Raw genomic sequence first — 57,671 nt, 5'->3', positions numbered from 1 at the left:
AGGCAAATTTTCATCCTGTCTTGGTACAGTCGTTTAGCTGTACCTCCCGCTTCGCGTATCTCGATATGGCTGTGCCACTTGCAGACCGTGCCGGTCTACCTCGTTGTAATTAATTTCTGCAATTTGTCCTAATCCACTATAACCGTGTTTATTTAGGCCCAAGCCCGCCCACGAGGTCGCTGCGATTGTCGCCAAACCCGTGCTAAAGACGTGATCTAACGACTCGGAGCGACCCGTGGGGCGATCGCACTTCAGTTGATAGGTGGAGTAGGTGGGGAGAAATTTCACTGTAGGCAGAAGGTGGTTAAGAGGCTTTCAATCTAGCTGTAAACATACTACACTGATATTACACATATGTCCACCCGTCACGGAGAAAAAATTATGCATACCCTACCTAGAACCTCAACCACCGAAATGGAAGTCACCAGCATTCGACTCGAAAGAGAGCTAAAGGAGAGACTTAAAGAGCTCGCGGGCAATCAAGGCTATCAAGCTTTAATTCGAGATTTGCTCTGGAATTACGTGCAGCAGAAGTCTGGAGAGTATCGGCAGATGTTTTCTCGATCGGATATTCGAGCCAGCATTAATGCCACAGCACAGCAGGAGGAACGCTGCGCGCTTACAGGAGAGTTGATTCGACCGGGCGGGCCGATGTTATTAGGCCTGACGATGCACGGCGAAATGGTGCCGCTGAGTATAGGGAGTATGGCTGGATAAACCAGTTTATCGAAAATTTGTGAGAGCGATCGGCCTGGGGTGAAGGCCCCAGGCGCTGAAGATCAGACTATTTTAGATTTTAGATTTTAGATTTTAGATTTCAATACTTCGGGCAGTTTTATTACCAACAGTAGAATAAGGGTTTCCCGGCTTCAAGGCAATCGAGCTACCAACGGAAAATCAAGGGTTTCAGACTACGAACTAAAAACAGTCCGGACTATTGGTATAAAATTCCGCAGTCTTTAAAAAATATCTATTTAACGAACCGCGAAGACGCAAAGAACGCCAAGGAAGATGGAGAAGAAGACAGGTAATGTCAGCGGTTCGGGAGTCTGGTAACGCAGATGCGGAGGCTCCACAAAGCGCTGGCTAGTGCTAAAATTTCCATCGGGCGTGCCGAACAGACGATAGTACATTTGATGAAAAAAATTAAAGTAATGCTGAAAAACCGCTACTTGACTGCTGCGAGTTCGATCGCCCTTCTCACAATTATTGCCGGATGTGCAGCTACTGAATCACCTCAACTTGCATCTCCCTCTCCTGTAGCTGAATCTTCCCCGCCCCCAGTTAAACCAAGTCAGCCTCAGCCCTTAATAGTCTCTGCTACCAATCCCGAAACTGCCACAAATACCAAAATTCAGCAATATCTCAACGGGTTGGCAGCCCAAGGTTTTGCCAAAGAAAACCAAGGCGTCTGGATGCAATCTGGCAATACTTTGCTAGCCAATCATCAAGGTACAGTTCCTATGTCAGCCGCTTCTATTACCAAAGTAGCAACATCTCTGGTAGCCCTGCAACAATTCGGGCCGGAACATCAATTTATCACCTTAATTGGTACAACGGGAAAAATAGAAAACGGCGTATTAAAAGGCGATTTAATTGTTCAGGGAACCGCCGATCCTTTGTTTGTTTGGGAAGAGGCGATCGCCCTCGGTAACGCCTTAAGTCAAAAAGGGATCAAGCGAGTCAGTGGCAATTTGATAATTGTCGATAAGTTTTACATGAACTTTGAACTCGATCCCCTCAAATCGGGAGAATTGCTCAAACAAGGATTGAACAGTCAAATCTGGCCCAGCGAAGCCGCTGCCCAGTATCAAACTCTGCCTCCCAATACGCCAAAACCCCAAATAGCCATTGAGGGTACTGTACAAGTTTTGCCAGCATCTCCCAACGAGGTGCAGCCTTTGGTCAAACATTATTCTTTGCCCCTTGCTGAACTGATCAAAAAAATGAATCAGTACAGCAACAATCTTATGGCAGATATGCTAGCTGATACTGTCGGCGGCGCCAAAACTGTCGGGCAAAAAGCAGCAGCAGCAACCGGAGTTCCGCCCGCAGAAATTCAACTCGTCAACGGTTCGGGATTGAGCGAAGAAAATCTCATTTCTCCCCGGGCTGCTTGTGCGTTGTTTATAGCTTTAGAACGCTATCTGGAACCTTATAGCATGACTGTTGCTGATGTCTTAACTGTAGTTGGGAAAGATAAAGGAATACTATCAGAACGACCGCTTCCCCAATTAGCAGTAATCAAATCTGGCACGTTGGATAATGTTAGCGCTTTGGGCGGAGCGCTACCAACTCAAAAACAAGAAACAGTGTGGTTTGTGATTATGAATCGCGGGGCTAATGTCGAGACATTTCGCACTCAGCAAGAGGTTTTGCTGAAAAGCTTTTTGAATGACTGGGGAAGTGTTCAAGTTTCGCCACCCGAATTAACGCCAAATCCTGCTAGAAGTAGTAAGGTATCTCGCAGCGAAATTGTTCAATAAGCTGTTGTGCATTTAAATTGTATATTCCGGACGAGTTCGCGTGCCCACCCCACAAGAGAGTTTGTAGGGTGCGTCAGGACAGAAATTTGAAATTTTCAGCTAAAATAATGCAAGCTGATGCACCCTACGAGTACAAACCAATTTAATGAGGTGTTTTCGGCCGAGCGACTACTATCCCGATCGCACTTTCGACTCTCCTAATATATCTCTGCAAGTCGTAAGCAACTGTCACCTCCCCAGCAGGCGAAGCGTGAATTAAACCGAGGTTCCCGTCAGCATTCCGATAAACTAAACCTGTGTGCGTGACATCCAATCCTTTAACATCCGTGGCGACTGCTACAATATCCCCTGGTTTTAACTGAGAATAAACACTTTTTATCCGATTTGTCGGGATGTAATTAACAGTAGTTTTAGCTAATTCTGCTTCTTGGCTGACTATGCACTGATAAGTTGCTTCATCTTTGACCATTTGCGGGTAACTGCTGCGGTGCTGGCTCATGAAATTGAGTGTTTTATTCATAGGAACTCCACCTAATTCAGCGGTGATATTTTCCACAGTTTGCCGTTTTTGATTGTCGTTAATCCATTCGGAAAAATAGTGCAGTCTGCTGCAATAACCGTTCATTGTACCGTTTAAATACCGCTGTTCTTCTATGCGATTGACAAAATTTTGATAGTCGTAATCTTGTACTGCTATGCCCCTGGCGATCGCCAAAACGGTTTCAACAAACAAAACGCAATCAAATTTATTCAAAGTTACGATCAACTTTTCTTCGCCGGATTTGTCCAGCAAACCCTCGGCGTAGGGCTTTCCTCGGAAATTATCGGCGATCGCCTGGACGATTTCTCCCATCGAGCGATCGTGCAAATTTTGTTGTTTTGCATACTGTACAACTTTTTCAAAACGTGCTATGTCTTCAGGTTGTGCAGCGGTTTCTCTCTCCGTATTATTTGAGTCAGGTCGTCTTGCCAGCACCTTCAGCAATTCGGAATAGGAAATTTCCGCTAAATTGTTGAAGTCCCACAACATACTCGGAAAACTGGAAACATTTTGCTTGTTTGTTACTTCCCGATTTTCGCTTTCTCCCGTCAAGGAAAACGCTACATCCGCGCCCTGTCCTGCTGTTTGTCGATCGACAACATATCCCCTAGCAGATTGAGACTGAAATGCCCAAACATCAGGTATCAAAGAATTATTCACGCCGACGATCGCAAATCCCAAAACCACCAGACTCCAAAAATTTCTCATGTTTTTCAAAGGATTTTGCTTCAACTCAGTGCTATCCTGAAATTTTTACAATTACTAGAAGTCTCAATCAGCCTCGTAGACAGATAAAATTGGCAACAGCGGACTAGATCGATACACTTGTCATTTAGATGCCGCCCTATTATAAACTGATCGTGCGAGTTTGATAGCACAAAACTGTAATGCAAGTAGAACGCCGACGCCGCCCCATCGGGCCCCAACGCCCAATCGAGTCCCGACGCCAAAGCAGCGAGCGTCCAGTCCAGTCCCGACGCCAAAGCACCGAGCGCCGAGTCCCATCTCGTCGCCCAATCCAGACCCGACGCCCTATAGACCTCTTGCAAAAGTCGCTCTCAATTCTTGAAATTATCTGGGTTAATCTGCGTTCATCTGCCTGGTATCTGCGGTTGACCGAGCGAGCAAATATTCATGCAACAGGTCTAATCCAATCCCGACGCCAAAGCAGCCAGCGCCCAGTCGGACGCCGACGCCAAAGCAGCGAAGGCCCAGTGCCATCTCGTCGCCGAGTGAGGACGAAATTTTCTCGGCTAAAATACCGTAACATTTTGTGTTTAATCGCCGGGGCGATCGCGTTCTTTTGGCTCGTCACAATACCCTTCAGAATTCGCCGTCCCCCAGAACCGCCAGTCATCTTGGCTCAACAGCCCGTCTCGCCTCAAGAAACACTATCGCCTCCGACAATTGAACCATCGGAAAATTTAGCCGATCATCAAAGCGAACCTACCTTCAGCTACAACATCAAAACACCTCCCAATCCAGTTTACTCTCAAGAATTGCAAGGGATTGTTGATGAATCTGTGAAGATTGCAACCAGCAAAGGACTGCCGGCAGAACGGCTATCAATTACCTTATTTGATGTCAGCAATCCTAAAACTCATACCTTCGCCGGATATCAAAATCAAACTCTCCGATTTCCCGCTAGCGTTGCCAAGTTATTTTGGATGGCAGCCTTTTACTCAGCCATCGAAAAAGGCATCATTACGCAACGAGAATCTACCTTTAAAAACGACCTCGATCAAATGATTCGCGTCTCCAACAACGATGCTGCAAGCAGGCTTTTAGACAAAATCACAGATACAAAATCCGGCGGACGGCTCGCAGGAGAAGAATTGCAAACCTGGCTGAAAAAGCGCACTCAAATTAACACATTTTTCCAGTCTGCAGGCTACAATGATATTCGTATAAGCACCAAAAATTATCCCATATACTATTTGAGGCAAGAAGGTCCTATGGGTCGCGACTTGCAATTACGGGGCGATGCTTCCCAGCCGATTCGCAATCAAGTAACTACCGACCAAGCCGCCAGATTAATATATGAAATCTATACTAGGCAAGCGGTTTCCAGCGTCGCGAGCCGCAAAATGGCTTACTTGCTGACGAGAGACTTAGACCCCAAGGCCTGGAAAAATGACCCCAGCAATTCGATACAAGGATTTCTCGGCGAATCTTTACCAACTAATATTTATTTTGGTTCCAAAGTTGGCTATACTTCCAAATCCCGCAGCGAAGCGGCATTTGTTAGAACTTTAGACGATCGCGCGATTTATATCTTAGTTGTTTTTGCAGACGATCCGGCTTATGCCAAGGACGAAACAGCATTTCCGGCAATTTCCCGATACGTTTTCGATCGACTAAATGCTCGTGGCCCCAGCACTGTGCAGTGATATGGAGTAGGGCGGGTTGACTGTTGACTGTTGACTGTTAGTCGAAAAATTGAAGGATGGTTGATATCAAATCCGGTAGCATCGGAATTATTCATCTCTGTGTTCTCTTTCTCTGTTTTTTCGGCGTCAAGAGCGGTTTAATCATTCCAATGCAACCCGATTTGATATGAGTGTTGAATGTTTACTCGATTTTACAATTCCGGTGCACTCAGAAGTGATCTTACGCAAAAACAACGGTTTCTACCAAAAAAGGGTACTGACGACCAAAAAAACCAATTTCTTGACCACAAATCTAGGCTTTTAGGTAAAACCCCCAGCAAGAAAGCCGGTTTCTTATATCCTGTGAGCAAGTCCTAATTAGGTTTGTAGTTATGGAGTCTTTTTTCTATCGTCGGTCAATAACTAACTCTAAACTATGAGTTAAATAATTGATTGACCTCAAACAATTTAACTGGGGCGAAAGGATTCGAACCTCTGAATGGCGGGACCAAAACCCGCTGCCTTACCACTTGGCGACGCCCCAACGTCTTAACCTTCACTATCTTAACATTCAAACACAGCAATCTGTCAAGCATTTTGACAATAAAATTTAAAAAATCTTTTTGAAACCGATCGCCAGCAGGTTTATTCTTTGATCGCACGCGGGCGAGCTACCGGAATTTCAATCCTGAAATCCGCTCCCTCTCCCGGTTTCGAGATACAGTTCAAGCTTCCTCCGTGTTTTTCCACCACAATCTGGTAGCTGATAGACAAGCCGAGTCCCGTACCCTTGCCCACAGGTTTAGTGGTAAAGAAAGGGTCAAACAAGTGGCATTTAGCTTTTTCGGCCAATCCGGGCCCGCTGTCTTGAATCCGAATCACCACAACTTGACCGCTTGACTTTTCTGAATCATCAGCCCCGGAGTTTGGGCCCAGCACCGCCGTCGAGATTTTGATCGTCTTGGGTGGAGGCTGATTTTCCAAAGAGTCGATCGCATTCGCCAAAATATTCATAAATACTTGGTTTAGCTGTCCGGGATAGCATTCTACCTTCGGCAAGTTGCCGTAGTCTTTAATTACCTCAATTCCCGGTATTAGCCCATTTGACTTCAAGCGGCTCTGCAAAATCAGCAGCGTGCTGTCAATCCCTTCGTGAATGTCCACCAGCTTCATCTCTGCTTCGTCGTGCCGTGCGAAGTTCCGCAGAGACAGGACAATTTGGCGGATGCGTTCAGTTCCCATCTCTATTGAAGACAGAATTTTCAGCAAATCCGGCGCTATGAAATCAACATCGATTTCTTCGTTTTTGTCGAGTATTTCGGGGCAAGGGTCGGGGTAGTGCTTTTGATACAAGTGCAGTAAATCCAGCAGATTTTTCATGTACTGCTTGCAATAAGTCAAGTTGCCGTAAATAAAATTAACCGGATTGTTAATTTCGTGGGCGACGCCGGCGACCATTTGACCGAGAGAGGACATTTTTTCGTTTTGGATGAGCTGAGCTTCTTTCTGCTGCAACTGCTGCAAAGTTTCCGTGAGTTGGCGGGCTTGAGTTTGGGCTGCTAAGGCTGCCGCGCGGGTTTGGGCGTAGAGTTCGGCTTGGTCGATCGCGATCGCCAGTTGATCCACCACCGCTTGCAGCAATTCTACTTCGCTCGTCGCCCAGGAACGGTGGCTGCTGTAATGGTTGCAAACTACAGCCCCCATTTGACCGGAGCGAGTCTTGAGCGGCAGCAGCAGGTTAGAAACAATCCCGATACTGGTCAAAAAATCTCGCGTCGGCTGTTCGATGCAGAGTGCTGTTGCCGCGTCCCCGATCCGGAGCGTTTGGCGGTGGCAAATTTTCTCGGCCAGCAGGGTTACTTGTTCGATCGGGTATTCTGTGAGCCGCTCTTTAAGTTCGGGATTTGCCGCCTCGTGGGTGATTGCAAAGCTTGGCTGCCCGTCTCGCGAGATGGAGTACCACAAAAAGTAGCACTGGTCAACCTGCAACAAGCTGCGAATTTCGTTGACAGCCGTATCTAAAATTTTGTCGAGGTCGAGGGAATTTCGCATCTGGCTGGCTAGGCCGAACAGCAAGCCTTCCCGGCGGTTCAACAATTCTTCTCGGGCCGTGATGCGATCGATCGCCACGGCGATGGCGTTAGCCATGCAGCTCAGAACTTCTAGCGCTCCCTCGCTTACCAAAGCGCTACTGCACAGAGCCATCACTCCCACCAGTCGCTCGTCCACTATCAGCGGATAGGCAATGGCGCAGAGAGACGGGTTCGACATTAGGCATACAGGAGCCGTTTGGAGTTTTCCCGGTTCTGCTCGCACCCAATCTTCTATTTCCCGTTGCCAGCCTTCGGTGGTGAGTCCTGAATCGGCCTGCAATTCTAACTGCTCTGTCTGCGGGTTGAACGTCCAGATACTCGCTTCTTTGGCGTCGAGGTAATCTACCATTGCCTCGGTGCAGCGGTTGAGGATGGGCGATATTTTCCCACCTTGTCCGAGGGCGGCACCGACTTTAGCTTGCAGAGCTCCCAAGCGCAATCGCTCTTCTAGCGACGCGGCGGTTAGTTGGCGATCGGAGATGTCCCTGGAGCCGACAACGATTTCTCGGATTTGTTTGGTATCGTCTGCACGCCCGATGCTCGCTGAAGTTTCCCACAAATATTCAGGTTGGCCTGTTTCATCGAGCGTCGGGAGCTTTTTTGTTGCGTATATTCTCATGCTGCTCTGTGGCGTATGTACCGCACACAAGCTGTCACGGTTCGAGGCAGGAACTAACTCCGATATTTGCTGGCTGTTGGAGGTGATATCTTCTACCTCTGGCAACGGTTTCTGGGCTTTGAGTAATTGCCAGCGCAGCTCCACCAAACTCGCAACTTGCCGACTCAAAGCTTGTACAGCTTCTATTGTTTCTTTTGTCAAGTCTCGCGGCACCGAGTCCATGACGGATAGGACTCCCAGCACCTGCCCATCAGAGCTGACAACTGGGATTCCGGCGTAAAATTTCACGAAGGGGTAGAAAACGATCAGCGGATGCTCGCCAAATCTCACATCTGTGGAAGCGTCTCGGATAATGGCGGCGGGCAGTTCTTTAAAGGAATTTATAGGGAGTTCGATCGCCAATTCGGGAGCAACTGGCGGTTGTTGCAGGGAAATTGCCCGGTCAAATTCCGAGTTTGAGTTTGATCTCTGGGCGAACTCTTCGGGAGTTTGGTTCAGGGCGCGATTGCAAAAATTCAGGTAACGGTGGGCCAAAGTTTGATCGATACCTAACTGCGACTTCAACCAGTGGCGATTACCGTCAATCAAGCTCAAGAAAGCAATAGGAGTTCGGCTGATTTGAGCTGCCAAACCTACCAAATTGTCCAAGCAAGCGTCTGGAGCAGAGCCGAGAAGTTGATACAAGTCAATGTTATGGAGCTTGAACACTTTTTTATTAAAAGGCAAGGGTGCTTTCATCATATGTAACTGCCCGTCTAGTTGCTGGCAACCGCCCTTCTCAATACTTCCCTTGAAAAACAACCTATGAATTCTGTGCTGGGAGACTCTGGGCGCAAATTCGGCGCAGGTTGCTTGCGCCGAATTCAGACTAACCTCTTGACTGAGCGGGAAACTTTTGAGTTATCGGAGTTAGAGCACCCCAAATCTTAGACTATATAAATTATACTTCCAGTTGACTATGCTTTTGAATACCTCCGGCTCTCTAAATTTAAGAGCCTCTGTTGGGAGGAAGCCGCTTTCCAAAATATATGACTATTGCTTACCTAGAATTTTTTTATCAGTTTAATTGTATTTTAACAGACTTGTCTAATCGTGGGTAGCTGGCTTGCTGGTAGATTTAAATCAGGGGTTTGTGCCACAATACCAGTGTCCTTTACCGAGCTGTGCCTTAGCCGGGAGTTCAACTACTGTTAGGAGATGAATTACAAAAAATTGGTAAGATGTTAAACTTTGTAACAATAGTTGTTCAAACTCGACCTTTAGGGTTTCTGGGCCCGGATGCACATTTGGCAACTGTGGTAATTGCCGATCGACCACTCTCCCAATTCCTTTTTTCGAGTTTGAGGTAAAAAAACAGGGGTAATGTTTCAACTAACGCTCCAACGGGGTTGACAATTATTGTGTAGAGGCAACCCTCAAAAAATAACTGCAGGAAGTATGTTTTGTATTTTCAAGAACTATAAATAAACAGGGAGAAGAATATGTCTGCAAGTAGCAGTCAAGTACCAACTATTTTGGCAGTTGATGATAGCGTCGTGATGCAAGGACTTGTTAAACAGGCCTTAAGCAAAGAGTTTCGAGTTCTCGTAACCGACAATGCAGTGGATGCTTTGTCAACTATTTATCACGAACAAATTTCTGTTTTGTTGCTGGATGTTTCGATGCCTGGTATTGACGGATTGGAACTCTGCCGCACGGTGCGGAGCTTGCCTCAGTTTCAGAATTTGCCGATCGTAATGCTGACAGCGCGAGATGGAGCATTTGATAAGGTACAGGGGCGTTTGGCGGGAGCAACAGAGTATTTAACTAAGCCGTTTGATGCTGATAAGTTGCGCGAGGTAATTGGTAAGTTTATCAAAATCAAATAAGCGGACTTAGAAAGAAATTAGTTTTGAGTAATTAATGAATTAATTTGAGTAATTAATGAACTAAACAGTTGCGATGGTGTTCTCTGAACCTCGACTTCTTTAACAAGTCTGGCGGCGGGGTATTATGCACAATTTGCGAGGTAAGTCCTAAATTTTAAATTTAGCCAGGAGTAGGGGGGCGATCGCACTGACAGGTAGAATATATTGGGCAGCACCGAGGGCGATCGCCTCCTTGGGCATTCCGAAGACAATGCAGGTAGCTTCGTCTTGGGCGATTGTCAATCCCCCTTGTCTGGCAATCGCCAACATTCCGTCAGCACCATCTCTACCCATTCCTGTCAGCAAAACCCCCGCTGCTCCCCGACTATAAAAATTAGCTACTGACTTAAATGTCACGGTTACAGAAGGGCAGTGTCCCGCGGCATGACTAGCTTCTGAATAAACAAATCGCCCTTGAGAGTCCAATTCTAAATGACGTTTTTCTGGCGGGAAATAAACAGTTCCTGCTTGTGGTAATTCCCCAAAAGAAGCTATCTTAACAGGCAGTTTCGATTCACAACCCAGCCAATCAACTAATCCTTGCAAAAAACCTTCACTGATGTGCTGGACACAAATTATAGGTACTGGAAAACTAGCTGGAAGTTTAGAAATAATTGTATATAGTGCTTGCGGTCCCCCTGTAGAAGCCCCTATCGCCAATACTTTAATAGTGGAAGATTTAACATTTTCTTTGGAAAACTTGTAATTATAAACTGGTGCTTCATTGATTTTTACAATTGGATTATTATCTGGTGTTAGCATCTTTTTTTGATGTCGTGTAAATACTTTAACTCCTGAGAGTATTTTAACTTTAGCTATTAATTGATTGGCTAGAAGAGCGTAATCTGATACCAGCCCGCCCATCGGTTTAGGAAAAACATCCAATGCACCAGCCTTTAACACTTGAAATACATTCTGAGTATCATTCGCTTGCACTGAGGCACTAATTACTAAAATTGGTAGCGGATATTTCTTCATTACTTCTTCAGTAAATTCTAACCCGTTCATTGGTGCCATGTTCAAATCGGTACAGATTACTTGGGGCTGAAGTTTGGGGATTAATTCTAGTCCTTCTAGTCCGTTGCAAGCGGTTCCTACAACTTGGATGTCTGGCGAGGACTCAAAAATTCGTTTGAGGACGATCGTAACTACTGGAGAATCTTCAACTAACAATAGTTTAATGGGCGATAACATCTGTTTGCTGGAAAATGGGGAATGGGAAATGGGGAATGGGAAATTAGGTACTTGTAATGCCCTACGACTTACTTCCCTTAAGCTTAGTGAGGGGGCAAGCCGCGCAGAGCGAGTGGCTAAGCTCAGTACAACTACCTCAGTAACCGCGTAGTCAAAGTATTGGGTATTAAGCATCGATGCACTGGTAATTGTGCGCTGGGTACTGGGTATTGGGCCTTGCTAATTGGTAGTAAATAACAAATGCCTAATAACCAAGGACTAAGGACTCATAACTAAACTAACCTTTTTAGTGTATCTACCAACACATCTTGATTGAAAGTACCTTTAGGAATATAAGCATTTGCCCCCGCATCAGCTCCTCTTTTCCTATCTTCATCCGATGCCAAAGATGTCACTAAAATTATCGGCAACTCACTGTATTCTTTTTGCTCCCTAATTTTTATAGTCAGAGCCAAACCGTCTAAATTTGGCATTTGTACGTCAGAAATCACAGCATCAAAATTGCGAGTTTTTAATTTATGGAAAGCATCCAATCCATCTACCGCAGTCACAACTTCGTAACCCGCACCTTCCAGGATGCGCTTTTCTTGAGTGCGCGTGGCGATCGAGTCTTCTGCTAATAGTATAACTTGTTTTCTGCTGGCAGTCTCAAGTTGCGATCGCGCACCAGGAACCATACGGGAGGAAACTTGCTGGCGTACAGATTTTATCAAATCGTGGGGATTGAGTACCATACAAACTTCCCCAGTCCCCAGAATTGTGGCACCCGAAACATTTCGCACTCGTTTCAGCAATTGACTTTGAGGTTTCATCACCACATCTTGTTCGTCTATCAAAGCATCTACAAATAATCCCAATCTTTCCTCCCCGACTTTCAAAACAATGCAAGGCATTTTTGAAGAAGTTGAATTTAGGAAGGAGTTTTGATTTTTTCTCAGAGCTTCGATCCCGCTTTCCTGCCTCAAATACCGATTTTTTTGCCCCCCTTGTCTATTGTTTAATTCTAGTAAATCTGTTAGATGAGCAACTGACAGAGGCTGCCCGTTTGAAAGTATAGTTTCCTTACCTTCTATAGCAAATATCTCAGACTGAGACACCTGTTGAGCCGTGTCTACAAACTCGACTGGTAGAGCATAAGGAATATCTTCAACTATGACAATTAATACATTGGCTGTAGCTAAAGACGTGCTAATTTGCAGTCTAAAAGTGCATCCTTTACCCGGTAAAGACTCTACTTGGATACTACCTTTTAGGGTTTCAACATTAGTCCGAACTACATCTAAACCCACCCCGCGCCCCGATACTTCGGTAACAAATTTCTTAGTCGAAAAGCCTGGAGTAAAAATCAAAGACTGTATTTGATGTTCTGTCATTTCTGCCAGTTTTTCACGCGTACAAATATTACGTTTTACAGCCGTTTGTTCAATGCTCTCTAGATTTAGTCCCCGGCCATCATCAGCAACTTCAATAATAATATTGCTAGCAATATTATAGCCTTTAATTCGGAGAGTAGCCACGGGAGGTTTACCTAGTTTTTTCCGCTCCTCAACAGTCTCAATACCGTGGTCTATTGAATTTCTAATCATGTGCATTAAAGGATCTTTCATTTCCTCTAAAATGCGTTTATCGGCTGTAGTTTCGCCTCCTTCAATCACTAATGCAACTTCTTTACCTTCCCGTTTCGCTAAGTCTCGAACAGTTCGAGGAAATAAATTAAAAATTGTAGACAAAGGCAGCAGTCTCAAAGTGCGAATTCCTGATTCTAATGCCTCAGCGATTAATTCTAGTCTGGCAGTATCTTCATAAACTCGATTTTTCAAGTGGTTAACTAAAGTGCCGAGACTTTCTAAACGTTCTTCTGTACGTTGATAGTAATCCTGCAATTGGCTAAATTTACCGTTGGCTTTAATACCGTTTTCATCTATTTGCATCCGATCGACAGTCAACCTCGTTACAAAATATTCTCGGCTCCACTCTTCCCACAAAGTTGTAATTTGTTCTATCTCTGCAACTCGGTGTCCTAGCCGAGTTTTTGTGACAGTAAGTTCCCCCGCTTGAGTCATTAAATCGTCTAAATTTTTAGTAGCAACGCGAATGGTTTCAATGCGGTAAGATGAGGTTGAGGAAGCAGTAACTGCCGACTGCGAAGCCGACGCAGTGGCTGGTTCATAAGGTGCAGGCAAGTTTTGAGCTTCCACTATAAATTCTGGCTTGGATTGTAAGTCTAAAAAAGAGGAATTTTTCTCTAAGTTAAGAACTTGAGAAGTTTCAACATTTGTTTCTAGTCCTTGGGTAGCAGGCTCAGTAAATTGCGGTTTTACCAAAGGTTGTTCTGGTACTTGTGAAGATGAGGGATCTAATTTTAAGGCTGCTTCCTGTGGCTGTGGCTGACTAGAAGCACCCATCATGCTAGCGAGGATGTAAAAAGTATTAACGCCGGAATCTTCCCCGGTAACTGCTTCGTTAACGAGTTTCCGCATGGCTTCTAAACCTTGCGAAAGTCGATCGCTAATATCCGAATTCAGTTGAGTTTCTCCCCGCTTGAGGTCTCCCAAAATATGCTCCATTTGATGAGCTAAAGATGCTACATCTTTTACGCCTAGCATCCCAGCATCACCTTTAAGAGAATGGGTTTCTCGCAACAATTGTTCTAACTTACCTAAGTCGCTCGGATGTTGTTCTAAGTACAGCAATCCGTCGTCTAGTTTCTGTAAGTGTTCTTGACTGGCGACTTTAAATACATCTCGAAGTTCTTGATCTTCAATCATCATATATGTTCTTGAGTAATAGGTAATTGAACAAGGTTCATGGGTAGTTCGTAATGATAATTATGTTGAATCATCAGTCGATTGCTAATGACTAATGACTAATCACTACACTACTTCTTTAAGATTAAATGCAGCTTCTGTGAGTTGTTGAGTACCGATTTTAACTTGAGTAATGCCGCTGACTGTTTGAGACGCGGATTCCTTCATAGAATTCATGGCATCACCTACTTGCTGAATTGCGATCGCCTGCTGTTTAACGTTAAAGGAAATTTGCTGGTTGCTAGCAAACACCAGATTGCAAGCTTCCCTCACACCCGTAAAAGCTTCTGCCGTATCTTGTGCTGTTTTCACCCCTTCTGCAACCGTTTTGCGACTATCTTCAGTTGCTTTTACCGTTGAGTCGATCGCACCCTTAATTTCTGGAATAATACCATTAATCTTTTGTGCTGCTTCTTGGCTTTCATCTGCTAACTTACGAATTTCGCTTGCTACCACCCCAAAACCTTTACCGTACTCGCCGGCTCTGACTGCTTCAACAGCGGCGTTGAGAGCCAGCATATTAGTTTGGCTGGCTAAATCGCTAACCAAACTTGCGAGAGTCGATATATTGCCAATCTGACTCGTGCTGTCGTCGAGTCGATGATTTTGCTTAGAAATTGCCACCACAGCTTCTCTAAGATTCAGCATTTGATTGAGAGTTTGCTCTACCTTTTTAGTACCTTCTTCGGCTAGATTTAAAGCTTGGCGAGCGGCAACGGCAACAGACTCAGCTTGCTCGGCTGTTGCCTGAGAAGATATGCCCAAATTTTCTAGAGTTATAGTTGTTTGATTAACCGAGACAAATTGTCTATTTGATATTTGCTCTTGCCTGTTCATATTAGATTCTATTTGCCTTGAGAATGACGATATCTCGTAAATCAAACCCCGAATTAGAGCCACTATTTTTTGCAGAAAAAACCATCCAACTCCCAGCACCACAGCCAGAGAAACAATAGCAATAATAGCTGTTATTTTTTGAAGAGAATCAATAGAATTGAATAGCGTTTTTTTGGGTGAACTATCCACAACTACTAAAAATTTATTTTTATTTTGTTTGCTGGGAAAAACTGTATGATAACTAATCACTAGATCCCTATTATCAATATTTCCCTCACCACCTGAGAGTATTTTAGCAACAATGCCTGCTGAATAATCGTTTTTGACATTTTCCTTGGTTTTAAGTTCTAATCCCCATGCTTTTTTAGGATTGGGATGAGCCAGATAATATCCATCTTGATTTAAGATAAAAGATTGATCTGAAAATTCATGATTAAATTTTTTAACCCTATCGATTAGAGTGCTACCCAGAGCATTGCTAATCAAAACACCTTGTCTTTCTCCTTTGGGATTAAAAATTGGAGTTGCGTAGCGAATTGTTGGCTTGTAAGGAATTTCTATTTTCCCCCTTTCCTGATTCAGCTCTAAAGAAGACACATAGACTTCTCCTGATTTTAGCTTCATAGTTGCCATAAAGTAATCTCTGTCTGCTTTATTTTGTAGTTGAGACTCTGGAATAACTTGGATATTTGTCCCGTCAGAATCTACGCGCACGATCTCCTTGCCACTGTTATCTATGTAACGCAATTGCATATAATATGGTTTGGCTTCCATCATAGCTAAAAATGTGAGTTGCATTCGATAAAGCCAATCTTTATAAGTTGAATTAGTTTGTTTGTCTACTCCATTTCCTTCTTTAGCTCTAATCATTCCCTGAACAGGGGGAGTTTTGGGGAGAAACAAAATATCTGCTCTCATATTTTCAAATTTGTTAATCATTTGATTTGCGGTAGAATTAACACTGTCACTAAGGGTTATTAATGCTAAATTTTGCAGTGCTTCTGTTGAAGAATAAATTCCATACCAACCAACAATAGATACTGGAATCAAGGTACTTAAAATTAGTAGCAGCAACAGTCGGTGCTGCATTTTCTGGAAAAATTTGTTAATCATTGGTTACTATAAATTGCTTAATGGTAATTTGTACGCTCGCATAGTCTAAGTATAGACAATAGAAAATTTATAAGTGTGCGTAGCAGAAGTATAGCGAATGGGGAATGGGTAGTAAATAAAAAATAACAACTTCCAAATAATAACTCACAAATCACAACTAACTACAGTGCAGATTTGATATCAACTCAGATGACATTGGAATTAATATTAGCCACAGTCAGGAGGTGGCAGTGCCGTGTCTCTACCCCGCTCAATTGTAGGGACACGGCACTGCCGAGTCCTCGGTATCATTCCGATGCAACCGAAAACGATATGAGATTAGGTTATGATTTGCTAATAAACAATTTATTACTCCCCTTAATATCCCTGGAATTGTACCGCGACAAATCGCCAAAGCAATTGCTTTAATTATTAAGGATATATTTTGCATTTTTGGGAAACTACTCATGATTCATCTATCTCCTACAAAACTGCCTTCAAATCTAAGGCCGCTTCATTCAATTTTTGAGTGCCGACTTTAGTTTGACTGATACCGCAAGCGGTTTGGGCTGCGGCTTGATTGAGAGAGTTCATAGCTTGCACTACCTGTTCGATCGCGATCGATTGCTGTTTGGCATTCAGCGAAATTTGCTGAGAGCTCAAAACCACATTGTTAATGGCATTGGCAACTCCTGCAAATGCCGCTGCGGTTTCTGAGGCAATGTTCACGCCGGATTCCACTGTTTTAGTTCCTTCGTCTGTCACCATTACCGTTGAGTTAATCGCCTTTTGAATATCAGCAACTAATAGATTAATTTGCGCTCCTGACTTTTTACTGCGATCGGCAAGTTTGCGAATTTCTGACGCCACCACGCCAAACCCCTTGCCGTGTTCTCCCGCCCGCACTGCTTCAACAGCAGCATTGAGTGCTAACATATTAGTTTGATTTGCCAAATCGCTAACTACAGTTGAAATATTACCAATGTGATCAGTTTGTTCGCTCAACTCTATAATTTGTCCTTGAATATCTTGAACTTTAGTTTTTAGAGCTGCCATTGCTTCTAAAGTTTGTTCTACAGCTTTTGTGCCACCTCCAGCTAAATTCAGAGCTTGCATTGCTTGAACCACGGCGGTTTCTATCTGCTGTGATGTCGCCCTGGAAGATGCTCCCAATTCGTCCATTGTAGTAGTAGTTTGATTTACTGAAGCTGCTTGCTGACTTGCCATGCGTTCCTGTTCTTCCACGGTGGCTGCAATCTCAGTGGAAGAAGTGGCGATAGAGCTAATTGCCCGATCGATAGTTTGGGCAATTCCTGACGAAATCAGCCCAGCTATAACCGCACCTAACACCAATAAAAATACAGAACCAAATACCACTGCCGAGATCAAGAAAACTAAAGATTGCTTCGTTTTTTCTGTAGCTTGCTTAATCGCATTTACTTCTATTTCACGAAATTGCTTATTTATTGCCACAAATTCCTCCACAAATTTTGTCTGTTCTCCTGTATTAAATATAGCCAATGCTTCGGGTTTCTTATTTTTTTGTAATAAAATAACTATTTGGTTTGAACCATCATAATATTCGTTGCAGAGTTGTAGCATATTCTCTAAACGAACTCTCTGCTCAGGATTTTCTATCCTCAACTCCGCGCTCTTGCCCGACTGACGAGCTAATTCTGCACCTGTTTGAAAATCACTTAAAAACTGCGGATTTTTATTAATTAAATACCCACGCATCCCCCGTACCATTTGTTCAGCACCTGCGGACATATCATTTGTGTATCTGATCACATTTTCTATCCTTTCCACTTCATGAAAATTATTCAATACCTGATTAGTAGTTGTATAAACTAGGATAGGAAAACCCAAGTATATAGTTGCTGGTGCTACATAGGCAAGCAGCATTCTATTTCTAATATTTAATTTTATTAACTTAGAAAACATATTTTTCTCCTTAATTTAAGTACGTGAATACACCAATTAGATTGCTTAGTCAAATCTCGCTTGAAAAGCGGATTTGGTATAACTTAATACGCTTGGGTTAAAACTATTTCTTCCTCAGAGACCCCCCTCGCATACCCCCCATCGTTGCGAGGACGTTGAGTAAGTTCTTGTCCCTCCTTTGAGAAGACATGGCTGTTTCATTCTCAAAGAAATAATCGTTTTGTAGGGGTAGCGCCCCCGTGCCTACCTCCTCCACGCACGAGGGAATCGGTGTTTCAAGTATCGGGGCAACCACGGGGGTGTGCCCCTAGGTCGAATGAAACCGCCCTGCTTTCTCAAGGGGGGATCGAGCTTAACTCAACCGTATTGTGGTATAACTAACTTATTTAGTCCTAGACGCATTTCAAGATAATTCTCTCATGCTAAGTCCCGCTGGTTACCAGCCCCGATCTCTGCGTTGAATCTGGATTGCGAAGAAAATGAAGTATCAAGCCAGATGCTTCAGTTGACTCATGAGATATATGCTCTGCGTAAGCCCTGTTCTTGATTCAAACCTCTTCATCAACAACTACTCCTCCTTTTGTTAGCAATTTTTGCAAGTTTAGAATAGCCATCATTTTTTCCCCGTAAATAGCTGTCCCCCGTAGATATTCGCGGTTAGCAGAATGCAGTGCTGCCGGAACAGCCGCAATTTCCGACACATTTAAGTATATAATATCTAATATTTCTTCAACAACTATACCAGCGACTAAATCCGCCACTTCAACAATGATCGCCTTAGAGAGATAATTTGCAGTATCCAACATATTTAAAGACATATTTAAAACACTGCGAATATCAATTAGCGTCACAATTTCTCCCCGTAAATTTATATTTCCCACTATGCGATCGGGAGTGCAAGGAACCGGAGTTACTTGGCTAATATCCGTAAATTCGCGCACTAGATCCAAAGGAATACCAAAGTATTCGCTCTTCAAAACAAACACCGCCAGGGACATATTAATTGCAGCATCATTTTCCCCCCCGCCTCGCCGTCTCAACTGATTAGCGCGCGATTGAAAAATTGCTTTTTCTTCCGGGGTTGCCTGCGGGCAAAAAACGTGACGATTGCTCAAACTTTTAGGATTTTTGCCTAACAATTTTGCATTTGTTTGCCAGTGTGAATTTTCTGTTTCTGCCTCACCTGCTGCTGACTCACTACCTGCATTGCTTGGAAAAACAGGCCAGATTTCCTGGGATTTTTCGGGAGAATATCGAATTAAGCGATCGAGATTCAGCAGCATGATAATATCGGCTTCGCAGCGGGCAAATCCAGATACAAAATGATGAGAAGCTTCTGAATTGTCTCGCGCGTAAGATAGCTGCGGAGTGATGGCCTCTTCTGAGAGTTCCTTAACTTCGCGAACTTGATTGACAATTATACCGACTTTGGATTCTTGCCACTCGATGACGATCGTACTATCTGTCACAGCATAATCCTGCCAAGCGTATCCAAAACGGAGATTCAGATCCATCACGGGCAGAATTTCGCCCCGAAGGTCGATCGCCCCAACAATATCTTGAGGTGCTTCTGCAATTGCTGTCAACTCCGGCAGAAAGAAAATTTCCCGAATGTAGCAGGCTTCTATACCGCAGAGAAAACCGTTCTGTTCAAAGATAAGATACGGTTTAGTTTCCATATTTTAGTGTACAGCTTCTTTACTGTATAATTGTAACAATTTTTTTTTAACATTCATCAGCACTTGACTAGCTGTCATTTTCCCCTGTGAATCTATGGGAGTGCTTGGCGGTAGTGCTTTCAGGATTTCACAAGATGAATTATACATTTTAAGAGCTCTTTTTACTTGACCTTCTTTATTGTATATATTCCCTAGCTCTATATAAGCTGAAACAAAAGAGGGACACATATAAATAATCCTCTTTAATAAATTCTTTGCTGTTTCTAATTGCCCCTGTTCTTCAGCAATTTGAGCTTGTAAATAATCAGTATATACTGATCCAGGCTCTACTTTTCTAGCTCTATTACAGTATTCTATTGCCTGAGAATAGTTGCCGGCATTGGCCTGAACTTGAGCGATCAAAAAATAAGCATCAAAATTATTTCCCTGCAAGTCTATTGCCTCTTGTGCCTTGTTGATTGCCTCAGCATAATTTTTATTTTTAAAAGATTTTTTAGCCTCTAAAATTAGCATTTGAGGCGTTTTAGTTTGAGTATTTTCTGCTATTTTTATTTCTGTAACTGACACGGCAGTGTTCGGCAAACCGCCCTCCAGATAGAGAGAGGGCAGCATCTTCCCCAGCGGACTACTTATTTTTAATACGGGCGGCATCTCTATCTCTGGAAAATTGCTGTTAGTAGTAAAACGAGGTGGCATCGTTTCCCCTGTTAGCAACTCACCACTATCATCGCCCATAGTATCTGCTTTCGGCAATTCCCGAAATGCCGAGTTGGCTTCCCCTACCGTCGCAACCCTAGACTCTATTTGAGAGCCTTTCTCCATTACTGCATCCCGACGCTGATAAACCACCGACTCCGGGAAAATCTTGGGTTCAAACTCGTTCATAATTTGACCGTAAACTTCAGCGTGACCGGTCATTAAATATCCTCCAGGTCTCAGGGTATTGGCAAATTTTTTCAGTACCAGTGAAATATACTTGTGTTCAAAATAAACAAAAACGTTTCTACACAAAATTAAGTCTATGTTATAAAGATTTTGGTAAATATTAGGAAACTCATCTGTGATTAAATTTACACAGCTAAAGGTTACACTTTCGCGCAATTCTTGATTGATTTGCCAATCATTTTGCCTCTGATGAAAATACTGCTTTTGTATCTGCGGTTCAACCAAGCGAAATGACCAAGGGCTGTAAACTCCCTGGGGCGCTTTTTTGATTACTTTTTCATTGATATCTGTACCTAAAATTAATATTTTCCATTGTTCCCAATCTGGAATCAATTCTTTTAAAACAATAGCTAAAGAATAAGGTTCTTCACCGGTAGAGCAGCCCGCACTCCAGATTCGCAGTGTCGGCTGCATTCCCAATGTCTTGTGCAAGTTTCTTTTCTGCTCTATCAATTCAGGAAAAATTACTTTTTTTAACAGAGAAAACTGTCCTTTATCTCGCATGAAATAACTTTCAATTGTTGTTAATAGCAATACTAATTCTGACCATTCATTTTTACTTTCCAAATTTTTGGCAATTAAAAGCTTATAATATTTTTCGGGTTGTGCGATTTTTTTGGATCTCATTCGAGTCATAATTTTATGATAAAGACCAGCTCGATCTTGTGACCTAATTCGCACACCAATCTCAGTAGTAATTAAGTTGATAAATAGCTGAACTATGGAATCATTCATGTCAACTTAGGGAGATTAATTTAATAATTTGGGAAGTGGCAAATTTTACTGAGCTGGTGCTGAGTTTGTGCTGAGCATAGCTGCTAGCCTGCGGCTCATCCGTTCGCAAAGCCGAAGGGAGCTGAAGGGAAGTGCGTAGCTGAACTATTGAGAATTGGGGAACTTGTAAGATAGTGTAGTCGAAGAAGTGGTAGTTGGAAATTGGGGAATTGGGAATTAGAAATCGGGAATTTAGCCGATCGCATTAACAAGAACAGTGTCACAAAACATCATATCAGAAAGTGGCCAGCTACTTAAAGGAAAAAGGCAAAAGGTAAAAGACACAAGCCAGGAAAAAATTATCCCTTCTGCCTTCTACCTTCTGCCTTCAAAGGCACTACTCTCCAACTTTAAGCTGGATATATCCGCAAGCGGCGATTGGGTTCTTCCCCAAAACTGTGGGATTTCAGGTGATAGTGTTCCACAAGTTCGTGCTGCATTTTGCGGACGTTGGGAGAACGCGGCAGGAGTTCCACCGGCTGTCCCTTCGGAATGACAATTTGCTCGACTGCTAAGCGCGTTTCTTCGAGAGCTTCGAGCTCGTCAGAAGAACCGCTGCGGGCGAATAAGGCGAGGTCTGCCACTTCCGGGGTGCCGGGGTCATCCATATCTAACAGACGCCGCAAAGCTCTCGCTACGTGGGGAATAGTGCCGGCCTTAATTGTGTGCAGGGGAACTTGGCGAGTTTTGGCCAAGTGCCTCAATTTCGACTGGTTCCGAACGTTCGATCGCAAAGCCAAAACCACGTCAGCGCTCTCAATATCCTTCGTCAGCAGTACCGGCAGGTTCAGCGTCGAAATCACCTGTTCGAGCTGGTGGCGAGCTATGCCGTAAGGATAAACGTGGAGGGGCAAATCTTCGCCGTTAGGGCCGACATTCTGGGAAAAACGTCCCGGCTTAGGTACCGGCTCGACGGACAGAGATTCTTCGAGCAGTTGCTCGAAATACCGAGTCTCAGCAACCGGCGCGCTTTTAGCAGCGAAGTTCTGGCTGGGAGCGGGCATCGGCACCATTTTGCCAGCACTCCGCCACCCAGAGAGCGGTGTGACGGGCCGGATTGCCGATACAGCAGCCGTGCTACCGGAAGCTGCGATTCCCGGAAACCGGGCGGGGGGAGTTGCCGACTCCTGCTCGATAATTACTTCTCCTGTGTCGCTAACGCTTCTGATTTGCTGGTTGGGTTCGCGTCCCCGCAGCAGAGTGTCGATCGAATCTGCAACTCGCTCGTGTATTACCCAGCGCTGGCGTTCCAGCATTTCGACGGCTATTTCAAAAGTTGGCGGTGATTTGCGCTCCAAAACCGTCTTTTGAGAACCGCGCCGTCTTGCTTCGTCATCTCCCAGCGTCACCGCTTGGATGCCCCCAATTAAATCTGCCAGAGTCGGGTTTTTCATCAAGTTTTCGAGCCGGTTCCCGTGGGCGGTACCGACCAACTGCACGCCCCTTTCGGCGATCGTCCGAGCCGCCAAAGCTTCGAGTTCCGTGCCGATTTCGTCAATCACGATCACTTCGGGCATATGGTTTTCCACTGCTTCGATCATGACTTGGTGCTGGAGTTCGGGACGGGAAACTTGCATTCTGCGAGCTCTGCCGATCGCTGGGTGGGGAATATCTCCATCTCCGGCAATTTCGTTGGAGGTGTCGATGATTACCACCCGTTTTTCCAAGTCATCGGCGAGCACGCGGGCAATTTCCCGCAGGGCCGTGGTTTTGCCAACCCCGGGGCGACCGAGCATCAAAATTGACTGACCGGTTTCCACCAAATCGCGGATAATGCCGATCGTCCCGAACACAGCGCGGCCAACCCTCAAAGTCAAGCCGATAATCTCGCCGCTGCGGTTGCGAAGGGCGCTAATTCGGTGCAGGGTTTGCTCGATACCGGCTCGATTGTCGCCGCCGAAGTGACCGACTCGCTCGATGCAATAGTTGAGGTCTGCTTTGGTAATCGGCGTTTGGGAAAGAGGTTCGGCCAAGGATGGAAAACGAGCTTCTGGTCGGCGGCCCAAATCCATGACAATCTCAATGAGATTGTTGCGCTGCGGGTGCTGCTCTAAGGGCTGCCGGATCTCATCTGGCACGATGTCTAATAATTTGTTGAGGTCGTCTGTAATCTGCATTCGCCTCGATGTGTTCGGTGACTTTTTCAACTTTTTAGTCATTAGTCATTAGTCATTAGTCATTAGTACCAATGCCCAATTCCCAATGCCCAAGACCCAATTCCCAATGACTAAAATTCTTTGAGCTGGGAAACTAGAGAACAAGCTAAACTCACGGCCTCTGAGAGAAGTTCTGGGACGGCTTCGAGCTGAGGTAGCCGAGATGTTTGAATTTCGGCTGCTGGCCGCGCCACTGCCACCGGAACGGCATAGGCTCGATCGGTCTGCATTGTTTCTAACTGTTCTAAAATTGGCGATAGCAAAACCCTGGCATAGCTGCCGTAAGCTACACCTGCAATGTATGGGATAGGGGGAACTGACAAATTTTTCCCGCCATCCAACAGCAGTCCCTCGGCTCTGAGCTTGCTGACAGTGTGAGCATTAGTGCCGCCTGCAAGTTGCACGTATCCCGGCAACTGGGCAGCCAAAACTTTTTGACCGAGTTTGACCGCGGCTCTAGTAGTTCCTGTTCCGATATCTCCGCTCATTGGCCTACCGTCGGTTTGCCAAATTAGGGGACAAGGAAGGGGGGAAATTATTTGATAGAGTGTCCGCAAATAATCAATCAAACCGTCTCCATCCGGGCAACTAATTGCTATTACCTTGAGTTGACCGACCCAGGGAGCTATACTCGACCAAAGTCGCCCAAAATCTGCCTCTCTGCCTACTTGCGTGTGGATTTCTAGGGCGTCGGCACCGGATTGCAAGATTAAAGGTGCGATCGCGGCGGGAGCAGACACGTAAGAACGAGTATAAATCAGTTGGCTCGGACAAATCGGCAGACAGCGACCGCAGCCATAGCACTGCTGGTCTATCACCCCGGAAAAACCACTGCCAGCACTCTGAAAAACTATTGCTTCGGCTGGACATATTTTTTCGCACGGCCGCCAGCAGTCCAGCGGACAATCGGCTGGGTTGAATTCGGCTTTGCGAAAATGCGGGTCTTCCCCATCGTTTAAACTCACCATCAGCAACGGCAACCCTTTTCCGCCAAACCTGCGGTTTTGAGTTCTTGCCTGTAATTCGCTGGCCACTTGTAGGGCTTCTTTCGCTGCGGCGACGGCGGCGGGATCTGCCGCGACATCGATACAGTCAGCGCCTGCTAAGGTGTAAGCCAAGGTGAGATTCCGTACAGCAGGCAGGTGTTGAAAGCTCGCCCCACAGATCAGCTTGAACCAATGGCCATCTTTTAATGAGTTTAGGGGATGATAATGTTCTGTCACCCTTATATGCTAATCCTTTCAGCTAAAAATTACTATGTGGAAATTTCTACTTAATTTTAAAATTTAGGCGGGTACAAGCTGGAAACGCTACTGATAGCAGTAGCTGTTGCGCTGTTGGCTCTATATGTAGAGTTCTGCCTTAATTTTTTTTCCTAAATTTGATTTTTTTGAGAGCGACTGCTGAGGGGGGATTTGGAGATGGGGCGATCGTCTTTAGTTACAGACAGACTTTCTATCATATCATATTGGTGTCGATTTGGCAAAGAAAATGTAGGCGAGAGATTGTTTTTGCAGTGGTCGTGCAGTGGCAGTTGCCATAAAGTTCGATCGAGCATGGGAACCCATCGACGAACCGCAGATGAACATTATCCTCCCTGGCTCGAAGCTAAATTCATCTGGGTTAATCTGCGATTGGTCGAGCTATACTACTTGCTCAGCCGCTTGTAAACAGTAGCCAAAGCATGGCTATCCCCCACATTTCCCGGAAACAAAACAACTGGCAAATTGGGAAACAGAGGATGATTAGCCTCTGTTTTCACCACCGAACAACCGGCAATAATTTGACCGATTTGCCTGACACTTTTGAGCGACAAACCTGTACTCAAAACATCATTAGAAGTAATCCCGCCCTTGCTAATCAAAAATCCGATATCTGCAGGCAGTCCCCGCACGATATCCATCAACAAAGCAGAAACCGCCTCTCCAAATTTTAACCTGGTTTCTGCACTGTCAAATTCGAGTTCCTTGCGGCTGGTATAAATTACAGGCGTTTTGCCATCGGCATGAGCAGTGCGGACTTTTTCGAGAATTTCATCGAGCATTTGAGTGCGATACTCGGGTGAATCTTCTAGCAAGTGAGATACATCTATTTCAATGCTAACTATATTGGGTTCTTTTAACAAGCGCTCCAATTGTTCCGTAGTTTTCTTAACGTGGGAACCAACTATTACTGCACCCGGTTTGCCGCCCCTGACGTATTTTGCCATTTCGTCGGCTGCTACTGGCTGCGGGCCGAGGTCAGCTAAGGATGTTAAAATACTCGCTGCGCTGCGAAATAAAAACTTTTTGCCTTGACTGACTGCATTGAGAATGTGTTTGGCAAATGTGTCTAAATCGCCTTGGCTTTGGCCGTCAACAACTGCACATTGGTTGTCTGTCATGTCCATCAGTCGATCTAAACTTCCGTAGCGAATGTCTCCGAGTAAAATGCGATCGACTGCATCAGCGGGGATGCGACCTTTGGTTTTTTCTTCTACATAGTCTGGCAGGTAACTGTGACTGTACCCGAAGACTGAATCTTTGGCAAATTCGGTTTCGTGTACTGGTGTCGGGACACTGTTAACTATTAGGTAGTGTACGCTGTGGCGGGTAATTCTGCCTCCTTCAAAAAAGGCGGGAATCAGAAAATGAGCGTCGAAGGGGCCGAGTTCTTCGGCGATCGCGTCGGTTTCGATGGGATAGTGGCCACGCAGGGTAGAATCGGAACGGCTAACTATTAGGAAGTCTTCTATTTCTTCGCTGGCGATCGCCCTTTTTAGATTTTGGCACACTTCGCGGGTGACTGAGGCTGCTTTTTCGGGAGTTAGCGATCGAGTATTTGTCAGTATAAAGAAAATCGGGCACTTGTCCCGCAGTCCCAAACGCAGGGTGTCTTCGTCCCAACGTGTCAGCAGCAAGCAACTGTGCACGGTTTGAGAACCAGTCGGATCGTCGTCGAGAACTATAATCTTGGGTTTGGCAGAAGACATACTGACCTGGTTGTTAACGTCACCTTTCCAAGATATCCTTATCTGTTACGTAACCGGAAAAAATTTACAATAGTTATGATATGTTTTTCACAATTATCATAACTTATAATTTGGAGAATGTGTTTGAGTGATATCGGTTCAGTAAGCTGCATATAGCAAGACTAAATCATTTGTGAATTTCTTACTCCCTCCCCTTGGGTTCGGGGAGGGTTGGGGTGGGATCAAAAATTTACGACTCCTGCAAGGATTGCTATATTGCTACTGGTTAAGAGGTGGACGCAGCCTTGCCTGCTACTGAGTTTTGCCGTTTTTAAAATTAGCAGCGTTTCGATCTTGCAACTTTTTCATTTCTGCTTGAACTCCCACCGCTACCTGCAAAGCTTCGTTGAGTAATCGTCCTTGTTCGCTGGCTCGATCGCTAATTTGCAGGGCATTCAAATTTCTTAAGTTATTGGCAAACAATTCGGAATTAGTAGCGACAAATTTTTTGTTTTCTCTAAGAATTCTTTCAGTTTTCAAAGCTCGAACTAAATCGTCTCTGATTAGCTGCAAAGCTTGAATTACTTTTGCTCGATCGCCGATTTTGACTTCCGCATTGCCAGCATCTTCTATCTGATCATTAATGGCGATCGCTTCTATTATACCATTATAGCGATCGACATCATCAAAAAGATTGATTAAATGTGGGTTTTGCCGACTGCACCGAATTTTCCACGCATCCTCAAAGATTAAACCAACTATCGCAGCGATGTGAAGGGCGAACCACAACAAATAAGCTCTAGGAAATATCGCAACCAGCAGCCAACAACTAATTAGAACCAAAACAATTAAACCGACTGTTTTCAAAGCTTCGCGGGCAAACTTAGTCGCTGTCGCCGGCCGGTATACGCGATCGGGCCCAGCGCCGGTGAGGTGCTTGAGCTCACCGAGAGTAATTTCTAATCCCTGAATGTCAGCTCGCATAAATCTTCACAAATATATGTTAATTATAAAGTTTTGTAGTAGAACAAGGGGCTCGTCTACAATAAACCTAACACTTTTTTCACCCAAAACTGCACTATGTCCGCACGTCCTATATACCTCGACAACCACGCCACAACCCCCGTAGATCCAAGGGTACTTGAAGCAATGCTGCCGTATTTCACCGAACAATTCGGCAACGCAGCCAGTATCAACCACGTCTACGGCTGGGAAGCAGAAGCAGCGGTAAAACAGTCACGACAAATCATAGCAGAAGCGATCAATGCCTCCCCAGAAGAAATTGTTTTTACCAGCGGCGCCAGCGAAGCAAATAACTTAGCGATTAAAGGCATTGCTGAAGCTTATTTCAGTAAAGGAAAGCACATTATTACAGTAAAAACCGAACACAATGCAATTCTTGACCCCTGTACCTATTTGCAAAAATTGGGGTTTGACATTACTGTTTTACCAGTGAAAAGCGACGGGCTGATTGATATAGGCGATTTGATTAAAGCGATTCGCGCCGAGACAATTTTAGTTTCCGTGATGACGGCTAACAACGAAATTGGCGTCATCCAGCCGATCGCAGAAATTGCAGCAATTTGTCGCGGAAATGACATTCTTTTTCACACAGATGCGGCACAGGCGATCGGCAAAATTCCCCTCGACGTAGAGGAGATGAATATCGATCTAATGTCCTTGACAGCCCACAAAATCTACGGGCCAAAAGGGATCGGTGCTCTCTACGTGCGCCGCAACAAACCGAGAGTGCAGCTAGCGCCGCAAATGCACGGAGGAGGGCACGAACGGGGAATGCGATCGGGCACTCTCTACCCACCGCAAATAGTTGGGTTTGCCAAAGCAGTAGAATTGGCAATTGCAGAAATGCCGTCGGAAACAGAACGAGTGGTTAATTTGCGGCAGCGTTTGTGGGAAAAATTGAGTGAGTTGGGCGATGTTTTTCTCAACGGTCACGCTACTAAGAGATTGCCGGGGAATCTCAATATTAGTGTAGCCGGGGTTGACGGTCAAGCGTTGATGTTGGGTTTGCAACCGGCGGCTGCAGTTTCTTCGGGATCTGCTTGCACTTCCGCAAAAATATCTCCATCCCATGTTTTAGCAGCGATCGGGCGATCGGACAAATTAGCTTATGCTTCAATTCGGTTTGGTATTGGCCGGTTCAATACCGAAGCAGAAATAGATGCAGTCGCCGAACACGCGATCGCAACTATTACATCTCTCCGACAAGCTCAAAAAGTCAATCAATTTTAGATTTGAAATTTGAGATTTTAGATGAGAGAATGGAAGATTAGGAAGTAGTTTTGAGTTTTGAGTTTTAAATTATTTAACTTACAACTCAAAACTTTCCCTCTTTTTATGGCAGAGTATAATTGGTATCGAACCCTTACTTAGAACCAAACACCTCGCGCACCCGATAAATCGGTTTTCCCTGCGACTCGTGATAAGTCCGCATCATCACTTCTGCCAGCAAACCAAAACAAAATAACTGCACGCCAGTCAACAGCAAAACTACAGCCAAAATCAGCAAAGGACGATTTCCAATTATTTGACCAAAACCCAATTTTAAGACTGTCAAATAAATTCCTAAAACCGTTCCCAACGTCATAGAACTCAGTCCCAAAAGTCCAAAAACGTGCATCGGTCGAGTCAGGAACTTTTTCATAAAAGAAATAGTTAACAAATCCATCAACACGCGAAAAGTCCGCCAAATTCCGTACTTACTTTGACCGAAACGGCGGGCGTGGTGTCGCACAGGCAGTTCTGCAATTCTCGCCCCTTCAATAAACGCCAAAGCAGGCAAAAAGCGGTGCAATTCCCCGTACAAATTCAAATCTGCTACCAACTCGGATTTATAAGCTTTCAAAGAACAGCCGTAGTCGTGCAAATTTACGCCTGTAACGCGACCAATTAACCAGTTAGCAATTTTAGAAGGAATCAACCTACTAATAGTATTATCCTGCCTATTTTTCCGCCAGCCGCTAACTAAATCGTAGCCTTCATCTAACTTTGCCAACAATAGCGGAATATCAGCCGGGTCATTTTGCAAATCGCCGTCAAGGGTAACAATAGCACGACCGCGAGCGCGATCGAAACCTGCGGACATGGCAGCAGTTTGCCCGTAATTGCGGCGCAAAATTACAGCACAAAGGTCATCGCGAGTGCTGGCTAACTGCTGGAGAAGTTCAGCAGAACCGTCCTTAGAACCGTCATCTACACAAATAATTTGATAGCTGAGTCCAGATGGTTGGATAGAAGAGGCGATCGCCTCAATCAAATGAGGCAAACTTTCCACCTCATTATAGACCGGCACCACCACCGAAACATCCAGAACAACCTCAGCCTCAGCTTGCTGTGCAGCCAATTTTTCCAAAAATAATGCAGCGTCCATTTTTTTATTCGATAATATCAACAGTCAACCGTCAACAGTCAACCGTCAACAACTAACTAGGTTGATAACTTGCCACAACTTTACCATATCCCCGCAATTGCTGGTAATAAGCTTGACTGACTAGATCCCCACGCTCCGACAAAACATCGATACCGATACCGTTGCGACCTTGTGCTTGTCCCGAACTGTGAATGTAGCGATTATCTCCGAGATACAATCCTACATGAGTTGCTTTTTCCGGCGTACCAAAAAATACTAAATCACCCGGTTCTAAAGCGCTAATACTAATAGGTTTAGTAAAAGCTTCCTGTTGATAAGCATCCCTCGGTAACCAGATGCCCGCAGCCACAAAAGCAGCTTGCATCAAGCCCGAACAATCATAATTCGGTCCGATTGTACCGCCCCAAAGATAATAATTGGATTGGTTCATAGCCTCACGAGCGAAAGTAATTACTATTGGTAATTTTTCCTTGATTTCGGCCTCAGAAAGCACCAGAGGATGATACACTGTTTCTGTCGGGTCGAGCAACTCAACATCTCGAATATCCAGCCATCCCGGATAATCATCTTCGCACAGTCGCACCATCACAGCCGTTGTATCCCCCTCAACAACCGAGTCTATGCCATTTTTCTCCCCCTTCATAAGCTGGGGGGGGTCAACTACTCGCAAATGTCGCCCCAGCGCTGCTTGAGTTGCCAATCGATCGCACTTTGGGGAATCGTAAATATTTATGTGCGATCGGGCGCGGTACTCCAGAACATCAGATAATTGATAATTGGCCATTGCTAATTGCTTATTGTTTGCTGTTAATTGTTCGCATTTAACGATAGATTGCCATTAGCTGCTAGCCGTTAACCGTTAACCGTCAGCCATTAACCATGACATTTTTCCACAAAGACGAACAATTAGAAACCCTCGGCAGTAGCATTATAGACTCCGCATTGTCAGAATTTACAGGATTAAGTGGCGATCGTACAGCCATTACCTGGATAGTCTACGATCCGCCGGTGCGAGTCAATACAGGCGGTGCCCTGAGTCCAGAAGAATTTTGGAAATATCAACCGCGAGGTTTTAGCGCTAGAGCTTCCGAACGAATTTATCCCGCCAGCATCGTCAAATTATTCTACCTCGTTGCCATCTGGGAATGGGCGCAAAAAGGCATGATTCAAACATCGCCAGAATTAGAACGCGCCGTGCGAGATATGATAGTTGATTCCAGCAACGACGCCACCAGTTTAGTCGTAGACGTGCTCACCGGCACCACCAGCGGTCCAGAATTATCACCAGGCCCCTTTGAAACTTGGAAACAGCAGCGAAACCTCATCAACCGTTACTTTCAATCATTGGATTGGCCGGAATTACAAAATATTAACGTCAATCAAAAAACTTGGTGTGACGGCCCCTATGGTCGCGAGCGAGCAGTTCTGGGAGAATTAATGGAAAATAGAAATATGCTGACCACAAATGCAGCGGCGCGTTTGCTGCACAGTATAATCGGCGGCGTAGCTGTTTCTGCCAAAGCATCGCAAGAAATGATGGGTTTAATGAAACGCAGTTTAGACCCAGCAGAATTAGAGGCAGATCCTGAAAATCAAGTTACAGGTTTTTTAGGCGGCGGATTGCCAGAATCAGCAAAATTGTGGTCAAAAGCGGGACTGACCAGTCAAGTGCGTCACGATGCGGCTTATATTGAAATAGCGGGTTTGCGGCCGTATTTGTTGGTTGTATTTACAGAAGGGAAAGAGAATAGCAAGAATGAAGAAATTTTGCCATTTATATCGCGGAAATTTGTCGAAGCGATGAAAGTGCTTAATTAAACTTTAACTTGTAAATTGACAAAACTTAAAATTTTTGTGGAGCCTGCTCTTATTCCAGCGCCAAATTAGGAGCTTAAAGATACAGCAGGGTGCAGGTTTATGAAGTAGAGTGTCAGCAGTTTGTAAAACAGTTTCGTCGGTGCTTGGGATTAAAGCGTACTCTATTCACCTCGACTTTACTGTATCATTTAAATAGTCGAGCTCTCAAAGAGGTCAAATATGGACATACAGCTTATCCCTCTACGTGCTGCCGTTTGTTCCGAACGCTCAACGACTCTAGATGTTTTAGTCAGAATTACGCCCCCAACACCGGAAAAAACAATTGAGCGACCGCAGCTTAATTTAGGTTTAGTAATCGATCGCTCTGGTTCTATGGGCGGACAAAAAATTGAATACGCACGGCAAGCAGCTAGCTACGCAATCGAACAGTTGTTACCAAGCGATCGCGTTAGCATCACGATTTACGATGACGAGATAGAAACCCTAGTCCCTAGCACCCTTGCTACTCATAAATCCCACCTTTTACAACAAATTAAAAAAATTAGTGCCAGAAACACTACGGCACTGCACGCCGGATGGGTGCAAGGAGGAATTCAAGTTAGCCAACACCTCCATCCAGAACACTTGAATCGAGTCATTCTGTTATCAGATGGACTAGCCAATGTCGGCGAAACAAATCCCGATGTAATTGCCTCCGATGTGAACGGTTTAACCAAACGAGGTGTCAGCACTACCACAATGGGAATTGGTAATGATTACAACGAAGACTTGCTAGAATCAATGGCGCGGAGTGGGGATGGCAATTATTATTACATTCAATCTCCCGAACAATTGCCAAATATTTTTCAACAAGAATTACTTGGCTTAATGGCGACAGTTGGCACAAATGTCACCTTGGGAATTGAGCCACAAGCTGGAGTAGAAATGGTTGAGGTACTCAATCAGCTCGATGTCACTCCAAATGGTCGATTTCGCTTACCTAATTTAGTAATTAGTAATCCAGTTGATGTAGTCGTGCGGCTGAAAGTGCCAGCGATGACAGAGGAAGTAGATTTATGTTATTTTCGGCTCAGTTGGAACGACCCCGAACAACCAATTGAGCAAAAAATCCGCGTTTCCTTGCGCTTACCCGTCGTCAGTGCTGCACAATTAGAGGAATTTCCCTTCAACTCTGAGGTACGACAGCAAGCGATTTTAATGATGACAGCACGCGCCAAAAAAGAAGCCGTCAGACTGGTAGATGGAGGGAATTACGATCGCGCCAGCCAACTATTGCAGGAGACAAAACAGCAGTTGCTCAACAATCCCGATCTTCCCATGAGTGCGCCAGAAGCGGAGGCAATCACCGACTTAGAAGTACAACTTCAGGAGCGGGAATATACTACATATCGCAAAATGTCAACTCATCAAAGCTACACCCGGGCTGTTTCTCGCAGTAGCGGTCATGTCAGCCTTTTATACGCTTATCGCAAAGGTCCCATCTTGGGGAATATTACGCAAGATTTAGGAGTAGATGCGATCGTTAACTCGTGCGATCGCGACCTATCCAACTCGGGTGCCATATCCAGCGCAATTCACCAAGCAGCAGGACCAGAACTTCTAGAAGAATGTCGCCGTATAGGTGGTTGTGAGGAAGGGGAGGCGAAAATTACTCCTGGCTATAATTTGCCGACACCCTGGGTTATTCATACGGTTTGTCCCCCTTGGCGCGGTGGCTCTCAGGGAGAGGAAGACCTATTAGCAGAATGTTACTGGGGTTGTTGGGAATTAGCTGTACAGCATTCACTGCGGAGTATTGCTTTTCCAGCTATTGGAACGGGAGAAATGGGTTTTCCAGCCGAGCGTGCGGCGGAAATTGCTTTTGCACAAACCCGTCGCTTTCTTTTAACATCTAGTGCGATCGGATCTATTCTTTTTGTTTGTTTCGATTCAGATACTCATCGTTGCTTCCAAAATGAATTCTTGAAAATTTCTGGTTTGTAATGGTTTTAGTAACAAAACTAAGGTAACACGCGAGCGCTTTTAGAGCGCCGACTTATTTAAGAAGTCGGCGCTCTGGGTATTCTATTTTTTTAGCTGGGCTTACTTAGAACAACTTAGAACGGAGAGGGAGGGATTTGAACCCTCGAAGGATGTTAACACCCTTAACAGATTAGCAATCTGCCGCTTTCGACCACTCAGCCACCTCTCCAGGATGACAGTAACTAACTATAGCACACACATCCTCTTCTTGCCAACCCCTAATTTTAAAATTCCTCAATCCCTTACTGTGTATACTTTCGGCGACCTCAACCTCCAGCCTCTTCCCCAAAGCCCCTAGCCTTCAAATGCTTCTCCCAACTAAAATTGGAACTCAAAAAGAACCTCTTAGTATACAAATACCCCAAGCGGTACAGGTGAGCCTTGCGATCGGCATCGAGATTAAAGTCCGTCGTCGTCACCCCAGCTTCAGTCACATCAATATTAATCACCCTGCCTTTATCCATTTCCCGCTGGTGATAGCGGTCTCTTGCTTTCATCATCGTTCTGAACATCGCCGCCAGCATCGACAGGGGAGTATCAATCTTAGCTTTAGTCTCAATTCCGGTATCGACTAATCGAAACCCAAAGGTAAACCAGCGCGGCGGTGCAGGAGTCGAACCGACGGATTGTTTGTCATAAATCCACAGGGGGAAATTGCTCAAAATTCCGCCATCTACAATTAAGTCATCGCCGAGTTTTCCCGGTTCAAAAAATAGGGGAATACTCATCGACAACCTAACGGCTTCAGCCACGCTAAAATGTTCAGCGCTTTGGAGTCGCAACTGCTCGTACAAAGTATCGGAATCCGTCGATTCGCGTCGGTGTAAGTCGTCGGGCAGCACCAACATTTCACCGCGAGTGAGGTTGGATATTACTACTTTTAATTCCCGGTCTTTTACGATTTGTTTGACATCGGCAAAAGTGTGCAAGTTACCTCTACCGAGAATTGATTCCAGCCACTGCCGGAACGGTTGCGCCGAATATTCTCCCATCTGACGGCTAACTGTTAGGAAAAGCAGCGTCCAAGCAGGAGATTGCAAGTCGTCGGCGGGGTCGCCGTTTAAAATTAGAGGACTGTTTTTTTGAGTTAAAAATATGCTGTAATCGAGCTGTCCTAAAATTTCCTCTAAATCATCAATTGACAAGTCGGTTGCCAATACTGCAGCAGTAATTGCACCGGCTGAAGTGCCGGCCAATTTTCGCCAGCGGATGCCCAAATCGCTACAGCACCGGAGTGCTCCTAAAAACGCAACTCCGCGCACGCCGCCGCCTTCAAAAACCCCGTCGGCATAGATTTGACCGTTTTCGTCGGGAGGCGGAAATTTGCTGAGAATTGTTTCTTTCTCGGTGGCGGTGATCCTGACACCGGGTTCTTGCAAAATTTGCTGCGGATACCACTTGCTCATGGGAAATACCTCCGATAAATTTTGGGTTTTAGATTTTAGATTTATATCTATTGTTCTTGATTGTTGTCGGCATCCATTGCCTCTTTGACGTATTGTTGAACTTGCGATCGCACTTGTTCGTAAGCCACCGACGCGCACCAAGGTCGGAGAGATAAAATAGTGGTATCGGGAGTAATCTCGGCTACCAAACAAGTCGGGGGCGGATTTTCCAGCACCAGCGGGTGAGAGTGGGCAATTTCTAATAACTCAGCTACAGTTGGACGAATTGGCCGATCGCCAATATCAATCTTCAAGTCTACTCGCCTCGTTCCCATTGCCGTTGTATTTTTCAATGTACCGTTAAACAACTGATTGTTCGGGACAATAATTTTTATCCGATCATCTGTCACCACGGTTGTTGAAAAAATCCCGATACTGTCCACCACTCCCTTAACATCCCCAGCTTCGATCCCATCTCCGACTTCAAAGGGGCGCAAACTAATCAACATTACCCCAGCAGCAAAGTGCGATAAAGTATTTTGCCACGCCAAACCGATCGCCAAACCCGCGGCACCCACCACCGCAACCACACTGGTAGTTTGAATTCCCAACTGACTCAAAGCGGCGACTACTCCCACTACCAAAATAGTAATTTCAGCAGCTTGAACTAAGAATTTCCGCAGCGTGGCTTCGGTGCGACTCAGTGCTCGGCGAGTCACGCGGCCCGCAAAGCCGATCGCAAATCGCGTAATTAACAAAATGCCGATCGCCCACAGCAGTTGAGGTACAATTTTAAACCCCAATTCTACGAATTTTTTTGAAAATTCTTGGGCTACTTCCAAGGCTTGTGTTCTTTCTGCATTTAGCTGAGAATAGAATGTTTGGGCTATTGGTAAAAACGTCGGAGTAACTGTCATATCAATTGGGAATTGGGAATTTGAAATTGAGAATAGCAGTCTCAGTCTTATCGCTTATTACGAGAGTCCGACAGGGGTTTTTAACCCCTGTCTCCTAGCGAAAGTCCTCTAAAAGAGGACTAAAATCGATAATTTTATCCTTCAAACTCTTGAGTCGGTTTAAACTACTTTTGCTATGAGGCAGGGCTTTAAACCCCTGCCGGACTACTGCTAATAGTGTACTGCTACGCGGGGCAATCGGTGTTTAAAACCGCAGAGAATTTCCCACGAAATAGTTCCTAAAGTCGTGGCCCAATCGTCGGCAGTAATTTTATATTCCCCATCTTTGCCCAACAGCGTCACCACTTCGCCGACTTCTAAATTGGGAATATCGGTTACATCCAGCATTAACTGATCCATCGTCACGGCTCCCACTTGCCGCACGAACTGACCCCGGACTAAAACCTGCATTTTATTAGAAAGATTGCGCGGAATACCATCTGCATAGCCGATACCAATTACGGCAATCTGTGTCTGGCGCTGAGCTATAAATTGATAGCCGTAACTGACGCCGGTTCCTGCTTCAATTGTTTTCACCTGCGTTACCCTAGCTTTTACCTGCATTGCGGGCTTCAAATTGGATCTCGACTGCAAGTGAGGTGCTGGATAAAGACCGTAGGTAGCTAAACCAACTCGCACTAAATCGTAGTGCAAAGCCGGGTCAGCGAGGGCTGCTGCAGAGTTGGCCAAGTGGAGGCGAGGGGGGTTAATTCCTGCTATTTTAATTTGCTCGATCGCCTGTTTAAACCGCTGGTGCTGCTCTATCATAACTGCGGGATCGGGACTGTCTGCTGTCGCCAAGTGAGAGTAAATGCTGGCTAATTTTAAATTGGGCAACCGCTTGACTAATTGCACAAATTCTGTTGCTTCTTGCCAGGGCGTACCCAAGCGAGACATTCCCGTATCCAACTTAGCGTGAACCGGCAAAGATTGGTTAATGCCTGCGAGAACTTCCGAAAAAATTAGGGCTTGTTTGGCAGTACAAATAGTGGGCTGCAAGTGCCAATGGGCGATCGCCTTTACTTGTTGGGCTGTATGGGTTGCTCCCAACAGCAAAATCGGCGCTTCTATCCCAGCTTCTCGCAATTCTATTCCTTCTGGAATTGTCGCCACTCCCAGCCAACTAGCACCTGCTTGCAATGCTGTTTGACTGACTGCAACAGCACCATGCCCGTAAGCATCCGCTTTCACAACTGCCATCAGTTCTGTGTGGGGAGATAATAGCTTTTTAAGCTGTTTTACATTGTGAGTTAAAGCTGCTAAATCGATTTCTACCCAAGCCCGCTGGCAAAGTCCCCCGTTATCGTCCCACAGCAACGTCTGGCGGGATTCTTTTGTCGTTGATTCTGCGGTTGTTTGTTCCCCACTCCACATTGTCGATCGCTCCTACTTGCTTACACCCTTAAAAACTGCTCTAAAAACTGCTAGGATATTTTACCCTAAGTTTGATTATAATATTTTTACTTTAATCAATGTTATACAAATTTAAAAAAATAATGGAACTGCAGGCAAGCTGCAAACCCATATTGCATCAGTCATTCCCCATATAAAATCTAAAATCTAAAACCTAAAATGGTATTAACTGGTGTATCATAGCACCAAAAATACCCGGTAAAAACTATGGACGGATTAGCCTACCTACATTTAGCTGAAACTTGGGAAACGGCTGCGGGTCAAACTCGATCGACCCACTCAAAAATGCACCGGAATTTAGCATACACTCCTTTACTTTTCTTTACGATCGCTCTCACAATTGTCAATTTAGTCAATCCCGCACTCGCCATCAAAAAAGGTGATTCAGGCCCCGAAGTAGCCCAACTTCAGAAAACTCTACAAAACGCAGGCTATTTTAGCGGTAAGGCTACAGGATTTTACGGTTCTCTCACCCAGGCTGCTGTGAAAAAGTTTCAAGCAGAGAACAACCTGAAAGTTGACGGAATTGTCGGCCCTAAAACCTTGTCAGCACTGAAAGGTAAGCCGGAAGAAGCCAGCATGGAAGCTGCGGAAAAAATCTCGCCAAATGTCGATCGATCTTCGCCATCTCCTACCGCCACAGATAACACAAACGAACTCGAAGATCAAACTCAAACTCAGCCCCAAGAACCTCTATTTCAAGAACCCTCTTTGCCACCATTTAAAACTGAAAATTCCGAGGATGAAAAAAGTGAATCACCAACCACAATGCTAGTAAATCCTCCCGACAACACTCAAGGAAAAATGACCTTGAAAAAAACAATTTATGGCAACATCTCCCCCAAATCAATAGTTTATTCGGGAGCTGGTTTGTTTTTTGCTCAAAACATGATGTACCGCCACACAATCACAGTTTACGACAGGAACTTTAAATTAGTCAAGACTATTCCCGATACAGTAAACTTGTCGAAGTTCGGCTTTTCTAAATTCAAAGGCAATTATAAAGGCTCTCCCGTAGAAGCTGCTTTTTCAACCGATGGCAAATATGCCTACGTCTCCAACTACAAAATGTACGGTTCCGGGTTTAGAAATCCGGGAACGGACAGGTGTTCTCCAGCGGCAAAACACGACCAAAGTTTTCTGTACCGCATCAATACCCAAACTTTGACAATAGAAAAGGTAATTCCTGTAGGTGCAGTTCCGAAATTCAATGCTGTTTCGCCTGACAATCGATTCGCGCTCGCTAGCAATTGGTGCAGTTGGGATTTGAGCGTAGTTGATATCAATAAAAATCTCGAAATCGAGCGAGTGAAACTGGGTGCATATCCTCGGGGTATTGTTGTTACTCCCGACTCAAAAAATGCCTATGTTGCCATCATGGGTTCTTCCGATATTGCGAAAGTTAATCTCATCGACTTTTCGGTAGAATGGCTGAAGAATATTGGCAATGCGCCGCGTCATTTGACGATCGATCCCCATGGAAAGTATCTTTATGCCACTTTAAATGGTGAAGGAAATGTGGCAAAAATTGACCTAAAAACGGGTAAAGTAGTAGACAAAGTTTCTACAGGAAAAGCACCTCGCAGCATGACAATTTCCGATCAGGGAAAACTGCTTTATGTGGTCAACTATTTCTCGAATACTGTTAGCAAAGTTAGGACGAGCGATATGAAAGTGCTGCAAACAGTGAAGGTTAATTCAAGTCCGATCGGGATTACTTACGATCCGGAAACTAATCAGGTTTGGGTAGCTTGCTATTCGGGCAGTATTATGGTGTTTCAAGATTAATTTAGCTGATTCGTAGTGAAGGCTTCAGTCCTGACTACAAACAATAACGATTAAATTTTATTGTGGGGCGGGCTAGGAGCAACGCCCCTAAAATATTATTTGGGCAACTTTAAAGGCTTCACAACATACTCTGAAGACTTAGCAGGTACTTTGCCTTTTTTGGCCATAGCTTGGTAAACCATGGCTGCTACTTCAGCGCGAGTTGCTGTTCTATTAGGCTGCAAAAGTGCGCGCTTCGGGTGGTTGACAACAATGCCAGCTTCTGTGGCTGATGCTACTTTGTTAACTGCCCATTTCGGCACTTTTGCCCTGTCTGTATAAAGTTGTAAAGTTTTGGTTGCTCTTGTTGATGGTTTCAGGCTCAAACCGCTCGCTAAAGCTGCGATGACTTCGACACGCGGAATCTGTTTTTCGGGACGGAACTCATTGTTTGGGTATCCTTTAAGATATCCAGTTTTGACCGTGTGGTCGATCGCAGGAGCTACAGGACTCTTGTCTTTTACGTCTTTAAAATCAATTGGTTTTCGGATCGGCTCTTTGTCGTCGGACATTCGTTGAATTAAGCGCGCTAGTTCGGCTCGCGTCATCGATTCCTCGGGACGAAATTTGCTGTCGGTGGGCTCAGCAAAAATTTTCCGATCGACTAAGGCTAAAATGAACGGACGCGCCCAATATTTGTCTGGAACATCGGAGAATCTAACGGGCCCAACTTTGGGTTTATCGGCTTTCGGTTTGGTAATTGCTGGAGCAGGAGTCGAGCTCGCAATTGGCTTGGGAGGAACAACGATTACACCCACCGGAGGAGTTTGCGGTAAAACCGGCCCTAAAGGTGCCACAGGTGCGACATCCGGTTCTGAGGGAAGGAGCGTTTTAGCGGGCGATCGCAAATCGGAAGTTGGCGATTCGGGTGTTAATATTCCGGGACTCGCGGGCGTAACAGCAGGTTGAGAAAAAACGGCTGGAAATTGCCAAGTTCTGGCATTCAATCGATCGGGATTTTTACCTGTTACCCAAAATAAAATTGCTCCCATCGTGCCAAAAGCAACCAAGATCGCAATCAATTCATCCAATCCTAGAGGATTTCTTTCCCCAGACGGGGGTTGTGAAGAAGACATATTGTCACCTACATACCAATGTAGAAATTAAATCACATATTTTTTGGGTCTGGGGAAAACAGAGAAAACTAAATCAATTATTCCAAAGTTTTCATTCTCTCTACCTGCCCCTGCGTGACATCGGGAGAATATATAAAATCAACTTTTACCGATGTCAGTTGCTGATTTTTGCCATCTTCAACTCAGCGCCTTCTACTCCCGAAAGAGCGAGTCCGACTCGGTGGACGAGAATTCCTGCCACTACCAAAACTCGGCTGCCGCTTGTATTGATTTTGACGTTGCTGCGGCGATCGCCTCAAAGTGCTCCCACCGTAACCCGAACCGGTCGATCGATTGCCATTTGGCCGTGCTGAGGGTCTTACTGGCTGGTTATATGTAGGCGATCGCAAGCGGCCGGTCGTCCTTAAAACTTGACGGTTTCTCACCACTGGAGGCGGAGTTTGGTAGCGAGTTTGATACTGCTGAACAGCTTGGCTGTAAGTATTACCATACCCGCCATATCCTGTCATAATCCCCGGTTGGTAGACTGGCGGCATATAATATCGCGGTCTAAATAACAAACTGCCGATCGCCTGACCGGCTATAGCCCCAGCAAACGGTGCCCAGAAGCCAGATTGCTGCCGCACTACTACGGTTTGGGGCTGACCTGTTTGAGGGTTATTAACAGTTTCGGTAACGTTGTGGACGTACTCAATTTTAAAATCTTCTGTCAAATGCAAAACCGCTTGATTGTTCTCCAAATTTAGATAACTTTTCTTGCCTGCCGATATTTCTTCATCTGTTAAGCGAGCCATTTGCAAATCCGTAGTGCGGTAAACTGGGGGACTGCCCGGAGGAGTATTCAGCAACATTAAACTGTATTCGCCATCCGCATCGTCGTAGGTAGCTTGCTGTACAGGATATTGACCTTGACTCAAGTTATTATTTGGTGCAGGACGCACTGTGTTAATATTTGGATTCCCAGCAGGATTGGTCGAAGTTTGTCTACTAGGAGAACCGCAGGCGGTTGCCGTCCATAAAAAAGTTAAAGCCATGAAATAAATTGTCAGTTTTCGCAGCATCATAAATAGTAATTTTTAATTTGTAATTGGGCATGGGTTGTTTTATAATTGCTCCTTCTTCCTTCTTCCCGACATCAGTTACATCAATTACACCCGTTACTGAATCCGTTGCCGAACTTCTTCCTTCCTTAAATCGGAATAAGTTCGGGGAAATTGAGCAACACTTGGTCGTTAGTAAGTTCGTCTCCCAACTGTGCGGGAGAAAAGTGAACTTGCACAGCTCGGAGCCTTTCTTGGTAATGTAAATTAATCAGTGCTTTTAAACCGACTTTCAGCGCACTGATGTCCGCGAGGTCAGTTTCTAGGGCAGGAACTTCGCCTTCATACGCCACTGTCAGCATCACCACCACATTTCTAGTTACAGGCAAAGACAATGGGGAATTTTTATCGTAAACAGATGTACTGTATTGAGGCTCGCTGAGATAGCGATCGGCTGAATCAATGAAAAGTTCATCCACATAATCGCCCGCTTCGCCTTCATTCCAAAAAACATCGCCTTCATTGGCGGCTGATTGCCAGTAGTTGTCGTACTGCAAGAGGTGATTGCAAATTTCTACAAGACCTTCTCCTAAAACCGCTATGTCGCCATCGGCATCAATTGCTTTTCTGGCGGTGCGGTTGAGAACTCCTAACAGCGGTGCAACTTCTTCGCCTGTTAGGTGAACGAACACCCGACAAACTGCCACTCGATTTTTACCTGTAAATTGATTGAATCGATCGCGCCAAGCATTCATAATAACCTAGAGTTGTAATCTGTAGGGCTATATTTTCAAACATAACAGGTGATTTGAACTCTTGCCGTCTACCCTCAGATTGATCTGAAGAGTATTTTTAGCGATCGCCTCCACCACATACTATCTCACTATGACTCATCTAATTTTATAGCAGTTTCCAACCGCATCAAATACAGTAGGGAAACGGCACAGCCTTGTCGTGAGGGGGAGTGGCGACTTTTAATAATTGGTATAAGATTGAGGATGGTAACAAAACTTTTTTAAAATTGATATTAATTAAACGCTCCGAGAGCTTTGCCGGAATATGATATTGTGTGCTATCGATTCATCTGTTCTCAATTGTTTGCAATGCTTAGCGATCGCCAGGAAAAGAAATTGTAGGGTAGATAATTTTCACTCAAAAAACCTCCAATCTTGCAAGATTGGAGGTGTGGTAAGCGAATACTTTGGTTTGAAATAACTATTTGACGATCGCGCTTTGGACTTGTTCGATCGCAATTTCAGAACTCAACTCGGCAACTGGCGAAACCGGTAAATCCAGCTCGCCGCCCGGAGCTTCAGGGTGTTCCCGAACGGCTGCAACCGCATCTGCTGACTCAGGTACAGTACCCGCCGCCGCCAAATCTAGCAACGCCGGTACTTCCAGGTATTCAGAAACACCTGCATCTGCGATCGGATCGATCGACTCTTCAAAAACTTCAAAATTATCTGTCATCGCAGCGCAAGCAGCAGAAGCGCGCTTGCCGGCGCGGTAGCTCATGTAGGCCGCACCTGTGCCCCCAAGCCCAGCCAAACCGAGGAAACCGAGAGCTGCTGTTTTGTAAGATTTCCACGGATTCATTCGCTCCGAGCCGCCGGAACCTAAGATTGTTGTCGCAGAACCAGATTTAGCCGCCCCAGATTTGCTGTAGGAACAGGGGAAAGCAGATGCGGCGTCACAAACAGCGATACTGCTTGCGATCGCGACAACGGAAGCAATGCCAGCTAACACTTGAAACTTCTTCATGGTGCTCTGGAGATTGTAAAGGATAATTAAAAAATTAATGGTAACAGCTCTTTACAAATGTATCAACTCTGCGCGGCACCCATATCGAGGATCGATCGCAAAAGTCAGCTATAGCCTCACGCAATTCAAATTTAAATTTGCCAGCTTAAAAATTTGCAATGCTTGCTTTGTAAGCGTTTCGGCAAAAAAAAAGTAGAAGTTAAACTTTTGTGAACCAATACTTAGATCGCGCCCAACTTAGAAAATCCGAGGTGAGACACTAGAAAATTTAGTTACAGACTGGCAAACACTTGGTGACAAACTACTTTTAAGGCTACTTTTGTAAAGGCTTAGTTATTGGAATAACTCTTATTTTTATGACAGACAACGCGACTCAAGGCATTGAGCGAGATCCTCGCCGATTGTTGGTGACGGGCGGGGCTGGATTTATCGGCTCGAATTTTGTGCATCACTGGTGCAGCAGCTATCCGGGCGATCGAGTAATCGTACTTGACGCTTTAACCTACGCCGGAAACAGACAAACCCTGGCAACTTTGGAAGGAGGAGAAAATTTTCGGTTTGTGCAGGGGGATATTTGCGATCGTACCTTAGTCGATACCTTGCTCAAAGAAGAAAACATCACCACAGTCGCGCACTTTGCCGCAGAATCCCACGTTGACAGGTCAATTATCGGTCCTGCAGCCTTTGTTCAAACAAACGTTGTCGGAACCTTCACGCTTTTAGAAGCCTTCCGCAAGCATTTTGAAGCAATTGACGATCCCTCTCTCAAAGCACAAATGCGCTTCCTCCACGTTTCTACCGACGAAGTTTACGGCAGTCTCGGTCCTGATGACCCAGCCTTCACAGAAACAACTGCCTACTCGCCCAACAGTCCCTACTCAGCCTCCAAAGCTGGCAGCGACCACCTCGCCCGCGCCTATTTCCACACCTACGGCGTCCCGACAATTATCACCAACTGTTCCAACAATTACGGCCCCTATCACTTCCCTGAAAAGCTCATTCCATTAATGTGCATCAATATGCTATTGGGCAAACCTCTGCCAGTTTACGGTGACGGTCAAAACGTGCGAGATTGGCTCTACGTTCTCGACCACTGCCGCGCTTTAGATGCCGTTATTCACCGTGGTCAGCCTGGGGAAACCTACAATGTTGGCGGAAACAACGAGGTAAAAAATCTCGATTTAGTAAAAATGCTGTGTCAGCTAATGGACGAATTAGCTGAGGATTTACCCGCCCGTCCTTGCGAACAATTGATCGCATTTGTCAAAGACAGAGCCGGGCACGATCGGCGTTACGCTATTGATGCCAGCAAAATTAAAACTGAGTTAGGTTGGACTCCCTCAGTAACCGTTGAAGAAGGTTTGCGACAGACTGTAGAATGGTACTTAGCCCATCGGGATTGGTGGGAACCCCTGCTTTCGGAGGAATATCAAACTTACTACCGGAAAGTCTACTCTAATTAATCTACTCTTGGACGCACGGGCTACCAAAAACCAGCACCAGTAAAAAACTGGTTTTCAAGCTCAAGAGTGCGTCCAACAAAGGTTTCTGTCTTGCCTTCAAGCTTTACATTTGAACTCTAGGCGCAGAAACGGGGTTTGAGGGAGGAAAATTTTTAGTTGAGTGCGATCGCACAGAGTTAAAAAACCTGTTTTCTTTAATCTTTGCGCCTAATTTCAGATTTAATTAGGGGGAGGTAATTATCACACACATTTGCCCTTGTCAATCATTGTGAAGATTTAGTTAAAAATCATCCGAAGCGCATAAATGCAAGTGTTTGTAGCTGATAATTTTAATAGAGTTACAAGATTAAGCAATTTAGAAGCTTTTAGGAAAAACAAAAAGCACCAATGACCGAAATAAACTGGCTCAAGCACGTCCAAGAACCTAAATACTGGCTGTTAGGCATCGCCTCCGGTTTGATTGCCATACACCTAACTCTAACTTCCAGAACAAACGACACAGACCTATTTGGTACAATGTTACTGTTTTGGGGAGTCGTAGCATTTCTCATTTGGGAAAGGCACGAATCCTTAACTTTTGAAAGCGGAGTTTTTGCCAGCTTCTTTGGGTCATCGTTAATTGCTTTAATATTGCTCAAAAGTTCGTCCATATCTGGATACGACTTTTTTATCCGAGCAACGCCTTTTTTGTCGGGAATCAGTCTCGCATTGCTGGCTTCCGGCACAAAAGGACTAAAACAATATAGGCAGGAACTTCTAATTCTTGGCTATACAGCTATTCCTCCAGGATTGATCGGAGTATTCGTTGATGTCGCCCTATTAACAGCAAAATTTTCAGCTTTCCTCCTCCACTATCTAGGATTTGAAGTGGTGCGAAGAGGGGTTTTTCTAATCCTGGAAAATGGCAGTGTGGAAGTGTATCACGGCTGTTCGGGCGTAAATGCGATGCTACAATTGTTAGGACTAGCTCTGGTTTTCTTATTGATGTTTCCTACCACTACGGGTCAGAAAATGGTATTGCCATTCGTGGCCATAATTACTGCCTTTCTAGTTAATGCCGCGCGAGTTGCTCTCATGGCAGTGCTGGTATCGCTATCTCAACCAGAAGCATTTAAATACTGGCACGAAGGAAATGGTTCGGTAATATTTTCTATGATTGCTGTATTTATTTTCGGGTTATTTTGCTGGTTTGCAATTTTGAAAGACCAACCCCCAAATCAGGAAGGACAGAATTTCTAATGGCTATTACCTCTTGGAAACCACTTAGGCTTTCCCTGTTGGCTGTTACTTTAGGAGGGGTTTTGTTGGTTGCCGGAAAATTGGTTTTCTATCCATCGGACGGCAAGAATGTGGCAACCCCGTTTGAGTTTCCCGAGTCGGTGCCTCTAGCCGATTGGAAACTAAACAAGAGCGCGCTTCTGGAAATTAAGGAAAATTCAGAATTCAGAGCTGCCAGGAAATATGAATATCAAAAAAATAGCATGAGTCTAGAAATAGAGATGCGCTATGCGGTAGACAGCATTGGGGATGTGGAAGGTATGATGAAGGGACATACTATTCTCAAGTCGAATCCTGGTAAACTAGCATTGGCAAACACTCAAGGCGCGGGGTTTCACGGACTTTTGCAACAGCAAAATCGACTGTATTTGAGTTCATGTATCAATCCTCATGGCAGTCCTACAGTAACTTCCCAACAGTTTAGATATAATCGAAATACTCGCGATTGGCAGCCAAACCGTATTCTGTTTTGGTTGTTGGGTAGGGGAAATATTCAAGACCGGCGCTGTTTGTGGACTCAGATGTCTGTGCCTTTGGATAAAACAACTCCAGAAGATGCCAAAAAAATTCTAGAGAATGCTTGGGTTTCTTGGTATGGGTGGTGGCAGCCGCGATTTCCCGAGCCTTGAGTCGAGTCAGTGGATTTTAGATTTTAGCTTTTAGCTTTTAGATTTACTCCACAGGTGAATCTGGAAGCTGGAACAAGAGTCTAAAATTTTTGATTCTCCACGACTGTTGTCGGGGGCTTGTATCCGTTCTTGGGCGGGGTCAAGAGAGATTTTTCTTAACAACAACTCTGATTATTTTATGAATGACTTACAAGGCGAACAAGGTTTTTCTATCTACAGACTGCGTTGGATTGGCTACGGTCTATTAATTTTGTCTGTATTAGATACGATTGCAGTTCTTATACCAGCAAATTTTGGCAATCGCCTCTGGGAATTGCAGACGATTGGGGCAGTAGTGGAACGGGTTCCCGTTCCACTACTGGCAATGGCGCTGATATTTTTTGGAGAAGGGTACGATCGCAGAGGTTTGGAAGAGGTTTTTTTGAAGGTTTTGTCTTGGGTTTGTCTGCTGCTAGGTCTACTTTTTCTGTTGATGCTGCCTTTGGGAATTTTTGGCACTATCTATGTCAACAACCAAAACAACCAGCAAATTACTACTCAAGCAAACCAACAATTAGCTCAGTTGCAGCAGGTGGAAGATCGGCTAAAGAAGGGTAGTCCTGAAGATTTAAGGAATTTGGCGGGGGAACTTACCCGTTTGGGGGTACAAGCGGATACGCAAAACCCACAGCAATTGAAAGAGCAAATTCTTTCGAGAATTACTCCGGCTAAGGAACGATTACAGACGCAAAGTGCTGCGGTTCAGTCAAATCAGCGCGTGGGGTTATTTAAAAATGCTGTTAAGTGGCTGCTGGGCGCGCTGATTTCTAGTGTTTTGTTTTTTACGCTGTGGCGCGGTACTGACTGGGCTCGCTAGTAGTTTTGAGTTTTAAGTGGAGAGTTTTGAGCTAGTAAGGTGCGCCTAGCGCACCCGGAGAGCGTTGTTGAGGACTAAGATTCGCCCTGTGCACGCAGTCGGCTCAGAAGCGGTGAAGAAGACTCTCAAACTCAGGAAATTTCGTTGGGGGAGCGCTCCCTCTTCTTGTTTTCAAAAGATATCGGTAATGAATCTTGTTTATTGCCGATAGCCAACACCTAGAATGAGCCAGATCTGTCGTTAGCGCAGCCCTCGAAGAGGATCGCACCTTGAGAGGGCTGGCCTTGTGCAATCCACAATCTCAAATCCACAATTTAAAACCCACAATCTAACATCTACAATCTAAAATCGATTGATGGTATTTTCTAGTTTGTCGGCAATGCCTTCAACCCAGTTTTCATCTTGTTTTGTATAGCTGCGGGGTGCGTTAGCACCTAAAATTAAAACGCCTTGGGTGCCGATCGGCTGACAGATAACTCCTTGAGTATTTTCTGGCAAATAGTCAAATTCTATTCTACCAGGATAAATATTGAGATTTACTAAATAAACTGGTTTATTTTTGTCGAGCACTCGCTGCAATATCGGCCCTGGTTTGACTTCGGGATTGATGCCTAAAATGCCACGCCGCAATAGGACTTTTCCCTGATACACAATTACGATCGACCTTGTGGCGGTATTTGTCAACAGCAAACGCGACGCCCAGGCTAATTCTATTTTCACAGCCTCCGGCAACTCCGGCGCAAATTCAAAACCTTCTTCGCCGATAAGTTTTACGGAATCGGGCGATCGCGCTTGCACCTGCTGCCACAGCAAACCTGTTAAAATCAGCAAAGCGCTGACAATTACTCCCAAAGCGTCCGATCGAGCTTGAGAATCTGTGATTTGCTCTGTCAGCAAGCGGTTGACCATTAGCAGCGTACCTGCTAATCCTCCTGCAACTAAGGGCAATTGTCGCAAAACTCTATTGGGATCAGATTTAGTCATTACTCAGCAATCATTAGTCATTAGTCATTGGTAATTGGTAGTTGGTAATTTAACTAATGCCAACTGCCAACTGCCAACTGACTTTATCCTACTTCTCCAATTTCGACAATTCGCTGGAAGAGATAGCCGGTGCCGCGGGCGGTGAGAATTAATTCGGGATTGCTGGGGTCGTCTTCCAACTTTGCCCTAAGTCGCGAGATGTGAACATCCACTACGCGGGTGTCTACGTGGCGTTCTGGCGTGTATCCCCACACTTCCTGCAAAATTTCCGATCGCGAAAAAGGCTCTCCAGAACGGCTGACAAGCAGTTCTAACAGGCTGAATTCCATGCCCGTGAGCCGAATTCGTTCGTCGCCTTTGTAAACTTGGCGCTTGTTGGTGTCAATCCTAATATTGGTGACATGGATGACTCCGGAGCTGGGAATTCCCGATGCTCCGTTTTTGTCAACCCTCCGCAGTACCGAACGGATGCGGGCTTCGAGTTCTTTGGGAGAGAAAGGTTTGACGACGTAATCGTCTGCGCCCAATTCTAAACCGGTGATGCGATCGGCTACGTCTCCCAAAGCGGTTAGCATGATGATGGGTACGTCTGACTCTTTTCGCAACTCCTGACAGACGCCGTAACCGTCTAGCTTCGGCATCATCACGTCCAAAACCACTAAGTCGGGTTCGGTGTTGCGAAATGTTTCGAGAGCTTCTTCGCCGTCAGCAGCGGTGACGACATCGTAGCCAATCATGGAAAGGCGAGTCTCCAGAATGCGGCGGATACTGGCTTCGTCATCGACTACCAGAATTTTTTCTTTATGGTTTTCCAAGTTACCGAGCACTCCTTAAGTTACATTTCAGATAATGTTAATTTTTTGTACCCTATCATTAAGACACAGATTGAATCATGTGTTGCGGTCGGTCTGAAAGCGTGATAATTGCTTTAACTCAGACTTTTCTAAATGTTAGGGTGACTATTTATCATAGTAAACAATGCCTAAGCCTCGAATACAATATATTTGTCGGGAATGCGGGTATGATTCACCACAATATTTTGGCAGGTGTCCTAGCTGTCAGAAGTGGGATTCTTTTGACGAGCAGGTAGAACAACCTACTGCTGGTGTGTCGCGGGCTGGTTTAACTGGGGTGACAACTAAGACAGTGGGCGGTTCGCCCCCTGATAAGTCGAAGGGTCAACCGAGGGTATCTTTCAGATTATCGCAGATTTCCGACCAAACTCAGTCTCGCTGGCCTTCTGGCTACGGAGAGCTCGATCGAGTTTTGGGAGGCGGGATTGTTCCGGGCTCGCTGGTGTTGATTGGGGGGGAACCGGGAATCGGGAAATCGACGCTGCTGTTGCAGGTGGCGAATATGTTGTCCCGCAAGGATCGGATACTGTATGTCAGTGCGGAGGAGTCCGGCCAGCAGGTGAAGTTGCGATCGCAGCGTTTGGGCGTTGCTAATCCGGTTGAGTTGTCAAGCAACGGCGGGCATAAATCCGGCAGCAACGGGGAAGCTAAAAAGGATTCCGAGGACAATTCAGCGGAGAATTTCTATTTGCTTCCAGAGACGGATTTAGAAGTTGTTTTGCGGGAGTTGGAAGCGCTGAAACCGAATGTGGCGGTGATTGACAGCATCCAAACTATTTATTTTGCTAGTTTAACATCGGCTCCGGGTTCGGTCGCTCAGGTGCGGGAATGTACTTCGGCTTTGATGCAGGTTGCGAAAAGAGAAAATATTACTTTATTTATTGTCGGTCACGTTACGAAAGATGGAGCTTTGGCCGGGCCGAGGGTTTTGGAACATTTGGTAGATACTGTACTGTATTTTGAGGGCGATCGCTTTGCTTCTCACCGACTTTTGCGAGCGATGAAAAACCGTTTTGGCGCGACTCACGAAATGGGTGTTTTTGAAATGGTAGCCAACGGTTTGCGAGAAGTAGATAATCCGTCTGAGTTGTTTTTAGGGAATAGAGATGAATTTTCGCCCGGTACTTCGACGACTGTTACTTGCGAAGGAACTCGACCGATTTTAGTAGAAATTCAGGCGTTAGTCAGCCCTGCAAGTTTCGGTTCGCCACGCCGCACTACTACTGGTGTGGACAATGCTAGATTGCAGCAAATTTTAGCTGTTTTGGAGAAAAGGGTGGGGATTCCTTTATCTAAATTAGATGTGATTTTGGCGACGGTGGGCGGGTTGAAGGTGGATGAACCGGCGGCGGATTTGTCAGTTGCGATCGCCGTTGTGGCCAGTTTTCGCGATCGGGTAATCGATGCACGCACAGTTTTGCTCGGAGAAGTTGGTTTGGGGGGACAGGTGCGGCCGGTTTCACAATTAGAATTGCGGCTGAGGGAAGCCGCAAAATTGGGTTTCAAAAGAGCGATTATTCCTAAGAATCAACCGGTGCCGGAGTTGGGGATGGAGATTATTCCGGTGGCGAAAGTAATCGATGCAATAATTGCGGCGATTCCGGCTACTCCGGCTCAGTTGCAGTCAGTTGATATGGAGTTGCAGTCGGTTGATTTGGAGGAAGATGATTTGTTTAATTGAGTTAGAATAGTGATGTTGTAAATGGAGATTAAGGAGGCACGAATTATGTATCAACTAGATATTATTGAGTACCAAAAAAAGCTTATGGAATTAATCGAAGCGGCGAGGAGAGGGTAAGAAATTGCGATTACTCAAGATAACCAGCCTGTTGTAAAATTGGTAGGAATACCGCCAGCTAATAAGAAGCGCTGGCCATCCAAAGCTGGGAGTGCTAAAGGAATGGTTTGGATGTCCGATGATTTTGACGAACCGCTAGAAGAGTTTAAGGAGTATATGGAATGAGGTTGTTGTCGGACACTCATACTTTCACTTGGTATGTCACGGACAACCCTAGACTTAGCGCCCATGTCAAACTGCTAATTGAGGATGAAAATAACGACAAGCTAGTCAGTATAGCTACCCTCTGGAAAATGGCGATTAAGCACAGCATAGGCAGGCTAAACTTTAGTGTGCCTTTTATAACGAATCACCTGCGAGCAAGAGTTTTTTAGTAGAAGCAGAGGTGGCTATTTAATGTCAAAGTTTCCTGTAGATGCTTCTAAAAGACGAGTCATCAGAACATTTCAGTTGTTGGGTTTTCGGATTATTAGAGAAGGCGAACATATTGTCATGGTGTGAGAGAATCAGAATGGCACGGAGGCTCCGTTAGTAAGGCCTAACCACGATCACATAAAATCAGGGGTACTGAAAGCAATTTGTACTCAGGTGGGAATTTCTAGAGAGGGATTTTTAATAGCTTATGCACAAATTTGAGTGCAGATGCTATCTACGATAACACTTGAAATATGTCAAATTAGAAATTGCCTTTTTTGAGGTGCGTTTTAAATCAAAAATGAAAAAATCAAAAAGACGCAAAAATCAGTGGTCAAATGAACTAAACGACATCATTCGAGGTGCATCTGGTGGCTTTTTGTTCGGGATTCCCCTGCTTTATACGATGGAGGTTTGGTGGATCGGTTCGTATACTAAACCAGCGGAAATGTCGATCGCGATCGCAACTACTTTTATCGTGGTTTTCTTGCTGACTCGCACTGAAGGTTTTCGCAAAACTAAGGACATCCGCTGGCTAGATGCTGCAATCGATACCGTAGAAGCGATCGCCATCGGCATTGTCTGCGCGGCTTTTGTCCTGTTTTTGCTCAGGGAAATTACGCCAGAGACTCCGCTGCAACAAACTTTGGGGAAAATCATCTTTGAAGGCCTGCCGTTTGCGTTGGGAGTGGCCTTAGCAACCGGTTTCTTGAGCGGCGATCGCTATCAAAGTTCAGACAGCGACAGCGAACCTAATATTAACCCAACTTTAGCAGATATTGGCGCTACTCTAATTGGCGCGATGATCATTGCTTTCAACATTGCCCCAACAGACGAAATTCCCATGCTAGCAGCAGGTATTTCGCCACCTTGGCAATTAGCAATTATCGCTGCTTCCCTACTAATTTCCTACGGTATTGTATTTGTAGCCGGCTTTACTTATCAAGCAAAACGGCAGCAGCAGCAAGGGATTTTTCAGCGTCCCCTCAGCGAAACTGTCATGGCCTATTTAGTGTCGCTGGTGGCTTCTGCATTTATGATGTTTTTCTTCCACAAACTCAGTTTTGACGACCCGTGGTCGATTTGGTTGAGCTATACGTTAGTATTAGGATTGCCAGCGACTATTGGTGGCGCGGCGGGGAGGTTGGCGGTATGAGTGAAAGTAATAACGAACAGCAACCAAAAAGAACTTTTGCTGAATGGGCGACATTTGTGATCGCCTGCTTGATCCTGTTTACCATCACCGGGCTCGTACTCTACAACTGGGTGACTAAAAAGCAGGAACCTCCGATTATTTCTGTGACTCGCAACACGCCTATTCGCGAAAATCAAGGGCAATTTTACGTACCGTTTACAGTGACAAACACGGGCGGCGAAACGGCAGAATCAGTGCAAATTATTGCCGAACTGCGCGTCAACGGCGAAGTCTTGGAATCCGGCGACCAGCAAATTGATTTTTTGTCAAGCGGTGAAACTCAACAAGGAGCTTTTATCTTCAGCCGCAACCCCAGTCAAGGTCAATTGATTGTGCGATCTAGCAGTTATAAACTACCTTAACAAAGTTTTCAACTCTCGTGTCCGGTAAGTGTGACCCTAATAAAACTTTGTCGCTGGGTGGGGGCGGGTTTAAAAATACTTTGGTTATTAAGCAGACATACGGGTGAACCCGCCCCGACCTCAATATTGTAGTGCGATCGAGCTACCGCTTCACCAGATTGTGTTCCCATTTCCAAACACAGCTAGAAATCAAATTCGTGCAGATATGAGCGGTAATTGGCACTAACAAATTCCCAGTAGCTAAAACACTGTAACCCAACAGCAATCCCACAGCCGTTGCCCAAACAGCATAAGGCCACTGATCCATGCCTCCCAAGTGCAGAATACCGAAACAAAAACTCGATAAAACTAAACTGGTAACATTCAATCCCAAAGCAGACAGCATCACGCCTCGAAATAGCAATTCTTCGCTAAGTCCCGGCAGCAGTCCCAGCCAAATCAAATCCGGCCAAAACAAAGGTTTGAGCACTACTTCCAAGTAAACGTCTGCACTCCGGCGATAACCCGGCCAGAGGTGATAAACGATCGCACTACCGGCTGTAATTGCCAGCCCGATCGCACATCCTTTTAACAAGTCCATTCCTATCAATTTGACTGGCAAAAGCGATACCGATCCAAATAGCAACCACAATTTAGCTACCGCCAGCAACATAATTGCTGTCACGCCCATTGCTACTAAAACTTGGGTGCGCGTCAAGGGTTCAATTTCAGGATTTCCGGGAAGTTTTTCTGCCACTTAATCAATTTTAGATTTGAGGTTTGAGATTTTAGATTTGTTTTGTTGAGTCAGACAAACAACGCAGGGAGGAGATGTCTGCACCCAAGGAAGCTGGACTGATGCCGGCTCGCAAAGCGACCAAAACTCCGATCGCCTCTAAATATGAGTTTACCTGCAAAGCTTTGATTCCGAGTTTTTCTGGAGTCGCCTGCATCTGGGTTTTGTTGTCGCCCACAGCGATGATTTGTACGGACGATCGCCTACTCAAACTCAGAATAGCACTGCCGCCGCAGGCTGTGGCGGGTATTACCACCGCATCGACTCGATCGGCGGTAATTGATAATTGATTGTGCTGCTGGCTTTCTGGCGCTACGAATTGGGGAGCTTTGCTGAGGCCGGCAAGGACGCAAGGTAGGAAAGTATAGCCGATTTCCTCAGCAGCCGATCGCGGGGACAGGTGCAGATCGAGGGGAAGCGCAGACAGCGCGGGGGCGTGGGCGCAGGGGATTTTAAACGTCCTGACAATGAGGTGGCTGATCACAGCTTCCGCGCCGGCGAGGGGGTCAACTCCTTTGCCGCGGCGGTAGTTTTCGAGGGCGAGGCTGCCTTCATCGTCGGGAAATCTGGCTACAACTGCGATCGCCTCTACTCTTGCTTGTTCGATTAATTTTTCTGCAGCGTGCAATAAACTGTCGGGATTGCCGATCGTCCCCCAGGATGCCCCTGATTCAGAAATACGCAATTCTACTTGCAGGGGGCGATCGGTTAAAACACAATCAGTTATATTCAAGCCCAATGTAGCTCTCACTGCATCAGCCGCTTGCAAGTGGCGCAACTGCAAGTCGGGTTCAATGCCAGCATCGAGGATTAAGCCGATGCGATTTTGATGTACCGGTTGCAGTCCCCAGCATCCGGTAGCAAATTTGTCAAGGGCGTAACCTTCAACGTAGAGAGCGTTAGGTATCGGCCAATAAAGTTGAGCGCCGTTGAGGACGTTGGGGTGAGTGATCAGGGTGTCTGAAATTTGGGCGATCGCCCTAGCCACCGGCAGGGCATCTCCTGCAAACCCACCAATCGAGGCTCCAACGCCTGTGGGGACTATCAAAACCACTGTCAAAGGGCGGGGGTTCACGGTGTTGCGGGGGATGCTTCCACGAGCACGTAGCCTTCTACCACAGCCTTTTGCCGATCGACATCCACGTCTGTGACTGCCCACCGCAGGGGTTCGCCGTACTTTTGAAGTTCAATTTCAATCGCCGAGTGCAGTTGCTCGGCAGTCTCGTGGAGGTCAACTTCTGCGGAAATGAAATGGGTGGTCATAGGGCGATCCATAGTGGTTTTACCGCTAACGGTACTTAGGTCAATTTTAGCTTAGTCCTAGGATTTACCGAATTGGCGATCGTACACAATGTCTTCTTTTTCTGTTTCTATCTTCAAGTTTGATCGGGGATAAGCAACGCACAGCAACACATAACCTTCTGCCTGAAGATCGGGACTAACGCCCATACCATCAGCTTGATCGACCTTCCCTTCAATAATTTTACCAGCACAGGTAGTACAAACCCCCGCATTGCATGAACTCGGCAACTCAATGCCGGCGTCGTTAGCGGCGCGGAGAATTTGTTTATCTTCGGGTACTTCTACGGTATAGGTAGAGCCTTGGTGGATCAATTCAACAGTGTAAGTCTTAGACATATTTCAATTATTGGTTTTAATTCCCCAATTGGAATTTACGCTAGATTTGGAAACAAAGCAATCAGTATTTTACCGCTGTTTGTGCTTTTGTGCAAATTTACAACTGCTGTTTTTATTGATAATTTTTTTTATTAATTGGCTGGGCGAGCGATGGCGTCCCGCCCCGCAAGCTAGGGCATTTTGTCAATGACTTTTTCACAAATTATTACAATAGTCACGGCGGAACTCTGCGACAAAGCACTTATACCTAATTAATTTTTTGCCTTCAAGCCAACAACTCATCAACCGCAACACTAAAACCCGGCAGCACTAGCTGAGTGCTGACTGTAGAACCCAGGTTAAAAGTTAACTTTTGAGTTTGAGTCATTATCAATATCCAGCGACTTTCTGGAAAAACAATCCAAGCTTCCAGACAACCTGAATCTAAATATTCTTTTGCTTTTAGAAATATTTCTTCCGCAATATCAGTAGGAGAAACTATTTCAGCAATTAACGGCGGGCTTTGAGGCAAAGTAGGAACATCGCCATATTGAGCAACAAGTTCTGGAGTCAGATAAGCTACATCAGGACGGCGCACTCGCCTGTCAGTACGGCAAGGAACTTCTGTATACACTTCGCCGCCTTGTCCGCTAGATATCTTATAACTTCTCCAAGAATAATCTAGTCTAGATTGGATTCGACTGTGTTTTACTGTCATGCCATTTTTCTCCGAGAGTTGGCCGTCCACCCATTCCATATCGTCGGAGGGATTAGCCATGAAGTCTTCTAGAGAAACATTTTCTGATAAAACACCAGCCATTACCATAGCTATTTACCTCCTTATAACTCCTAATTAACTTCGGCGGAAAGGTGCCAATTACGGACCCTACATTTTATCTTTCTTTGTCAACTCCATTACTAATGCCCAATGCCCAATTACCAATTTACTCAATATTAATTTGATTGGGAGGTTTAGGTTGATCCGGCTTCTCATCCTTCAAAGTTTTACGCCCAGAACTAGCATAATCCTTGTACAAATCCACAAACATCTTTGTCAACTGCTGCAAAGAAAGTTGTTCCCCATTAATTTGAGCTTTCATATAAGCTTTAAGCACTTCAATGTAAGCCAAACCGAGGGCAAGCGTGAGAGTTGCTGCCGTTGCACCAGAGATAGCACCGCCGACAACTGTACCCGCACCAGGAATCATTTTAATCAAATTAGTAACAATACTTCTGCCAACAGCAGTAACCCCGCCAGCGCCGCTAATAGCAGACAACATCGCCGAAATAAACCCCTTATCAAAGGGCATTCCAAAAATCACAGTAATATTAGCAATCATTGCCGTTTGCATCGTCATCAAAATCGGCGCATCAGCAAACGGTACAGGAGTCGCACCGACAATTGCAGAACCTGCAACATAAGCACTTAGATATTTAAATGCCATATCGGATTTGAGCGCAATATTTGCAATTTGTTCTTTAACAAAAGCTTTTTTAGCTACTTCCGGCAGCAGTTGAAAAGTTGCATCTACCAACTTATCTAAACCGTGAGATTTTACTGTATAATCCTCATCGATTTCTTCAGGTTCAGCCATGACGGGGATGATTTGACTGACGGGCAAATTCATGTGTTCCAGTTGCTTGAAAAACTCGCTGGGCTTTTTGGATGTAGTTTGAGTCAAAACTAAAATCACTGGTACATCTTTGACTTCCATTTCTTTTAGCCAGCTTTCCTCCACAGATTCTATTCTATTGGCGCTGTGATTGATGCAGTACCAGATGACGTGAATGTGTTCTTTTGGGTGCAGGAGTCTTTGGTCTTCAATTAGTTTAGCAACGTTTAATTGAATAATTTTAATTTGTTCGGCGTTGAGTTCGAGTCCGGGAGTATCGTAGACTGTAATTGGGCAATTCGGTTTGGTATATTGGCGAATGCCTTGAGTTATGGGGCGGCCGACTCCGGTTTCTGCTAAGCGTTTGCGAAAAACTGAATTTATCAGGGTACTTTTGCCGACGCCAGTTTTGCCGATGACTAAAACATTGCACTGTCCCACTTGGTTTTCTGCGTCTTTGAAGGCGTAGTAACTTCTATTTAAAAGCTCGTCTAAGGAAAAGTCGTCTGACATGGCGGTTTGCTCCGATAAGGGTGGGATATTAAATCTGGATTAAACACCACCGAATAGAATTGCGATGCTTTACAAACGAAGTCCGCGAATGCGGGCTGGGGGAGTCTTAAGAATATTGTAGCAATTTGATTTAAGAACTGGTGCAACGGGTAGAGGAGAGTGGGTGCATCTCACTTTGGCACATACATCAAATTGAAAGTTGACCGTTGAGATAAGCACAGCGAAGAGCCAGGATAGA

47 protein-coding genes and 2 tRNA genes are annotated in these 57,671 nt (G+C 45.2%); 16 read left to right on the top strand and 33 right to left on the bottom strand.

Annotation, left to right across the window (positions count from 1 at the left end; all coding sequences use genetic code 11):
- Positions 1–33: 33 nt before the first annotated feature.
- On the bottom strand, positions 34–288 hold the full coding sequence (locus QUA27_RS16225) for a hypothetical protein (protein WP_333069073.1): 255 nt from the start codon (positions 286–288) through the stop codon (positions 34–36).
- A gap of 93 nt (positions 289–381) precedes the next feature.
- Between QUA27_RS16225 and QUA27_RS16220 the strand changes: the two genes are divergently transcribed.
- Both QUA27_RS16220 and QUA27_RS16215 read left to right on the top strand, forming a co-directional pair.
- Positions 382–717, top strand: coding sequence for a ribbon-helix-helix domain-containing protein (locus QUA27_RS16220; RefSeq protein WP_039886507.1), 336 nt, complete (start codon positions 382–384; stop codon positions 715–717).
- Positions 718–1,061: 344 nt separating this feature from the next.
- Positions 1,062–2,486 carry a D-alanyl-D-alanine carboxypeptidase gene (locus tag QUA27_RS16215; protein WP_510175263.1) on the top strand — a complete coding sequence of 475 codons (1,425 nt, stop codon included), beginning with the start codon at positions 1,062–1,064 and terminating at the stop codon, positions 2,484–2,486.
- A 142-nt stretch (positions 2,487–2,628) separates the two neighbouring features.
- On the opposite strand, the gene QUA27_RS16210 is transcribed toward QUA27_RS16215, so the two are convergent.
- Complete coding sequence (locus tag QUA27_RS16210; protein WP_333069071.1) at positions 2,629–3,735, bottom strand: N-acetylmuramoyl-L-alanine amidase-like domain-containing protein; 1,107 nt, start codon at positions 3,733–3,735, stop codon at positions 2,629–2,631.
- A 179-nt stretch (positions 3,736–3,914) separates the two neighbouring features.
- On the opposite strand from QUA27_RS16210, the gene QUA27_RS16205 reads away from it, so the two are divergent.
- Complete coding sequence (locus QUA27_RS16205; protein WP_333069070.1) at positions 3,915–5,417, top strand: serine hydrolase; 1,503 nt, start codon at positions 3,915–3,917, stop codon at positions 5,415–5,417.
- Between the two features lie 451 nt (positions 5,418–5,868).
- Here the strand turns inward: QUA27_RS16205 and QUA27_RS16200 are convergent.
- Together QUA27_RS16200 and QUA27_RS16195 are read right to left on the bottom strand one after the other, a co-directional pair.
- Positions 5,869–5,940 (bottom strand) — tRNA-Gln (locus tag QUA27_RS16200).
- 101 nt (positions 5,941–6,041) lie between these two features.
- Positions 6,042–8,849: a GAF domain-containing protein gene (locus tag QUA27_RS16195; RefSeq protein WP_333069069.1), complete on the bottom strand. Its 2,808-nt coding sequence runs from the start codon at positions 8,847–8,849 to the stop codon at positions 6,042–6,044.
- Between the two features lie 740 nt (positions 8,850–9,589).
- Between QUA27_RS16195 and QUA27_RS16190 the strand changes: the two genes are divergently transcribed.
- Complete coding sequence (locus QUA27_RS16190; protein ID WP_015175702.1) at positions 9,590–9,976, top strand: response regulator; 387 nt, start codon at positions 9,590–9,592, stop codon at positions 9,974–9,976.
- Between the two features lie 147 nt (positions 9,977–10,123).
- On the opposite strand, the gene cheB is transcribed toward QUA27_RS16190, so the two are convergent.
- From cheB to QUA27_RS16135, 11 genes are all read right to left on the bottom strand, one after another.
- The gene (cheB, locus tag QUA27_RS16185) at positions 10,124–11,209 is read right to left on the bottom strand and encodes a chemotaxis-specific protein-glutamate methyltransferase CheB (RefSeq protein WP_333069067.1); all 1,086 of its coding nucleotides are present in this window, start codon (positions 11,207–11,209) and stop codon (positions 10,124–10,126) included.
- Positions 11,210–11,481: 272 nt separating this feature from the next.
- Positions 11,482–13,977: a hybrid sensor histidine kinase/response regulator gene (locus QUA27_RS16180; protein WP_333069116.1), complete on the bottom strand. Its 2,496-nt coding sequence runs from the start codon at positions 13,975–13,977 to the stop codon at positions 11,482–11,484.
- A 105-nt stretch (positions 13,978–14,082) separates the two neighbouring features.
- Positions 14,083–15,966: a methyl-accepting chemotaxis protein gene (locus QUA27_RS16175; RefSeq protein WP_333069066.1), complete on the bottom strand. Its 1,884-nt coding sequence runs from the start codon at positions 15,964–15,966 to the stop codon at positions 14,083–14,085.
- 462 nt (positions 15,967–16,428) lie between these two features.
- Positions 16,429–17,889: a methyl-accepting chemotaxis protein gene (locus QUA27_RS16170; RefSeq protein WP_333069065.1), complete on the bottom strand. Its 1,461-nt coding sequence runs from the start codon at positions 17,887–17,889 to the stop codon at positions 16,429–16,431.
- Between the two features lie 548 nt (positions 17,890–18,437).
- Positions 18,438–19,568: a chemotaxis protein CheW gene (locus tag QUA27_RS16165; RefSeq protein ID WP_333069064.1), complete on the bottom strand. Its 1,131-nt coding sequence runs from the start codon at positions 19,566–19,568 to the stop codon at positions 18,438–18,440.
- Between the two features lie 3 nt (positions 19,569–19,571).
- Positions 19,572–21,248 carry a CheR family methyltransferase gene (locus QUA27_RS16160; protein WP_333069063.1) on the bottom strand — a complete coding sequence of 559 codons (1,677 nt, stop codon included), beginning with the start codon at positions 21,246–21,248 and terminating at the stop codon, positions 19,572–19,574.
- A 389-nt stretch (positions 21,249–21,637) separates the two neighbouring features.
- A complete protein-coding gene (locus QUA27_RS16155) occupies positions 21,638–23,404 on the bottom strand; it encodes a R3H domain-containing nucleic acid-binding protein (protein WP_333069115.1) in 1,767 nt (588 codons plus the stop codon).
- Positions 23,405–23,514: 110 nt separating this feature from the next.
- Positions 23,515–24,666: a circadian clock protein LdpA gene (gene ldpA, locus QUA27_RS16150; protein WP_333069062.1), complete on the bottom strand. Its 1,152-nt coding sequence runs from the start codon at positions 24,664–24,666 to the stop codon at positions 23,515–23,517.
- 152 nt (positions 24,667–24,818) lie between these two features.
- Positions 24,819–25,001, bottom strand: coding sequence for a hypothetical protein (locus QUA27_RS16145; RefSeq protein WP_333069061.1), 183 nt, complete (start codon positions 24,999–25,001; stop codon positions 24,819–24,821).
- Positions 25,002–25,091: 90 nt separating this feature from the next.
- Entirely contained in the window at positions 25,092–26,414 is a 1,323-nt protein-coding gene (locus QUA27_RS16140) for a four-carbon acid sugar kinase family protein (RefSeq protein WP_333069060.1), read from the bottom strand.
- A 291-nt stretch (positions 26,415–26,705) separates the two neighbouring features.
- A complete protein-coding gene (locus QUA27_RS16135; protein WP_333069059.1) occupies positions 26,706–27,377 on the bottom strand; it encodes a hypothetical protein in 672 nt (223 codons plus the stop codon).
- A gap of 96 nt (positions 27,378–27,473) precedes the next feature.
- Here QUA27_RS16135 and QUA27_RS16130 point away from each other — a divergent pair, with 96 nt between their 5' ends.
- Complete coding sequence (locus QUA27_RS16130; RefSeq protein ID WP_333069058.1) at positions 27,474–28,646, top strand: IscS subfamily cysteine desulfurase; 1,173 nt, start codon at positions 27,474–27,476, stop codon at positions 28,644–28,646.
- A 133-nt stretch (positions 28,647–28,779) separates the two neighbouring features.
- Here QUA27_RS16130 and QUA27_RS16125 read toward each other — a convergent pair whose 3' ends face one another.
- Positions 28,780–29,784, bottom strand: a complete 1,005-nt coding sequence (locus QUA27_RS16125; protein ID WP_333069056.1) for a glycosyltransferase family 2 protein — start codon at positions 29,782–29,784, stop codon at positions 28,780–28,782.
- 52 nt (positions 29,785–29,836) lie between these two features.
- Positions 29,837–30,568: a C40 family peptidase gene (locus tag QUA27_RS16120; RefSeq protein WP_333069055.1), complete on the bottom strand. Its 732-nt coding sequence runs from the start codon at positions 30,566–30,568 to the stop codon at positions 29,837–29,839.
- Between the two features lie 95 nt (positions 30,569–30,663).
- On the opposite strand from QUA27_RS16120, the gene QUA27_RS16115 reads away from it, so the two are divergent.
- The gene (locus tag QUA27_RS16115; protein WP_333069054.1) at positions 30,664–31,602 is read left to right on the top strand and encodes a serine hydrolase; all 939 of its coding nucleotides are present in this window, start codon (positions 30,664–30,666) and stop codon (positions 31,600–31,602) included.
- Between the two features lie 219 nt (positions 31,603–31,821).
- Positions 31,822–33,585 carry a macro domain-containing protein gene (locus QUA27_RS16110; RefSeq protein WP_333069052.1) on the top strand — a complete coding sequence of 588 codons (1,764 nt, stop codon included), beginning with the start codon at positions 31,822–31,824 and terminating at the stop codon, positions 33,583–33,585.
- Positions 33,586–33,704: 119 nt separating this feature from the next.
- Here the strand turns inward: QUA27_RS16110 and QUA27_RS16105 are convergent.
- The 4 genes from QUA27_RS16105 to alr form a co-directional block, all read right to left on the bottom strand.
- Positions 33,705–33,793, bottom strand: a tRNA-Ser gene (locus QUA27_RS16105).
- 97 nt (positions 33,794–33,890) lie between these two features.
- Complete coding sequence (locus QUA27_RS16100; protein WP_333069050.1) at positions 33,891–35,030, bottom strand: patatin-like phospholipase family protein; 1,140 nt, start codon at positions 35,028–35,030, stop codon at positions 33,891–33,893.
- A gap of 47 nt (positions 35,031–35,077) precedes the next feature.
- Positions 35,078–35,926, bottom strand: a complete 849-nt coding sequence (locus QUA27_RS16095; protein ID WP_333069049.1) for a mechanosensitive ion channel family protein — start codon at positions 35,924–35,926, stop codon at positions 35,078–35,080.
- A gap of 210 nt (positions 35,927–36,136) precedes the next feature.
- The gene (gene alr / locus QUA27_RS16090) at positions 36,137–37,339 is read right to left on the bottom strand and encodes an alanine racemase (protein WP_333069048.1); all 1,203 of its coding nucleotides are present in this window, start codon (positions 37,337–37,339) and stop codon (positions 36,137–36,139) included.
- Positions 37,340–37,585: 246 nt separating this feature from the next.
- On the opposite strand from alr, the gene QUA27_RS16085 reads away from it, so the two are divergent.
- On the top strand, positions 37,586–39,166 hold the full coding sequence (locus QUA27_RS16085) for a peptidoglycan-binding protein (RefSeq protein ID WP_333069047.1): 1,581 nt from the start codon (positions 37,586–37,588) through the stop codon (positions 39,164–39,166).
- Between the two features lie 95 nt (positions 39,167–39,261).
- Here the strand turns inward: QUA27_RS16085 and QUA27_RS16080 are convergent, their stop codons facing one another.
- From QUA27_RS16080 to QUA27_RS16065, 4 genes are all read right to left on the bottom strand, one after another.
- Complete coding sequence (locus QUA27_RS16080; RefSeq protein WP_333069046.1) at positions 39,262–40,281, bottom strand: S-layer homology domain-containing protein; 1,020 nt, start codon at positions 40,279–40,281, stop codon at positions 39,262–39,264.
- Between the two features lie 182 nt (positions 40,282–40,463).
- Positions 40,464–41,345 (bottom strand): hypothetical protein, encoded by an 882-nt coding sequence (locus tag QUA27_RS16075; protein WP_333069045.1) that lies wholly within the window; start codon positions 41,343–41,345, stop codon positions 40,464–40,466.
- A 125-nt stretch (positions 41,346–41,470) separates the two neighbouring features.
- On the bottom strand, positions 41,471–42,076 hold the full coding sequence (locus QUA27_RS16070; RefSeq protein ID WP_333069044.1) for a DUF1517 domain-containing protein: 606 nt from the start codon (positions 42,074–42,076) through the stop codon (positions 41,471–41,473).
- Positions 42,077–42,536: 460 nt separating this feature from the next.
- A complete protein-coding gene (locus QUA27_RS16065) occupies positions 42,537–43,082 on the bottom strand; it encodes a hypothetical protein (RefSeq protein WP_333069042.1) in 546 nt (181 codons plus the stop codon).
- Positions 43,083–43,438: 356 nt separating this feature from the next.
- Here QUA27_RS16065 and rfbB point away from each other — a divergent pair, with 356 nt between their 5' ends.
- The 4 genes from rfbB to hpsJ-A all read left to right on the top strand — a co-directional run bounded on the left by rfbB (position 43,439) and on the right by hpsJ-A (position 47,308).
- Positions 43,439–44,545 carry a dTDP-glucose 4,6-dehydratase gene (gene rfbB, locus QUA27_RS16060; RefSeq protein WP_333069041.1) on the top strand — a complete coding sequence of 369 codons (1,107 nt, stop codon included), beginning with the start codon at positions 43,439–43,441 and terminating at the stop codon, positions 44,543–44,545.
- A gap of 387 nt (positions 44,546–44,932) precedes the next feature.
- Positions 44,933–45,784, top strand: a complete 852-nt coding sequence (gene crtA, locus QUA27_RS16055) for a cyanoexosortase A (RefSeq protein WP_333069039.1) — start codon at positions 44,933–44,935, stop codon at positions 45,782–45,784.
- Positions 45,784–46,452 (top strand): cyanoexosortase A system-associated protein, encoded by a 669-nt coding sequence (locus tag QUA27_RS16050; protein ID WP_333069037.1) that lies wholly within the window; start codon positions 45,784–45,786, stop codon positions 46,450–46,452. The genes crtA and QUA27_RS16050 overlap by 1 nt, the downstream gene beginning before the upstream one ends.
- Positions 46,453–46,630: 178 nt before the next feature.
- Positions 46,631–47,308, top strand: a complete 678-nt coding sequence (gene hpsJ-A, locus QUA27_RS16045; RefSeq protein WP_333069035.1) for an HpsJ-like protein, cyanoexosortase A-associated — start codon at positions 46,631–46,633, stop codon at positions 47,306–47,308.
- 342 nt (positions 47,309–47,650) lie between these two features.
- Here hpsJ-A and QUA27_RS16040 read toward each other — a convergent pair whose 3' ends face one another.
- Both QUA27_RS16040 and rpaB read right to left on the bottom strand, forming a co-directional pair.
- On the bottom strand, positions 47,651–48,292 hold the full coding sequence (locus tag QUA27_RS16040) for a cofactor assembly of complex C subunit B (RefSeq protein ID WP_333069034.1): 642 nt from the start codon (positions 48,290–48,292) through the stop codon (positions 47,651–47,653).
- An 83-nt stretch (positions 48,293–48,375) separates the two neighbouring features.
- Positions 48,376–49,107, bottom strand: coding sequence for a response regulator transcription factor RpaB (gene rpaB, locus QUA27_RS16035; RefSeq protein WP_071587789.1), 732 nt, complete (start codon positions 49,105–49,107; stop codon positions 48,376–48,378).
- 163 nt (positions 49,108–49,270) lie between these two features.
- Between rpaB and radA the strand changes: the two genes are divergently transcribed.
- From radA to QUA27_RS16015, 4 genes are all read left to right on the top strand, one after another.
- Positions 49,271–50,827 carry a DNA repair protein RadA gene (gene radA, locus QUA27_RS16030; RefSeq protein ID WP_333069032.1) on the top strand — a complete coding sequence of 519 codons (1,557 nt, stop codon included), beginning with the start codon at positions 49,271–49,273 and terminating at the stop codon, positions 50,825–50,827.
- Between the two features lie 156 nt (positions 50,828–50,983).
- Positions 50,984–51,109, top strand: coding sequence for a DUF2281 domain-containing protein (locus QUA27_RS16025; protein WP_333069031.1), 126 nt, complete (start codon positions 50,984–50,986; stop codon positions 51,107–51,109).
- A gap of 550 nt (positions 51,110–51,659) precedes the next feature.
- Complete coding sequence (locus QUA27_RS16020; RefSeq protein ID WP_333069030.1) at positions 51,660–52,514, top strand: TIGR02587 family membrane protein; 855 nt, start codon at positions 51,660–51,662, stop codon at positions 52,512–52,514.
- Complete coding sequence (locus QUA27_RS16015) at positions 52,511–52,915, top strand: TIGR02588 family protein (protein ID WP_333069029.1); 405 nt, start codon at positions 52,511–52,513, stop codon at positions 52,913–52,915. Before QUA27_RS16020 ends, QUA27_RS16015 begins: the two co-directional genes overlap by 4 nt.
- Before the next feature lie 142 nt (positions 52,916–53,057).
- Here QUA27_RS16015 and QUA27_RS16010 read toward each other — a convergent pair whose 3' ends face one another.
- The 6 genes from QUA27_RS16010 to QUA27_RS15985 all read right to left on the bottom strand — a co-directional run bounded on the left by QUA27_RS16010 (position 53,058) and on the right by QUA27_RS15985 (position 57,433).
- A complete protein-coding gene (locus QUA27_RS16010) occupies positions 53,058–53,651 on the bottom strand; it encodes a CPBP family intramembrane glutamic endopeptidase (RefSeq protein WP_333069028.1) in 594 nt (197 codons plus the stop codon).
- Positions 53,652–53,682: 31 nt separating this feature from the next.
- Positions 53,683–54,765 carry a DUF3326 domain-containing protein gene (locus tag QUA27_RS16005; RefSeq protein WP_333069027.1) on the bottom strand — a complete coding sequence of 361 codons (1,083 nt, stop codon included), beginning with the start codon at positions 54,763–54,765 and terminating at the stop codon, positions 53,683–53,685.
- Positions 54,762–54,953, bottom strand: a complete 192-nt coding sequence (locus QUA27_RS16000; protein WP_015175652.1) for a DUF8621 family protein — start codon at positions 54,951–54,953, stop codon at positions 54,762–54,764. The genes QUA27_RS16005 and QUA27_RS16000 overlap by 4 nt, the downstream gene beginning before the upstream one ends.
- A gap of 57 nt (positions 54,954–55,010) precedes the next feature.
- The gene (locus QUA27_RS15995) at positions 55,011–55,328 is read right to left on the bottom strand and encodes a 2Fe-2S iron-sulfur cluster-binding protein (RefSeq protein WP_333069026.1); all 318 of its coding nucleotides are present in this window, start codon (positions 55,326–55,328) and stop codon (positions 55,011–55,013) included.
- A gap of 265 nt (positions 55,329–55,593) precedes the next feature.
- Positions 55,594–56,133 carry a Uma2 family endonuclease gene (locus QUA27_RS15990; protein WP_333069025.1) on the bottom strand — a complete coding sequence of 180 codons (540 nt, stop codon included), beginning with the start codon at positions 56,131–56,133 and terminating at the stop codon, positions 55,594–55,596.
- A 118-nt stretch (positions 56,134–56,251) separates the two neighbouring features.
- Positions 56,252–57,433, bottom strand: coding sequence for a YcjF family protein (locus QUA27_RS15985; RefSeq protein ID WP_333069024.1), 1,182 nt, complete (start codon positions 57,431–57,433; stop codon positions 56,252–56,254).
- Positions 57,434–57,671: the final 238 nt, after the last annotated feature.

The sequence above is a fragment of the Microcoleus harperi Pol14_C6 genome, from assembly GCF_036701295.1.
Lineage (GTDB): Bacteria > Cyanobacteriota > Cyanobacteriia > Cyanobacteriales > Microcoleaceae > Microcoleus.
The sequence above is the reverse complement of the archived record's forward strand: the minus strand, read 5'-3'. Positions and strand labels throughout refer to the sequence as shown.

Coding starts and splice junctions, on each gene's coding strand:
- QUA27_RS16120 (WP_333069055.1), bottom strand. CDS start 30,568: ATGGCCAATTATCAATTATCTGATGTTCTGGAGTACCGCGCCCGATCG.
- crtA (WP_333069039.1), top strand. CDS start 44,933: ATGACCGAAATAAACTGGCTCAAGCACGTCCAAGAACCTAAATACTGG.
- QUA27_RS16085 (WP_333069047.1), top strand. CDS start 37,586: ATGGACGGATTAGCCTACCTACATTTAGCTGAAACTTGGGAAACGGCT.
- QUA27_RS16125 (WP_333069056.1), bottom strand. CDS start 29,784: ATGGACGCTGCATTATTTTTGGAAAAATTGGCTGCACAGCAAGCTGAG.
- QUA27_RS16145 (WP_333069061.1), bottom strand. CDS start 25,001: ATGCTCGATCGAACTTTATGGCAACTGCCACTGCACGACCACTGCAAA.
- radA (WP_333069032.1), top strand. CDS start 49,271: ATGCCTAAGCCTCGAATACAATATATTTGTCGGGAATGCGGGTATGAT.
- QUA27_RS16070 (WP_333069044.1), bottom strand. CDS start 42,076: ATGAATGCTTGGCGCGATCGATTCAATCAATTTACAGGTAAAAATCGA.
- rfbB (WP_333069041.1), top strand. CDS start 43,439: ATGACAGACAACGCGACTCAAGGCATTGAGCGAGATCCTCGCCGATTG.
- QUA27_RS16080 (WP_333069046.1), bottom strand. CDS start 40,281: ATGTCTTCTTCACAACCCCCGTCTGGGGAAAGAAATCCTCTAGGATTG.
- QUA27_RS15985 (WP_333069024.1), bottom strand. CDS start 57,433: ATGTCAGACGACTTTTCCTTAGACGAGCTTTTAAATAGAAGTTACTAC.
- QUA27_RS16115 (WP_333069054.1), top strand. CDS start 30,664: ATGACATTTTTCCACAAAGACGAACAATTAGAAACCCTCGGCAGTAGC.
- QUA27_RS16160 (WP_333069063.1), bottom strand. CDS start 21,248: ATGAATGATTCCATAGTTCAGCTATTTATCAACTTAATTACTACTGAG.
- QUA27_RS16155 (WP_333069115.1), bottom strand. CDS start 23,404: ATGCAGATTACAGACGACCTCAACAAATTATTAGACATCGTGCCAGAT.
- QUA27_RS15995 (WP_333069026.1), bottom strand. CDS start 55,328: ATGTCTAAGACTTACACTGTTGAATTGATCCACCAAGGCTCTACCTAT.
- QUA27_RS16195 (WP_333069069.1), bottom strand. CDS start 8,849: ATGATGAAAGCACCCTTGCCTTTTAATAAAAAAGTGTTCAAGCTCCAT.
- QUA27_RS16175 (WP_333069066.1), bottom strand. CDS start 15,966: ATGATTAACAAATTTTTCCAGAAAATGCAGCACCGACTGTTGCTGCTA.
- QUA27_RS16000 (WP_015175652.1), bottom strand. CDS start 54,953: ATGACCACCCATTTCATTTCCGCAGAAGTTGACCTCCACGAGACTGCC.
- QUA27_RS16075 (WP_333069045.1), bottom strand. CDS start 41,345: ATGATGCTGCGAAAACTGACAATTTATTTCATGGCTTTAACTTTTTTA.
- QUA27_RS16205 (WP_333069070.1), top strand. CDS start 3,915: ATGCAAGTAGAACGCCGACGCCGCCCCATCGGGCCCCAACGCCCAATC.
- QUA27_RS16065 (WP_333069042.1), bottom strand. CDS start 43,082: ATGAAGAAGTTTCAAGTGTTAGCTGGCATTGCTTCCGTTGTCGCGATC.
- QUA27_RS16165 (WP_333069064.1), bottom strand. CDS start 19,568: ATGGAAACTAAACCGTATCTTATCTTTGAACAGAACGGTTTTCTCTGC.
- cheB (WP_333069067.1), bottom strand. CDS start 11,209: ATGTTATCGCCCATTAAACTATTGTTAGTTGAAGATTCTCCAGTAGTT.
- QUA27_RS16170 (WP_333069065.1), bottom strand. CDS start 17,889: ATGTTTTCTAAGTTAATAAAATTAAATATTAGAAATAGAATGCTGCTT.
- QUA27_RS16100 (WP_333069050.1), bottom strand. CDS start 35,030: ATGAGCAAGTGGTATCCGCAGCAAATTTTGCAAGAACCCGGTGTCAGG.
- QUA27_RS16095 (WP_333069049.1), bottom strand. CDS start 35,926: ATGACAGTTACTCCGACGTTTTTACCAATAGCCCAAACATTCTATTCT.
- QUA27_RS16130 (WP_333069058.1), top strand. CDS start 27,474: ATGTCCGCACGTCCTATATACCTCGACAACCACGCCACAACCCCCGTA.
- QUA27_RS16180 (WP_333069116.1), bottom strand. CDS start 13,977: ATGATTGAAGATCAAGAACTTCGAGATGTATTTAAAGTCGCCAGTCAA.
- QUA27_RS15990 (WP_333069025.1), bottom strand. CDS start 56,133: ATGGTAATGGCTGGTGTTTTATCAGAAAATGTTTCTCTAGAAGACTTC.
- QUA27_RS16015 (WP_333069029.1), top strand. CDS start 52,511: ATGAGTGAAAGTAATAACGAACAGCAACCAAAAAGAACTTTTGCTGAA.
- QUA27_RS16040 (WP_333069034.1), bottom strand. CDS start 48,292: ATGACTAAATCTGATCCCAATAGAGTTTTGCGACAATTGCCCTTAGTT.
- QUA27_RS16140 (WP_333069060.1), bottom strand. CDS start 26,414: ATGTCTTCTGCCAAACCCAAGATTATAGTTCTCGACGACGATCCGACT.
- QUA27_RS16215 (WP_510175263.1), top strand. CDS start 1,062: ATGCGGAGGCTCCACAAAGCGCTGGCTAGTGCTAAAATTTCCATCGGG.
- alr (WP_333069048.1), bottom strand. CDS start 37,339: ATGTGGAGTGGGGAACAAACAACCGCAGAATCAACGACAAAAGAATCC.
- hpsJ-A (WP_333069035.1), top strand. CDS start 46,631: ATGAATGACTTACAAGGCGAACAAGGTTTTTCTATCTACAGACTGCGT.
- QUA27_RS16135 (WP_333069059.1), bottom strand. CDS start 27,377: ATGCGAGCTGACATTCAGGGATTAGAAATTACTCTCGGTGAGCTCAAG.
- QUA27_RS16050 (WP_333069037.1), top strand. CDS start 45,784: ATGGCTATTACCTCTTGGAAACCACTTAGGCTTTCCCTGTTGGCTGTT.
- QUA27_RS16190 (WP_015175702.1), top strand. CDS start 9,590: ATGTCTGCAAGTAGCAGTCAAGTACCAACTATTTTGGCAGTTGATGAT.
- QUA27_RS16220 (WP_039886507.1), top strand. CDS start 382: ATGCATACCCTACCTAGAACCTCAACCACCGAAATGGAAGTCACCAGC.
- QUA27_RS16210 (WP_333069071.1), bottom strand. CDS start 3,735: ATGAGAAATTTTTGGAGTCTGGTGGTTTTGGGATTTGCGATCGTCGGC.
- QUA27_RS16110 (WP_333069052.1), top strand. CDS start 31,822: ATGGACATACAGCTTATCCCTCTACGTGCTGCCGTTTGTTCCGAACGC.
- QUA27_RS16020 (WP_333069030.1), top strand. CDS start 51,660: ATGAAAAAATCAAAAAGACGCAAAAATCAGTGGTCAAATGAACTAAAC.